Consider the following 55,444-nt stretch of genomic DNA (forward strand, 5'->3'; position numbering starts at 1 on the left):
CAACTACATCGCCCGATGCCTACTCGAGACCGGCGGATTCAGAACCTACCCTGCTTTGGGATGAGCCAGATAACACGATGGATGCACCAGATTCTCGGCGAATCGCTTGGAAGGGACTTCAATCGAGGTTCGCCATCGGCGCCGCCTTCCTGACTTCCTCCATTCTCGCGCTCGGTGTCGTTCCGGCACACGCCTCGGTAGATCTCACATGCGGGCTGAGGGCATCCGGGTGCTACGGGCACAATGGCGGCACCTCCATCTACGTCGGCCCTGTCGGAACCTATAAGGTGCGAGGCGCCATACGAGACCACTGGGGCGCTCGCGGCTGGGAGAACAGTTCGCTTGGATTCCCGTACAGCAACGAGTTCTGCGGGCTTCGTTCGGGGGTTGTGGCACCCGGTTCGAGCGGGGTGAATCAATCATGTACTGGAGTCCACAGACGCCTGCCAGCTTCGTGAGAGGTCTGATCGGACAGAAGTTCGCATCGCTGGGCTGGGAGCGCAGTCACCTTGGCTATCCAACCGGAGACGAGTTCTGTGGCCTCACCCGCGGAGGATGTGGAAATCACTTCCAAGGTGGAAGCATATATTGGTCCTCCTCGACCGGCGCCCATATCTCGCAAGGACTGATCCGCGACAGGTGGGGTCAATTGGGGTGGGAGAACGGAATATTGGGGTACCCCCGGACGGATGAATACACCAAGGACGGCACCATCTTTCAAGAGTTTGAGGGTGGATGGCTGGCCTGGAGCGGCGGCGATGTGTATGGCGAACCGTGGATGGATACCCGCGTCTCGTCGCGTCTCGGCACTGCCACTACCGAACAGGTGGCTAAGGCACGTAACGCCGTCGGCGGCTGACACGACCAGGGGGAGCGATCTCAGTCTTGAGTTCGAGGCCCCCGTCACGACGGCCCAGACGTCGATCAGTCTCGGTCCATCGTAGGCTCGCATCGCACGCACAAGCGAGGCACAGGAAACGCACAGGGGGCGTTCCTAGTTTCGAGTCATCACCTCGAGCCATGGAGCCCCGATGAACGAACAGTCCCGTTTCAACCTCGTCAGCCGCCGCCGCATGCTGGCCCTCGCCGCGTTCGGCGCCGTCGGCGCGGTCGTCGGCTGCAGCAACACCGACAGCACCGCGCTGTCGACCCCGAGCTCGGGGGCGACCACCGGCTCGAACCCGTCCACGCCGTCGGCCACGGCCAGCCAGTCGTCGTCGGCGAAGGCCACCGCAGGGACGGGCGGCACCCAGCTGCCCGCCTCGGCGAAGGCGGCGATCTCGTTCACGTTCGCGGCGTCGTCGTCGGGCGGCGGCGGCCGTGGCGGGGTGAAGAACCCCTACATCGCCGTGTGGGTGGAGGACGCCAACGGTGCGCTCGTGAAGGCCATCGCCGTCTGGTACGAGCAGGGCAAGGGCGAGCGCTGGCTGCCCGACCTCAAGCGTTGGGCGTCGGTGTCGGACAGCTCGACGACCGCGACGGGTGCCACCCGCCAGGCGGGCTCCTACAACCTGCAGTGGGACGGCACGAACGACGCGTTGACGCGGGTCGCCGCCGGTGACTACTACCTCTGCCTCGAGGGCGCCCGCGAGCACGGCCAGTACGAGCTGATCCGCGAGAAGGTCACCTTCGGCACGTCCGCGTTCGACAAGCAGCTGCCCGCCAGCGGTGAGCTCACCGCGGCCTCGCTGCGGTACACCGTCTGATGACCGCCACGGCCGCCCCCGCGCGCGCGACCACGCGTACGCCACGGAAGAAGAACCTGCTGTCGCAGAAGGCGATCCGCCAGATCCACCTGTGGACGTCGATGGTGAGCCTGGTCGTGGTGCTGTTCTTCGGCGTCACCGGCATCACGCTCAACCACCAGGAGTGGACGTTCGGCACGCAGCCGGTGCGTACGCAGGTCACGGGCACGCTGCCCGCGACGTTCAAGAACTCGTCGGGCCAGGTCGACTTCTTGGCCGTGGCGACGGCGATCCGCGGCCAGCAGGACGTGCGCGGCGAAGTGACCGACCACTCCGAGCAGAACGGGCAGGGCACCATCACGTGGCAGGGCGCGGGCTATGTCGCCGACGTGCAGTTCGACGAGGCCACCGGCGAGTACACGTTCACGTCGACCACCGACGGCTGGGTCGCGGTCATCAACGACCTCCACAAGGGCCGCCACACCGGCACCGCGTGGAAGTGGGTCATCGACGCCTCCGCGGTGCTGCTGGTCGCCGTCGCCGCGACGGGCCTGACCATCACGTTCCTGATCCGTACGCGGGAGAAGCCGCGCGGCCTGATCCTCGCCGGCATCGGCGGCGTGCTGACCCTGATCGGGATCGTCATCTCCCTGAGGTGAGCCAGGCCAGGGCCGCCTCGGCCGCGCGTACGCCACACATGCCGTGGACGCCGGCCCCCGGCGGGGTCGACGCCGAGCACAGGTAGACCCCCGGCACGCCCGTCGCGTACGGGTCGAGCGCGGGCCGGGGCCGCAGCAGCAGCTGGGTGCCAGACGCGGCGCCGGCGCCGATGTCGCCGCCGACGTAGTTGGCGTTCTGGCGCTCAAGGTCGGCCGGGCCGGCGACGTGGCGGGCGACGACGCGCTCGGTGAACCCGGGTGCGAAGCGTTCGATGCGCGCCATGACGAGGTCGGCGGCCTCACCGGGCCAGCGGGCCGGCACGTGCGCGTACGCCCACACCGGATGGACGTCGCCCACCGAGCGGCCGGGGTCGGCGAGGTACTGCTGCGCGACGAGCATGAACGGCTCCTTCGGCATGCGACCGGCGACGACGTCCTGCTCGGCCGCGGCGATCTGGTCGAGGGTGCCGCCGACGTGGACCGTGCCGGCGCGGCGGGCGGGCTCGTACGCCCACGGCACGCCACCGCGCACCGCCAGGTCGACCTTGTACGCCGCTGCTCCGTGCCGGAACCGGCGGTACGCCTTCGCCACGCGTGCCGGCTGCTCGTCGCCGAGGATCCGGGCCGCCGCCGACGGGCTGGTGTCGAGCATGACGATGTCGGCGCGTGCGTCGTTGAGGCTGCGGACCTCGATGCCGCTGGCGACGATCCCGCCGAGCTCTCCGAGGCGGCGGACGAGCGCGTCGGTGATGGCCTGCGATCCGCCCACGGCGACGGGCCAGCCGCCCGCGTGGCCGGCGGCGGCGATGAGCAGGCCGGGGGCGCTCGAGAACGGCGCACGCAGTGACCCGACGGCGTGCGCGGCGATCCCGCCCCACAGCGCGCGGGCCTCCGGCGTACGCCAGCGGCGGGCCAGCACGGTCGCGGGCAGCATCGCCGACGCGCCGAACCGGGTCATGGTGAGCGGTCTGCGGGGTACGCCGACCACGGGCCGGTAGACGTCGGCGGCGACCGCGTCGAAATCCTTGGCCAGCGGCCCGAACAGCCGCTGCCACGACGGCCCGTCGAGGCCCAGTCCAGCGGCGGTCCGGGGGACGTCGCGCACCAGGGACGCCCCACCGTCGTCGAGGACGTGGGCGAGGTCGACCTCGGGGTGGGCCCACGCGATGCCGGTGAGTCCGAGCGCGCCGCCCGGCCGGAACGCCGGCGACGTCACGCCGGTCGGGTGGACCGCCGAGCAGGTGTCGTGGACCAGGCCGGGGACGGTCAGCTCCGCCGAGCGCGCGCCGCCACCGGGGGTGTCGGCGGCCTCGAGTACGCACACCCGCAGCCCGGCCTGCGCCAGCGTGATGCCGGCGGCCAGACCGTTGGGTCCGCTGCCGACGACGACTGCCTCGCGCTCTGCCATGCACACCATTGTCCGCATATGCGGGGCACACCTCGCATGACAAAGCACACGTCTCCACATGCGGCGGAGCTCCTCTTCGACGCTCCGGTGTGCGGTTTGTCATGCCGATCGGGGACATCCGTCATGACCGGGGTGGACGTCCGGGCGGCAGGCTTGGCCCATGTCCACCTCATACACCACGGTTGTCCGCCGCCTTCCCGTCGCCCGTCTCGGCTGGGCGGCGCACTACCTGCTGCGCGTCGGCCTGGCGCTGTTCCTGTTCGTCTACGGCTGGTCGAAGGTCTTCCTCATCCAGATGGGTCAGCCCGACTTCGGCGACGCGCTGGTCACCCACGGCGAGATGAGCCCGATGGGCCTGCTGTGGCGATGGATGGGCTATTCCCCGGCGGTCCAATTCCTCGCGGGTGCCGCGGAGGTCCTCGCGGGCACCCTGATGATGTGGCGGCGCACCGCCGGCATCGGCGCGCTCCTCGGCGCCCTCGACATGGGCATCGTCTTCGGGATGAACCTCGCGTACGACGTGCCGGTCAAGCAGCTCTCGCTCGCCCTCACCGTCGGCTGCGTGGTCGTCCTCCTGCCGTACGCGGCCCGCTACCTGCACGCGCTGCTCACCCCGGCGCCGCTGCCGCAGGGTGTGGTGCCGACGGTCTTCGACGGCCGGGTGGGCCGGGTCACCGACGTGCTGGCGGTGCTGGCGGCGGTCGGCCTGACGGCGGCCACGGGCATCGTCTGGTGGACACAGATCGGCAGCCGGGCCCCGGTGTCGACGACGACCGCGCTGACCGGCGTCCACCGCGTCGTCGAGGACACGGCGACCCCGGCCGCGCAGCTCACGAACGACACCCGCTGGCAGCAGGTGTCGTTCGGGCAGTGGCGCGGCGCCCGCGGGTTCCGCATGGCCGTGCGCCAGGCCAACGGCGACCTGCGGCTGGGCACCTATCGGATCACTGGTCCGAGCACGGTGCAGGTCGCCCTCACCCCGCCCCAGAAGGGCGACGTGCCGGTGAACCGGCCCGCGGCCGACACATGGGACCTCACGTTCGAGCCCCAGCCCGACGGATCGGTACGCCTGCGCGGCGCCGGTCAGGACCTGCGGATCCAGCCCGACCGGGAGGGCCGCTACCTGTTCGACCGCGAGTTCTCCTGGGCGCCGCGGATGCCCGTCAACCGCTGAGCCACCGCCAGGCGGGCGAGGCCAGGGTCGAGCCGTCCGGGCGTACGCGCAGCCAGGCGAGGTCGGTGACGGCCGCCGCCTCGACGTCACCCACGACGCCCAACCAGGTCGCGGCGGCGTCCGCCTCCGCGCATGTGTCGGCCAGGACGGCAACAGAGGCGACGTGCTCGACGGGCCGGGCGGTGCGCGGGTCGACGACGTGGCCGAACCACGTCTCCCCCACCCGGAACCCCCGCCGGGCGAGGCCCGAGGACGCGAGCGCGGCCCCACGCAGCCGGACGGCGCCCAGCGGTGCGGCGTTGTCGAACGGGTTGTTGGGGTCCTCGACGGAGACGGCTGTCTCACCTCCACCACCGTGGGCGAGGTCGCCGCCGGCGTTGACCACCGCACCCGCGAGACCGTCGACGCCCAGCGCGGCTTCGAGCGCCCGGTCGACGATCCACCCCTTCGCCAACGCATTCACGTCGATGCCCGAGCAGTCGCCGGTGACGACCACGCGCCCGCCGTCGACCCGGTAGGGCAGGCTGTCGAGCGCCAGTGCGTCGAGCTCGGCGGCGGACGGTTCCACGCCCTCGGCCTCGGCGCGGCGCCAGCGGTCGACGACCACGCCCACGCCCGGGTGGTACGCGCCACCCGACCGCCGGTGCCAGTCGGCGCACAGCGCCAAGACGGCGGTCAGCTCCGGCCCCGGGTCCACCTCTCCGCGGCGCCACCGGCAGATCTCCGAGCCGGGGTCGTACGTCGACAGCAGCGGGGTGAGCCGCTCGATCTCGGCGACGGCCGCCGCGTACGCGTCCTCGGCGACGGCCTCGGAGCCGGCGTACGCCTGGATCTCGACGACCGTGCCCATGAGCGGTTGGAAGACCGCGGTGTGCCAGCTCAGCTGGACCACTGGCCGAGGTAGAACGTCTTCGCCCACCACAGGCCCACGCAGACGGTCGTCACGAGCCAGGCGATGAGCGCCAACCCCTTCACGGCACGTGTCGACTCACGCAGCGGGCGACGGGCAATGGCCTCGGCGGCGATCAGCCACACCGGGAACCACAGCAGCACGGCGCGGTTGACCGAGAACAGCCAGTAGGACGTCGAGAACGCGAGCACCTGGACGGCGATCCACGCGGCCTCGGCCCACATGCGGCGGGCCAGCAGCCAGCCGGTGGCGAGCAGGCCGACGACGAACGAGATGACCTCGAAGCGGAAGATGATCGCCCAGCCGGGGTGGTCGGCGTAGCCGCCGGGCTTCACCACGGGCCAGGTGTTCATGATGGACTGCCACGGCCACGTCCAGCCGCGCGACCAGCCCGCCTGCTGGGCCTCGTTCCAGGCGTTCCACGAGCCGGTCAGCGAGTGGAGATAGACCATGTACGCGGCGATCACGCCCAGCGGCAGCAGCAGCCACACGCCGCGCTTCAGCCATCCCACCGCACGATCGCCGATCGTCTGGTCGTCGTCGACCGGCCAGGTGAGCACCATGATGCCGAGGGCGAAGACGAGGAACAGGCCGGAGACGCGGATCGAGGCGGCGCCGGCGGCCATGACCCCGGCGAGCGCCCAGCGGTCCTCGCGGGCGCGTACCCACGCCCAGAACGCGAACGCGCAGAACAGCGCCTCGGTGTAGGGGACGAACGTGAACACCATCGTGGGGGCGACGAGCCACAGCGCGGCGGCCCAGAACCCGCCCAGGCGATAGAGGGCCCAGGCGGCGAAGCCCGACGCGACGAGCGAGACGAGCATGCCGCCGGCGACGGCCGGGATGCCGACCTTGGTGAACACCCACAGCACCATCGGCAGGCCAGGGAAGAACGCCATGCGCTTGGTGTCGTCCAGGTAGCTCTTCTCGGCGATGGCGACGTAGTGCTCGACGTCCCAGTTGGAGAAGATCTGCAGGAAGGTCTTGTCGGCGGTCGTCGCGATCACCACCACCGCCACCACCAGCAGCGCGAGCCGCGAGACGAGCCAGACGCCGCCGACCCAGCGCAGGCCCGCGGCGTCCGCGCGGCCGATGTCATCGAGGCCGGGGCTCACCACACCGGGCAGCTGGCGCCGGGGCACGACGTGCAGGTCGCCGCCGAGGAACGCGAGCACGCGGCCGCGCAGGGCCGTGGCCCAGGAGGTGTCGGAGGCACCGTCGAGGGGGCCGCCATGGGGGTCGTCGACGTACGCGGCGGCGGGCAGCACCTGCGTACGCACGACGTCGCGGCTCGGGTCGACAATGTCGCGGGCGACCTGGACGAACAGGTAGAGCTCCGTGCCCAGGCGCAGCAGCGTGGCCAGCTGGTAGAGGTTGTCCTGGCCGCTGGGGTTCTGCAGCAGGCTGCCGAGGTGGGCCCAGATCGCCATGAAGTAGACGACCTCGCCGAACGTCCAGATCGCCCAGTCGCGCCAGCGGGGACGGGCCATGGCGAGGAACGGCAGGGCCCACAGCACGTACTGCGGCGAGTAGACCTTGTTGGTCAGGAAGAACGCCAGAAGCAGCAGGAGCATCACCGCGCCGATGCGCGGGCGCTGCGGGGCGAGGACGACCAGCAGCGCCACGACGAGGCAGCCCAGCGCGAACGATCCTGTCGACCACAGGTTCAGGTCGGTCATCGGGGCGCCGTTGAGCACGCCGAGGTACCAGATCGAGCCGAAGTCGCCGGCGCGGTCGGAGTTGAACGTCCAGAACGCCTTCCAGGCGGCGGGGGCGCCGATCATCACCGGCAGGTTCGCCAGCGCCCACGCGAGCAGGAAGCCGCCGAGCGTGGAGAGGAACTGGCGTACCTTCCCCGAGCGCAGGCACAGCAGGAGCAGCGGCCCGAGGAGGAAACCGGCGTACAGCTTGGCGGCCATCGACAGGCCGAGCGCGACGCCTGCGAGTGCGGGTCGGCCGCGTGCCCAGAGCATGAACCCGACCGCGGTGAGGGCGATGGGCAGCATGTCCCAGTTGATGAGGCCGGTGAGGAAGACCGACGGGGACGCCACGAACATCAGCACGTCCCACTGGCGGCCGAGCGAGCCGCGCACGTGGGCCCAGATCGCCACGAGGAACAGCGCGAACAGCAGCACGACGTTGACCGCCATGAACATGTTCTGGGCGTCGACGAGCTGCTGGGAGTCCAGGCCGGGGCCCTGCGGGGCGCCGAGGAGCTTGGCGATGCGGCGGGCCAGGTCCATGAGGTAGCCGGTGCCGACCGGGTACTCGAGGACCTCGTAGCTGCCGCTGTCGAAGTAGGGGACGTTGCCGTCGGCCAGCCCACGCCCCGGGTAGAGCGGGACGATGTCGGTGTAGCACTGCAGGGAGTAGGGATCCTTGCCCTTGTCCCACGACACCTGGCGGCACGGCAGGTAGCGGATCCATGCGACGAGCCACGACAGCGTGCCGATGACGAGCGCGACGATCGTCGGGTTCCACCACCGCGAGAGTGTGGTGCCGGCGTGGCGGCCGGGGAGCCCGCCGACGAGACGGGTCGCCATGCGGGCGAGCGGCTCGGCCGGGGTCGCCAGCGCGGCCCGTGGCCGCGTCGACGGCGCGTCGGCCTGCGTCAGTTCAGTCGACACCTGTGGTGGCCCCCTTTCTGGCGGCCCCAGCCTAAGGGGTCGAGGGCACTGTTGCCGCCTGGCTGGAGGCGGCCCGCTGGGACGCCCCGCGGGAGGCCGGTGCACGGGAGGCCGGCGCCTGACTGGCCGGGGCCTGGGTCGGCGCCTGGGTGGTCGGCTGCGGAGCCGCCTCGGTGGGCGGTGCCTGGGTGGTCGGGGCGGGCGTCGCCGCGGGCGGCGGGGTCGCGGCCGTGGACGGCGCCGCAGTAGTCCTCGGGGCCACGGTCTGGTCGGGTGCCGACGTCTTCTTGGGGCGTACGCCCTTCGACTTGTTGCGGTTCACGAACGCGGGCGACTCGAACCTCAGGACCTTCTGGCCCTTCGTGGCGGTCTCCATGTAGTCGGTCCACGTCATCGTGGGGTACGTGCCGCCGAAGAAGGTGTTGTCGCCGGGGCGGGCGTACGGGTCGAGGTCGTCGGTGCCCTGGTCGCCCGCGACGTACATGACGGCGGTGGTGATCTGCTTGGTGTAGCCGACGAACCAGCTGGAGATGACGTCGTCGTCGCGGCCGGCCGTGCCGGTCTTGCCGGCCACGGGGCGGCCGAGCTCCTGGACGCGCGAGCCCGTGCCGGACTCCTGCGTCACCGACTGCAGCGCATAGGTGACGTCGCGCGCCAGGTCGGGCTCGAACGCCTGGGTGCCGGCGGTATCGGCCTTGTAGATGGACCGGCCCGAGGAGTCGAAGACCTCACGGACGACGTGCGGCGAGATGTGCTTGCCGAGGTTCGCGAACGTCGAGTACGCCCCGGCCATGCCCACGGGCGACACCTCCGCGATGCCGAGCGCGATGCGGGAGGTGTTGGTGTCCCAGCCGGGCCCGCGGGGCGCGCCTGCGTCCTGGGCGGCCTGGGCGACCTTCTCGGGTCCTGTCCGGTCGGTCTCGGTCTTCGAGCTCGACATCTGGACCGTCAGGTCGACGAACGCGGTGTTGATGGACTTGGCGGTCGCGTCGATGAGGTTGACGTTGCCGTACTGCTCGGAGAACTCGTTGCGGATCGGGACCTTGTCGCCCTTGGGCGTGAACGTGTCGCCCTCGAACGTGTCGTACAGGTCGAACCCGTCGCGCAGGCCGGCGGCGAGCGCGAACGTCTTGAACGTCGACGCGGTCTGACGCGGCGTCGTCGCCCAGTTGCGGGCGTTCTTGAGGTAGTCGGCGCCGCCGTAGAGGGCGATGACCTCGCCGTTGGCGTTGTCGACCGACGCGAGGCCGCCGTGCAGCTTCGCCGGGTCCTGCTTGCGTCGCGAGGCGGCCTGCTCGGTGTACTTCTGCACCGAGTCCACCGCCGCCTGCTGCGAGCGCGGGTCGAACGTGGTGACGATCTTCAGGCCGCCGCCGGAGATCTGGGCCTGGCTGAGCCCCTTCGCGGCGAGCTCGTTCTCGATCATCTTCATCAGGTAGCCGTTGGTGCCGGCGTACCTCTGGTTGAGCGGGACCTCGGGGAAGTCGGGCAGCTTCTGCGCGTACTCGGCCTGCTGGGCCGGGGTGATGGATCCCATCTCCGCCATGCCCGCGAGCACGTAGTGGTAGCGCTCCATGATGCGCTGCTGGTTGTCGGGCTGCGACGGGTCGAACGCGCTGGGGTTGTTCAGCACTGTCGCCAGGAACGCCGCCTGGGGCACGGTGAGCTGGGCGGCGTCGACGTTGAAGTACGCCTTGCTGGCCGCCTGGATGCCGTACGCGCCACGACCGAAGTAGATCGTGTTGAGGTAGCCCTCGAGGATGTCCTCCTTCGGCATCTCGCGTCCGATCTTCACCGCCAGGAAGAGCTCCTTCATCTTGCGGGTCATCGTGCGGTCGGAGGTGAGGTAGAGGATCTTGATGTACTGCTGGGTGATCGTCGAGCCGCCTTGCAGCTCGCCGCCGCGGGCGATCGTCCAGGCGGCGCGGACCATGCCGCTGACGGAGATGCCCCGGTCGCTCCAGAAGGTGCGGTTCTCGGCGGCGATGGTGGCGTCCTTGATGGCCTGCGGCATCTTCTCGTAGTCGATCGACTGGCGGTTCTGCGACGAGAAGTTGCCCATCTTCGTCGTCCCGTCGCGCCAGTAGACGAAGGACGTGTTGGCCTGGAATTCGGCGTTCGGGTCGGGCAGCTTCGTCTGGTTGTAGGCGAGGGCGATCGCCCCGGTGCCGAGCAGCAAGCTCAGGCACAGGCCGATGACACCGAACTTGAGGGCGCGTGTCAGCCACGCCCGCGTGCCGGTCTTCTTCGGCTTCGAGGCGGGCTTCTTGCCGGGCGTCTTCTTCTGGGCGCGCTCGGCGAGCTTTCCGTTCGCAGTCTTCTCGGATCCCGTCACGACGATCCAGCGTACGTGTCCGATCCTGTGAATCCGCGGAGAAAAGCGGTTCGGGGATGATCGTGGACCCAGGTCGCAGGCAGAATCTTGACGTCTGGCCCGTGGAACGACTGGCGAAGTGGCACCTTCGTACGGCAGGGTCGACCTCGCGAAGTTCAACGCCAGGAACGGAGACCACAGTGAGCACCAATAACTACGGCGGTTCGTCGCCCTACGGTGGCGGTGACCAGCAGGGTTACGGCCAGCAGGGCGGCTACGGTCAGCAGGGTGGCTACGGTCAGCCGTCCGCCAACGACCCCTACGGCCAGCAGTCCGAGGGCGGTTACGGCCAGCAGGGCGGCTACGGCCAACAGGGCGGCTACGGCCAGCCGTCCGCCAACGACCCCTACGGCCAGCAGTCCCAGGGCGGCTACGGCCAGCCCAGCGCCTCGGGCAATGACGCGTACGGCCAGGGCGCCAGCGCTTACGGCGGCCAGCAGGCCGGTGGCTACGGCCAGCCGTCCGCCAACGACGCGTACGGCCAGCAGACCGGCGGTTACGGCCAGCCCAGCGCCTCCGGCAACGACGCGTACGGCCAGCAGTCCCAGAGCGGCTACGGCCAGCCCAGCGCCTCCGGCAACGACGCGTACGGCCAGCAGACCGGCGGCTACGGCCAGTCGGCGACCAGCGACTACGGTCAGGGCTACGGTCAGGCCTCGTCGTCCGACCCCTACGGCTACGCCGGTCAGGGCGGCCAGGCCGCCTACGGCTACCAGGACCCGAACTCCGGCGGCATGGCGGCGTACGGCCAGGCCGGCTACGGCCAGGCTGCGGGCCCGCGTCCGCCGATGGGCTTCATGCAGGCGGTCAAGACCTACTTCGCCAACTACGTGAACTTCTACGGCCGCGCCGGCAAGGGCGAGTTCTGGTGGCCCCAACTGCTCAACCTGCTCGTCATGCTGGTCACCTACCTGCCCGGCTACGCGATGATGATGTCGGCCGCTGCCAGCGGTGAGGCCCCCGGCGGTCTCGCGACGCTGTTCCTCGGCCTGTACTCGATCTGGGCCCTGGCGACGCTGCTGCCGAACCTCGGCGTCACGGTCCGCCGTCTCCACGACACCGGCAAGTCCGGCTGGTGGTACTTCATCTCGCTGGTGCCGTTCATCGGCGGCATCTGGCTGCTGATCCTCCTGATCGGCGACTCCGACCCGTCGGGCTCGCGCTTCGACAACCCGGACGGCTCGCAGCCCAAGATCGCCCAGTGATCTCCCGCTGCCCCGGCTCAGAACGGCGTCGCCCTCGGGGCGGCGCCGTTCGTTCGTGTGAGATGCTCTTCGGACTCCGGCAGACGGCCCCCTGATGAGGCATCGTCTGGGGTGAGCGCACGGGACGGAGAGACCCATGACGAGCCCGCACACCTTTGGCCAGCAGAGCCCTTATGGCCAGAGCCAGCCCTCTGCCGACCCGTACACGCCCCAGCAGGGCTGGCAGCAGCCGGGCCAGCCCGGCGCGACGGTCCCCGGGATGCAGGGCATGCCACTCATGCGCCCGCCCATGGAGATAGGTCAGGCCTTCAGTGCGTTCTGGAAGAACTTCGCGGTGTTCAACGGCCGCGCCGGCAAGGGCGAGTTCTGGTGGACGGTGCTGATCGGGCTGGTACATGCTCGTGCCCATCATGAACATCGTCTGGGCGATCGAGGACTCGAACCCCGCCGGTGCGCGCTTCGACGCCCCCGACGGCTCGCAGCCAGCGGTCTGACGGTTTGCGGCGTACGCGCCGGTGACCTAGGCTGGATCACCGGCCGTACGCGGCCAAGGGGCTATGGCGCAATTGGTAGCGCACCTGCTTTGCAAGCAGGGGGTTAGGGGTTCGAGTCCCCTTAGCTCCACGTAATCGGAAATGTTCGAACCCTGCCCCGCGTGATCGCGGGGCAGGGTTTGTTCGTTGTGTGGGCTGGGATCGCTGGCGAGGATCGTGGCGATGGCCTGCTTGGGTGTGATGGTCGCGGTGTCGTCGTCTTCGAGGGTGATGCGGTCGAACAGTGCCTGGTTGAGCATCCGTCGTTCGGCTGGTTCGGCCTTGGCGTAGAGGTCTCCGAGGTCGGTGAGGATGGACAGGATCGTGTCGAGTCCCACCTTGGCTTTGTCGTAGGTCGTCGCCAGTTCGTCGAGCCGGGTGGTGATGGCGTGCAGGCTGGCGCGGATGCGGTCTTGCTCGGTCTTGAGCAGGTCGATGGTGATCGCGTCGGCGTAGTGGGCTTGCAGGAGCTTGACCTGTTCGGCTTCGAGCTTGGCCTTCTGCGTGATCAGGCTGGCGCGTTCGTCGCTGGATGATGCGGCGAGGGCGTCGAACACCTGCCACAGGACGTTCTTGATCCGGGCCGCGTCGTCGTCGGTGATGCTGATGCGCTGGTAGGCGGCTTCGATCCGGTCTTCGACGTGGCAGGCCAGGAGCGAGGTGCGGCGGCAGTCGTTCTTCTTGAGCCGGCGTCCGGTGCAGGTGAAGTAGTCGTAGGTGACGCCTTGGTGGTTGCGGGGGCGTTCGAACATGAGCCGTTTCCCGCAGGCGCAGTAGATCGTGCCTTTGAGGTAGTGGTCGTATTTCTGCGGCTTGTCGCCGACGAGGTAGTTCTGCCGCAGGATCGCCTGCACTTGCTCGAACGTCTCCGGGGTCACGAGCGGCTCATGTGTGCCGGGGTAGGTGACCTCTCGGAAGGTGACGATGCCCTGGTAGTACGGGTTGGTGAGGATCTTGTGCAGCAGCTTCGTCGTGACCGGCCGGGCGGGGAACGACGGCGTGGGCCGGGTTGCGAGGCCTCGGGTTTCCAGCTCCGTCGCCAGCGTCGCGAGGGAGTAGTTTCCGGTCGCATACCCAGTGAACGCATAGCGGATCAGGTCGGCCCGGTCGGGGTCGGTCTCGATGGTGCGGACCTCGTGCCCGAGCCCGTCGGTCGTGCGCACGTTGAGGTATCCGATAGGTGCCTTGTGCGGGGTGCCGCCGATCGTCGCTTTCTGCACGAGGCCCTTGGTGACCTCCTGCGCGAGGTTCAGCGAGTAGAACTCCGCGATCGAGGCCATGATGCCGTGCATGAGCATCCCGGACGGGGACTCGTCGATGTTCTCGGTGACGGACACGAGCGTGACACCGGCTTGGCGGAGCGTGGCATGGATGATCGCATCATCGAGCCGGTTACGGGCGATCCGGTCGACCTTGTTGATGATGCAGTACCGGACCGGGTTGTGCGCGAGGTAGTCCAGCATCTTCTGCAGCGCCTTGCGCTGCGCGGTCTTCGCGGACTCACCGGGTTCGATGAACTCCTTGACGATGACCGCACCAAGCTGATCGGCCTTCCGCGCCGCGGCCTCGCGCTGCGCGGGGATGGACAGGCCCTCTTCGAGCCCGTTACGGGTGGCCTGGTCCTTGGTGGAGACCCGCAGATAGGAGATCGCGGGGACCTTGCCGTCGGTCAGCGGCACGTCGGTCGTCTGGGCCAGCTGCCCAGCGAGAGAACGCAGGGCCTGCATGTCCAGGCTGGCCGGGAGGTTGAGGAGCGTCATGATCGTGACTGCCTTTCGGGCTCTCACTCACCCCGATGCATCGGGATGAGTGCGGGCGCCGTAGGGCTGTCACAAGAACGGGTGGGAAGGCCTGCCGAACCGCGACGGGTTCGGGCGACGGATGGGGTCGAACCGGTAGCGCCCGTGATGGGCGTACAAGTTGATTCTACCGTTCGGCGTTTAGCAGGTGCCGCAGGGAAGCACCGGCGCGGCCAGCGTCAGTGTTCGTGTCGGCGTGGCGCAGGGCGACGCGGATGAGGACTTCGGCGACCTTCTCAGCGTCGATGCGGTCCCGGTCGGTGAACACGACCCGCAGGTTCCGGTCCGCTGCCGGGCGTTGGGTCTTGCGTTGATAGTTGCGCACCATGATCATCACCGCCGGTCACTGCTCGTGGTCGGGGTAGTGCTCGTCGAGCCGGGAGTAGAAGGCGTCCTCGGCCGCTTGCTGGCGGGCGACTTGCTCGATCACGAACGCGACGAAGTCGGCGCGCCGGTCGATGATCGGCGTCTCCTCGACCGATGGTGCCGGAGGTTCGCCGGGCCATGCGGTCTGCCTGCTGGGCCGGTCGCGGTCGAGGCGGGTGCCGGCGGTGGCGACCCAATCGCGCAGACGGTCTCGGGTCGCGGCGAAGTCGCGGTGCCAGCCGTGCGGGGCGGAGGCATCCTGGTCAGGGTCGTAGGCGGCGAGCCAGTGCAGGTGCAGCGCGGACAGCTCCCATTGCAGCTCGGGGTGGCGGTGCCAGTACGGCGGGATCACCGACGCCGGGAGAGCGTAGGTGTGACGGAGCCATTCGACCCACCGGTTCAGGGCGAGCCATTCCTGTTCCAGGTCGTGCGCGAGCAGCAGATTCCAGTTCACCGGCCGCAACTGCTCAGGCACATCATCGCCCGGCCCAGCCGGGTCGAACCCGTCCGCATCCGGGGTCGGCCAGTCATCGTCGTGGGATGCCATATCGTTCACCAGCCCTCACAGCGTCCGGGCGGCACGGTCGCGGCTCGGCTGCTCAACGGCGGGACCATTGAATCCGGCTGAGCGGTTCTGCTCGGCCTGGCTGGCGAGCTGCGAGATACGGCGGGGCGTGTCGATCTCGTAGTTCATCCGGGCAATGTCGTGACCGAACCGGTTCGCGATGAACTCGACCTCTTCGACTCCCGTGGCCGGGTTGGTGTTCGGCTTGTCGTGTCCCAGCCCCATGAACCAGTCCAGCTTCGCGAGCTTCTGACTGCCGTGGATCGCGGCGCCCTTGAACGCGACGACATCATGGAACGTCGTCGGCAGCTTGGTCCGTGACCCATCGGGCCCATACCGGTAGTGCTCCTGCCCGGCCTTGAAGTACAGACGCGGCTTCCCGTCGTAGTACGTCAGCTTCGGCTCGGAGGCGACGAACCCATAGAACGCCTTCTCCATCTCCGGTGCCGGCGCCCCCTGGTCCGCTGGCTGATGCTGTGGCTGCGTGCTCATGGTTCCTGCTCCCTTGGTGCCGGGGCCGCATCAGACGTGCGGCCGCTGTGGCAGGCAGGTGCACGACGACACCCAGCAGCTGCGCACTACTCAGCACCCGGTGCCGGGCGTTCCAGGAGGCGTTCGATCTCGGCCCGGGCGCTGGTGAGCTGGGCGGCGTCCGTGCGGGAGGGCCAGGGTTGGAGGTCGGCGACGATCGGTGGTGCGGCGCGTAGCAGGACGATGGCGGTGCCGAATGGGAGGCGGCGGATGCGGTCGGGTGGGAAGATCGCGATCCGACGCACGGAGCGCTGGTTGGAGCGGGAGCCGTGGTCGCCGAGAGTCACAGTGTCGGTGAGGTCGTCGCGTTCCCCGATCAGCGTGGACAAGTCCTGCAAGTCCTTCGAGTTCGAAGCACCGCCGAGGATGATCTTCACGATCGAGGCGTCCCAGATCGCGCCGGCCTGGTTCTCCGACCACTTGTCGCGGGCTTGGGCGAGGGACTGCAGCACGGGCATGGTCGTGATCCCGGTGCCGCCGCCTTCGGCCATCAAGGTCGGAAGCGACGGCAAGGGCGCGAGGTTCCCGATCTCATCCAGCGCGAGCAGCAGCGGCGGGTCCAGCCGCGCACCAGGCGACCGGGCTGCGAGTCGCCGGGCCGTCTCGACGAGATCTTCGACGAGCGCGGCAACGAGCGCGGCGGACGCGCCAGCCCCGGCGCCAGTCGCCAGGAGGTAGAGCGTGCCGCGGTTCCGGATGAACGACTCCGGATCGAACCCCTCACCATCGGACGGCGACACGGCGTCGAGCACCCGCGGATCAGCGAGCGCGTTCAACGCGAGGGAGACGCCTTGCCAGATGGAGTCGCGGGTACGGGGGTCGGCGTCGAGCATGGATTCCAGCGAGTCCGCCCACCCGGTCGCGGCGTTGGGGTTGCTGGTGAGGATGGCGACGGCTTCGTGGGCGGCGGTCGGGTCGAGCGTCCACCGAAACAGCTCGGCCGGCGACCGGTGATCGAGCGCGGCCGCATGGAGCAATGATTGGAGCGCGACTCTCGTTTTGCCTTCCCAGAATCCGCCGGATTCGACTCCGCCGGCGGACAGGCCGGTCGCGGAAGCGAGCCCGGTGGCGCGGATCATCGCCGTCAACGGGTCCTCACACCCGCGCACGGGCGACCAGCGCATCCCCGCCGGGACTCCCTCAGCAAGATGCTGGGGATCGAACACGGCGACCGGCCCGATCTTCTCCCTCGCGCGGAGAGTGGCGGTGAGGTTGTCCGGTCGGGTGCTGGTGGTGACGACGGCGCCGGGGGCGTCGAGGATCGCCGGGATCACGACATGCAGCCCTTTCCCGGAGCGGGGCGGGCCGATCAGCAGCAGCGAGTCCTCAACCGACGCCCACACCGACCGGCCCTTCGACGTTCCGAGCCGATACCCGACATCCCCAGCCGCCGGATGTTCCAGGGACGGCCGCAGGCTCCCGGCCCGTCGGAGCAACGCGGTCTCGGAGGCGGTGGCGTGCACGTCGTGACGGGTCGCGACGCCGGCCGCGTTCCTCGGGTCGAGCTCCACGGCGCGGGTGTGCCGACGCAGCCGCATCCACACCCACCCGACCCCGCCACCCAGCCCGCCAAGGAGCAGGGCGGTGATGATCCAGTAGACGACCGGGTTCAGTTCCGGCGCGTCGAGTGCTCCGCCGGGGTCGCCCGGCCGAAACAGCACCCCGACCCCAGCGCCCGGCCCCGATGTGGGTTGGGCGGTGTCGGTGAGGAACGCGGTCACGGAGCCGGCACCGCGCAGGATGAGGGCGAGGCCGAACAGGGCGACCAGGCCGATCATGAGCGTGTTCGTCAGCTCGTCGCCGAAACTGCCAGCCTGCCGACCCTGCGGACTGCTCACGCCAGGCTCCTCGTGACGACCCGGCCCGAGACATGCCCGACCAACAGCAGCGTGCCGTCCGCGCCGGCGGTGAGCTGGTTCGTATCCAGTAGGGCGCGGGCGGTGCCGTCCGGGCCGGCGTCGGTGCGGGTGAGGATCAGCGCGCAGGAGATGTCCTCTCCGGGAACGAACCCGTCCCCGGTGATCTCCACCAGCACCGGCTCGGCCTGCCGCCTGCGCCGGCCCGCGCGCGACTCCGCCATCGGCTCGGGCACTTCCGGCTGAGGTGCGGTGCGGCGGGGCCTGGCGGCGAGAACCTCGGTGAAGGTGCTCCCGTCGACCTCGTGCACCTCGACGCGGATCGCCCGGGTCCGATCCGCGCTGGCGTGGTCGATGATCTGCGGGAACGACGCCCGCGTCCACGCCGCCTCACCCGGCTCGGGCTCGTACTCGGTGCCGTCGATGGTCGCGGTCATCGTCCCGTCCAAGGCGACGGTGAGCACGACCAGAGGCAGATCGACCGGAACGGGTGCGGGTTCAGCATGATGGGTGTTCATGCCCGTCAGGTGCACCCCACCCCACCGAGCGGAACTCAGCCCATGCGGGCGGTGGTGTCGAACAGTTCCAGCTCTCCGGGGTGCAGCTGGTGCTGGACGACGAAGGCGCGTTCCTTGATCCGCCACAGCGCCTGCCCCGTCCCGAGCGTGGGCAGGAGGGATCGTTCGGTGCTGGTCAGGCCGAGGGATTTCGCGGTGGTGCCGAGCTGGTCGGATTCCTGCCGCAGGATGATCCGGGTTTCGGCGTTCGCGAGCAGCGAGTTCGCCAAGGCGCGCATGGCGGAGCCCTCATCGCCGACGTTTTCCATGTCGGAAAGTTTGTGGAAGATGAGGGCGTTGCTGATGCCGTAGGCGCGGGCGAGCCGCCAGTGCGCATCCATCCGCTTCAGCAGTGCCGGCTGGGACATGAGCCGCCAGGCCTCGTCGTAGATGCACCACCGCTGCCCGCCCGCCGGGTCCAGCAGCGCCGCCTCCATCCACGCGCTGGAGCAGGTCATCAGCACCGAGATTAGCGTGGAGTTCTCCGTCACCCGCGACAGGTCGAGCGACACCATCGGCAGGGTCGGGTCGAACTGCTCAGTCGACGGGCCGTCGAACAATCCGCTGAGGTCGCCGCCGACGAGGCGGCGCAACGCGTGCCCGACCATCCGCCCGTCCTCCGCCAGCCGGCCATCGGGATCATCCGTCGGGCTCAGGAGGTGGTCGACGATCATCGGCAGGATCGGCACGGTGTTCTCCCGCACTGTCGCCGACAGGGCCGTGTCGATCGCGGTGTGCTCCAACGGACTCATCGGCCGAGTCAGTACCGTCTCAGTGAGCGCACCGATGAGGTCGCGCCGTCGGGAGGCGACCATCGACGCCCACTCCGCATCCGACAACCCGCTGGGCCGGTAGCCCTCATCGAGTGGGTTGAGGCGGGTGCGCAGCCCGTGGCCGAGCACGATCGCCCGCCCGCCGACCGCCTCGGCGACCGCGGTGTGCTCGCCTTTCGGATCACCGGGCACATACACGCGGCGTCCGAACGGCAACGACCGGGTGTAGAGGCTCTTGATGAGGGAGGATTTGCCGGAGCCGACGATGCCGGCGATGACGAGGTTCGGGGCGGTGATCATGCCGCGCTGGTACAGCACCCACGGGTCGTACACGAACGAGCCGCCGGAGTAGAGGTCCTGGCCGACGAACACGCCGTGGGCGCCGAGGCCGCCTTCGGCGAGGAACGGGTACTGCGCGCCGAGGGTGGCGGAGGTGTCTTGATGCCGCGGCACCCGGAACCGGCCCGGCGACCGCAGCGCCGCCAGCCCTGCTTCGCCTGCCCGGGGCAGGTACTGCTGCGCACGTCGTGCCGCCTTGTCCGACTCGGCTTTCGCTTTCGCGGCGGCCATCTCGCGTTGGCGGCGTTCGGCCTGCAGCTTCGCGGCGGCTTGCCGGCGCTGCTTGCGCAGTCGGCGGCGTTCCGCGGCGGGGGCGACGAGGACGGAGGTGTGCAGGGTCTCCCGCTCGGTCCGGGTCACCGTCCCAGCCCCCGTTCCCGCTTGACCGCTTCGACACCGGGATGAGCGAACCACGACGTCCCACCTGTTCGGCCGGATTCCTTCCGGTCCCGGGACGGCGCAGCGGTGCCGGGTGACGAGCAGGACACCAGCAGCTCCGGACCGTTACGCCCCACATCCCGCGACGGCCGGGCGGCGGTGCCGTGGCGGTACAGGGCGAACTCGCGGCGGGCCGTGTCGATGGTGAGCGCGTACTTCCCGGATTCGAGCATCTGGACACCGGGGGCGGTCGGGAGCGCGTCGAGTACCGGCCCGTCGTCGCCGTGGTCCCACTGGACGAGGTGATCGATCGCATCGACATGCCCGAGCGTGGTGAGGATACCGAACACCCGATCCGCCGCCGGACCAGTCACCCGCGTCACCTCCACCCACCGCGCCTGAGCTGCCGCACTGGTGGCCGCGTCGCCGTCGAGCGGACCGATGCCGTTGACCGCTGCCGACGCTGGCACCGGGGTGGTGTCGAGGCGGTCCTCGGCGGGGATGGTGTGCTGCCGGTACAGGGCGACGTGCCCCATCGACGGGTTGTAGACCATCCGATACCCCGCAACGGTGGCGTCCAAGTCCAGCGGGCCGGTCGGGAGCTGGTCGAGGTCGTAGACGTGCCCGTTCTCCAACGCCGCGCCGGTGGTCTCCTCTCCGTAGTCCCACCCCTTCAGGTGTTCGAGTCCGGCGTCGATGCCGTGACGGTCGATGAGGTCGAGCACCTCGTCGGCGTCCTCGCCCTGGAGGAACACGACCGAGATCCACCGCCGCCCCGTATCCACCTGCGCTCCATCAACGCTCGGGGCGGGCCAGGCGATACGGCCCGCGTGTTGGGAGGCGGTGTCGAGTCGGTTCTGCACGCCGGCGAGGACGGTGGCGGCCTGGTGCAGCTCGTCGGCCGCATCCAGTGCGGTCGATGCGCCGATCAGCGCGTTGCCGTCGTCATCGGATGCGCGGGTGTGGTGGGTGATGTGGGCGTTCGTGAGTTGGTCGAGCACCTGGCGCAGCGACCGGACCCCGGAGATCAGGTCGCCGATCACCGGGTACAGGTCTTCGGGATGCTCGAAGGTGTGGGTGGCGTGCGCGAGCCCCCGCAACGCTTCGGACGCCTCTGCGAAGTCAGCGGCGGGATCGTAGAACGTGGGCATGATGCTCCTCCTGGTTGCGGTGTGCCCAGGAGGTGCGCGATCCACGTCGTTTGTCAGCTGTCCCATCTAGCGTTGACCATGTGAGCGAAGACCCTGTTGCCGAGAAGCATCATCAGACTCTGCGCCTATTCAAGCGGCGTGCCGAGGACATCTTCGGCTGCGAGCTGGCCCAACGGGAGGACGCGCTCAAGCTTGGTCAGCAGTTCCACATGAACTTCGTGGTGGACAAGCGAACAGGCTCATCGGGATTTCGCGACTTCCGTCAGGTGATCGCGCCCAAGGAACAAGTGGCCTATGCGCTCACGTTGATCCGGCCTCTGACGCTGACCAAGAAGGGCGACCGGCTCGCGTGGGTCACGGTGCTCACGGCGCTGGAGTTCTTCTGCCCGAGTGAGCGGGCGGATATTCGCCAGAAGCTCGAGGAGCTCCGAGGATTCTGGACGAGCTATCCGGCGCGCCGGATGCGCATCATGCAGGGTCCAAGCGACCCCGCAGTCGATGGTCCTCGGGTCGATGCGTGGGACAACGAGATCGCCCGGAAGTTCCTCTATGGCGACCTCGTCCACGGCGACGACAATGCCGAGCTGCTCGATGCTCTTGGTGACGATCAGGTCGTGTTCTCCGCGAGCGCGATGGCAGCCGACGGCTTCATGCTCGTCAACAACACATACCAAGTTCTGCACTGGATTCGTCCCGACATTGCACCGAACGATGCCCACTTCTCTCGGCGCCTCCAAGAAGCCGGAACAGAATCAGACACGTCGGCATAGCGGCAGTGCGGCGGCCGTGAAGGCGGCGGCTTGCTGGCCGACGAGGCGGCGGGTCTCGCAGGAGGCTTGGATCGCGGCCTGCTCGATCTGCGACACTGCCGCATCCAGCTCCTCGATGGTGGGTGCGCTGATGGAGATGAGGCCGGTGACGCGCAGGAGGCCGTGGCCGGACGTGAGGTCGGCTTCCTGTTGGAGGACGTCGGTGTATTCGGCGGTCTGGGAGGCATCTTCGATCTGCCCGATCTTGCGTCGCTGCGCCGCATCCGAGATGTGCTCGACCTTCTTCTTGCGGATGTCGCGCACCGCCTGATCGGTCCGCAACGGCGTGTAGAGCAGCGAGAACGCACGCTGGATGCCGGTGGAGAGCAGGACCGGGGCGAGGAACCCGGGATACACCATCGAGCGGGGCCATTCACTGATCCACAGCACCGCGTGATGGCCGGTGTCGGTGCGCAACCCGGACCAGGTCTCGGTGACCGCGACCGGTCCTGCGGTGGCGAGTGACTGGCCGAGTTCGCCGTGGCGTTCCAGGGTGGGCGCGATCGCCGGGTCATACGCGGAGCGGAGGATGACGGCGATCTTTCCTGGGGTGAGCCACCCGGACGGGGCGAGGTCGGCGGCGCGGAGGGCGGCGGTGAGGGTGCCCATCTCTTGCCGGAGCACGGCGGATGCGCCGCGCAGGTGTCCGCCGGCGGTGCGGATCTGCCGGGCCGCGGCCTTCATGTCCAGCGACAGGGAGATGGTGGTGGCGTGGCGTTCCCCGGCCGGCCCGGCCCGGTCGATGAGTTCGGCGTAGGTGGTCGCCGCCCACGAGTCGTCGGCGGTGCCGTGTTCGGCCCACCATTCCGCGAGTCCTGTGCCGGAGTCTGGGAGGGTGCGTTCGAGGACTTGGAGGGTCGCGATCCGGCCCGACCGGCACACTGTCGCCAGCACTCGTCCCCAGGAGGTGACGCGGCGTTCCTGCTCTCCGGGGTCGAGGAGCACGAACGCCGGATGACTGACTTCGCAGATCACGGTGAGAGTGGCGTGGTGGGGGTCGTGGATCATGCCTGCCCCGGTCTCGGGGTCGGTGTATTCGCGCAGTCGGGCCATGTCGCCGGGTAGGGCGAGGGTGCCGGCGGGGCGTGGGGCGACGATCCGCCGCCGGTACAGCAGCTGCCCGCCGGTGGCCCGCCACCCCCACCACGCCACGACCGGGACCCATTCCACGATCGGACGGCCCGCTACGGGAATCCAGGTGAGCGCGGCGGAGAGCACCCAGACGGGGGCGGTGTAGGCGATGAGCATCCCGCCGCCGGCGTAGAACGCGCCGACCAGGGTGAGGATGCCGATGCCGAGGGTGATCAGTTGGGTGGTGGACAGGCCGAGGATGATGCCGCGGCGGGAGAGCCGGGAGAATTTCACCGGCGCCACTTCGCCTGCGCTCCTGCTGGTTTCGGTGCTCACGTCGGTTCACTTCTTCCCGTAGTCGGGGTCTCGTTGACCGGTCTGCCGGGTGGGGGCGGGTTCGGCGCGGAGGGTGCGTTCGGGGTGGGTGTCGCCGGCGGCGGGGTCTGCCCTGTTCCGTCGCTGGTGGGTGTGTTCTGGTTTGCGCCGTCGGCGGCGGCTTCGGCCTGCCCGCCGATCTCGGCCCCGGCTTCGGGGCCTGCGGTCGCGGCTTCCTTCACGACCTCCGCACCCAGCACCACCGCCGCTGCCGGGCCCACCGCGGCAGCGCTACCAGCACCCGCGCCTGCACCTGCGCCGGTACCTGCGGCAGGGGTAGCGCCTCCGCCGGGTGGTGGTGGCGGCGGTCCGCCACCGGCGCCACCGCTCCCGCCGCCGTGAGGGCCGTCCTCGCCGTTGCCGTCGAGGACCTTCTTCGGCTGCCCGCCTTGTGGTTTCGAGGGCATCGGGACGGGCCGGTTCATGGCCTGTTTGGCGTCTTGTTCGGTGCCCATCTGGTTGTAGATGTCGAACCCGAGGAACGAGATCAGCCGGTACACCATGTAGGGGGCGAACGCGGCGATCGCGAGCATCACGATCCCGGTGATCGGCTCGGTCACCGCCTGCAGGTCGGCCTCGATCGGGGTCGCCATCTGCGTGATCGCGATGAGGAACACCAGCACCAGCACCAGCTTGGACACGATCAGCGCGAGCAGGAACGCCGCCCACTTCCCGACCCATGACCGGGAGATGTCCCACGCGGACCCGGAGAACGCCAGCGGGGCGAGGATCACCACGATCAGGATCAACGCCTTCCGGATCAGCAGCGAGAACCAGACGATCGCGACCGCGGCGATCATCAGCCCGGCCAGGAAGATGCTGATGATCGCGCCGACGCCGGGGGCACTGATGTTGATCCCGGCCAGGCCAGCGGCGAGCAGGGCGATCTTGTCGCCCATCGTCTCGGTGGTCTCGCCCGCGGCTTGCACGATCCCGATGCACAGCTGGTCGACGATCTCGAGCGCGAGCGTCGTCAACGTGATCACCACGAACGAGCCGAGGATCGCTTTGCCGGTGCCGAGGGCGGCCCGGGTGAGGGCTCCGGGGTCGCGGCGGATGAGGCCGAGGATGAGCTGGAAGCAGAAGAACAACAGCGTGACGAACACCGCGATGCCGAACACGAGGTTGTAGACCGACACATAGCCGTCGCCGGTGAGATCGACCAGGGTGGTCGAGTCGAACACGGTCCACATGGTCTCGATCAGCCAGCCGGCCGCCCCGCCGAGGGCCTGGGCGAGCCAGTCGAACGGCGCCGAGATCAGGCTGGCGGCGGCTTCACCGGCGGTGTCGCAGACCGTTGAGATGACGGGGATGTCGCACACGCCCATCACGACCACCTCCCTTCCGAAGGCACGAGAAGAGAGACGGGTCAGACGGCCTGGCCGACGTTCCAGAAGAAGTTCACCAGCGTCACCGCGGCACCGCAGATCACCGCGGCACCGCAGGAGATCAGCACGCCGAGCTTCCCGCGGCCCGACAGGTGCGGGTTGGAGGAGTTCGAGCCGTACGCCCACACGATCGCCGAGACGATCAGGGCGAGCACGGCCAGGATCAGGCCGACGGTCATCACCGCGCCCACGATCGTGCGCAGCTGTTCGATACCGGGAAGACCGGTGCCATTAGGGTCGATGTCGATCACAGCAAAACTCCTCAAAACGCGGGCGGAAGGATGGTTCTGCTGGCCAGGTGCACACCGATGCCCGTGGGATGTCCGTGGCCGCCGATACGCTGACGGCGTCGGGATCTAGGCGGTAAGGAGACGGGTTGAGCAACGAGTACAGCGAGGACTACCTCTCACGGCTCCGGGACGCGGTGGAGCGGTTCGAGGCCGCGTTCGAGGCGTGGATGGCGACTCAGGTCGAGTCGAGCCACATGGAGTCCCGCGGGCTCTTTCCGACGGTGTGGGCCAAGGAAGGACAGGACGCCGATGCTGTTCGTCGTCTTGAACTCGATGTCGCTGAGGCGGCTGGCCTGGCTGCGCGGGCCGTTGCCGTCACCGGGGCCTACATCGCTGTCGCCGGGCTCGGGATGATTGACCCGATCTCGAACTGGTCGTTCATGTCGGCACCAAAAGCACCGCTCGCACCGCGCGATGTCCGCATGACCACGGCGAACGTCAAGGGCCGCCTCGACGCGATGATCATCGACGCGGCCTCCGCCAGTGACTCCGACCTGCCGAAGTTCGCTCCCGCACAGTTCCATCAGGTCGTCTGGGCCGGCGCCGCGGCGCATTGGACGACGCATCAGTACCGCGTCGCGGTGCGTGAAGCCGCAGAAGGGTTGACGATCCACTGGAAGCAGAAACTGGGCCGCAACAACGTCGACGACAGTGTCTTCTGGCAGCAGACGCTCTCGCCAGGGCAGGCGGAACCAGGGAAGCCGAAGCTTCGCTGGCCCGGTGAGGACGGCGACAAGACGGTTCGAAGCATGCGGGGCGGACTGGAGCCTCTGGCGAAAGCACTCAATGGGCTTGCGACCGGCTTGAACCTCACGGTCCGCAACGTGACCACCCACACGCGGGCCGAACTGAGCGAGCAAGAGGCGATGGAACGCCTCGCCGCCTACAGCTACCTGGCACGCATCCTCGATCAGTGCACCATCGACCGTGGCGACGACTTCGAGCCGGAGTCAGAACCCGTCTAGAGCTGGCCGCCGAGGCTGATGAGCCAGTTCACCCAGGCGACGCCGGCGCCGGCGAGGATTGCGGCGCCGAGGGCGATGAGGACGCCGGCGCGGCCTTTTCCGGCGGCGGAGTAGTTGCCGGTGGAGGTGGCAATGGCCCAGATGATCGCGGAGACGATCATCATCAGCACGGCGATGATGAGCACGATCATGAGTGCCGCGCCGATGACCTGTTTCAGGTCGCCGATGCCGCCGAGGCCGCCGAAGTCGGGGAACACGTCCATCAGGCGGTCCCTGTTTTCACGGTGACGTGGAGGTGGTCGTAGTGTCCTCCGGTCACATCGCCGGGGTCGTGCATGCCTCCGCCGTTGTAGGGCCGCCAGCCTTCGTCGTTGCGGGTGAGGGACCAGATTTCGCCTTGCCAGATCAGGTACTCGACGCCGAGGAGCTGGGCGTGTTCCTGCATCCAGTCCACGGTCTGCTGCCCCGCGGCCAGCTGTGCGGGGTTCGGGCGTTGCCCGATCTGGTTGCCGAAGGTGATGTCGCAAGCCCGCCCCAACGGGTGCTCGGACTTCGATCCGGGGCGGGGTGAGTAGCAGGCCCAGCCGGTATCGGGGAACGCGGCAGTGGCCTGCCGGTAGAGGTGGAGGGTGCGGGCGGTGATCTGCCCGTCGCTGGTGGGGTCGTCGACGAGCCGGTCAGGGTTGCTGTCGTCGAAGGGGTCCGGCGCGCCACCGGGCGCGGCGGTGGTGCAGTTCTCGGGTGGGCCGGTGTCGGCTTCGGGGAGGTCAGCGGCGTCGTGGTCGTTGAGCCACTTCGCCGGGTCGATGGCTTCGTTGTTGGTGCCGCCGGGGCGGACCTCGAAGTGCAGATGCGCGCCGGTGGACATGCCCGAGGAGCCGACGTCGCCGATGTGCTGCCCGGCGGTCACGGTGTCGCCGGGCTGCACGTGGATGCCGTGCTCCCACATGTGCCCGTACGCGGTCGCGACGGTCTGCCCGTCGAGGTGGTGTTTGATGACGATGAGTCCGCCGTAGCCGCCGGAGAACTCGGCGACGGTGACGGTGCCGTCGCCCGCGGCGAGGATCGGGGTGCCGTCCGGGGCGGCGAGGTCGAGGCCTGTGTGGAACCCTTCGGGGTCGCCGGTGATCGGGTGCACCCGCGGCCCGAAGTCGCTGGTCTTCACCCAGGTGCCCTCCGGCAGCGGGAACACCACCCGCGACGACCCTGTCGGCGCCGCTGCGTTGAGCACCGGAACGGCACCACTCCCACTGCTGGTGGTGAGGGCGTCGAGGATGGTGGTCGCGACGGGTGCGTAGTTGTCGTACCGGTCGGGAAAGTCGGACACTTCGACGGCCTGCGCGGCCTCGCCGTGGCCGAGCTGTTCCCAGCCGGGGATGTCGAGCAGTCCCCGCGGGGACGGGTAGTTCGGGCCGTCCGGGCCACCGAAGAACGCCCGCACCTGGAACTCCGGGTCCATGAGCTCTTCGACGGTGCCCCACCCGGACTGCGGCCGCATCTGGAACAACCCCAGACTGTCGTGATCTGAGCCGTCGCCGTCGTTCGGGTAGTCGCCGGATTCGGGGTAGGTGCTGGTGTTCGCGAGCTGCTGCAGCGTGGACTCGGTCAGTGCAGCCATGAGTGCGATGTGCAGGCCGTCCCGGTTCACCCCGTCGATCCCGGAGCCGATCTCGATGATCGTCGCGGCATGGGTGAGCTGCTGCTTGTTCAGCGTGAACGCCTCCCCGTCACGGGTGGTCACCGTCAACGAGTCGGGAACATCCCCGACCGTGAAACCGCCGTCGACCGTGCAGGAGGTCGTGGCGGCAGGATTCATCAGCAGCCCCACCGCGACGAGGCCGATCGTGGGGCCGAGCAGCAGGAGCAGGATCGCCGCAACCGCGAGTTTCTTCATCATCGGAACACCGGCCGGCTACCGCAGCGGGTTATCCAGCTGCGACAGCCGCAGCACATGACACCCCGCCGGTCGCTCATCACCCGCAGTCGTGCCCGGCTTTCCGCTGGGGCTGGGTGTGGGGTCGGGTGGGCAGCGGAGGAAGATCGTGAACGCGACCTCATGGTCGCTGGTGACGGGTTCGTCGTTCCAGATGCCGTCGCGGTGCCGGGTGCCGTCGATCGTGTACGCGGTCGTCCCGGGGGCGAGCTGGCCCGGCCGTGCCTGCGCGACGGCGTCATCCCAGGCGTCGGGCACGGTCGCGGTGTCGATCGTGAGGTGCTGGGTCGTGCCGTACTCTCGCAGCCCGGTCCAGGCCTCTCGGGTCGGCAAATACAGGGCGATGTCCGCAGCGAGGCCGGCCTGCTCTATCCCGGTCGGGTCGCCGGCATCCAGGAGCACGGTCGTGTAGTCCAGCGGCATAAACCCCGAGCTGGTGTCCCAGGCGAACAGCGCTTCGGAGAACCCGCGAGCGAACTCCTCCGGATCGCTACTGTGCGGCACCGGCGGAATCCGGACCGGTGACGTGCCGCCATCCGGCGGTGCGGTCGCGGTGGCTCCGGCCTCGCCGGGGCTCGGTGTCGGGTCGGTGTGGGGGCCGGTGACCAGGCCGTAGATGCCGACCCCGGCCAGCAGCAGGAACACGACGCCGACGGCGATGACGACGATCAGGCGGCGGCGCGGCGAGGGAGCACGTGAAGTCTTCATACCCGCCAGGTGCACCCAACCGCCCCCAGCAGTAGAGCGGCCGGTGGTCAGAGGGCGCGCAGGTGCCGCACCCCGGCCCCGTCATCGGCCACCCCGCCACCACCGGCGCCGGTGTCGGTGTCGGGGGTTTCGAGGGCGGCACGGAGCTGGTCGGCAAACGCGACGCTGCCGTCGACGACGGTGAGGAATGCGGTGACCTGTTCCGGGGTGAGCTCTGCGGCGAGGATGTCGGCGTCGTAGTGGGTCCACCAGGAGTCGAGTTCATCCCAGATGAGCACGAACCGTCGCGTCGGCCACACCCCCTCAAGCGGTGTGCTCGGCAGGGTTGGGGTCTTCTTCTTGTTCTTTGACTTGGCCTGCTGTGCTCGGGCCAGAGCGGCCCGGGCGAGGTCATCCAGGTGCGCGTCGCGGTCGGCGTGGTGCTGGTCGATCAGCGCGCGGGCGCGTTCGTAGGCGGGCTGCACGGGCCCGCCCTCCTCAATCGCCTGAAGCTCGGTGTCGAGCCGTTCGCGCACGCCGGCGGGCAAGGACTCGTCGGCGGCGTGATGTTGGAGGTAGCCGATCTTGTCCAGCGTCTTGTACGACGCCGCTCCCGGGATCATCCCGGCGGCCTGCTCCCGCGTCTTCCCGACTGGCCCCGGATCTGAACCGTCTGACGGGGGTGGAAATTTTCCACCCCCGTCAGTTCCGGGCTGATTCTCGGCGCTGAATCGGGTCGCGGTCTCACGCTGCTTCGCGTCCTCGGCGAGAAGCTGCTTGAGTTCGCGGTAGAGGGTGGCGGCTTCGAGCTGGGTGAGGGGCTTGGCGAGGGTGTGGTCGTCGTGCTCGGCCAGCACATGCTCCAGCTGGGTGGAGATCCCGGGCCGCACCCACACGTTCACGGTCCGCCAGCCGAGCTGTTTGATCGCGGCGAGGCGGCGTGCACCGCACACGAGCACCCCGGTCGGGGTGACGGTGATCGGCTGCAGCAGGCCGCGGTCGCGAATCGAGGCCACCAGGTCGTCGAGGTCGCCGATCTCGGTGCGGTGCCGGGGCCCGACCTGGATAGAGTCGACGGTGCGTTCCATCTCCACGCTCATGACCACTCACCGCCCTGCTCATTCCCGCACCCGAGATGGGGCTGCGAGGGCGATGGTGAGCACGAGGTCGTCGTCGCGCAGGAGCAGTTCCAGGGTTTCTCCGATCATCAGCCGCAGTAGGACGCCCCGGCCCGCGCTCGTGCCCGTAGCGGCGGGGTGCGGGTTGCCGAGCAGGACCTTCAACAGCCCAGACCACGAGGTCTTGGGCAGGTCGAGGAGGTGGCGGGCGTACGTGTCGCGGCGCAGGTTCTCGAACGTCGTATGCCGCGCCCCCGTCCGGGCGAGCACGCCGCAGACGTGCTCGATGCTCTGCCGCGCCACCGGCTCCGCCCAGCCGAGCAGCACGAACAGCCGAACCGTCTCATCGACCGCGACGGTCGCCGACGTCGAAGCGGCTGGCACCTCCGCCACACCCGCGTGGTCAAGTTCAGGGTCGGTGGCGGGGATCTGGAAGGCCGGGTGGTAGTCGGTGAGCGGGTTCTCCCGGTCGGAGAATCGTTCGGCGTCGTGGAAGACCGACACGTGCGGGCGCCGGGCTTGGTGCACCGAGCAGAGCAGGCCCTGGGCGCGGTCTTCGGCGATGCAGGTGATCTGCACCGCCCGCGTCACTACCGCCCACGGATCGTTCGCCCGCCGCGCGGACGGGGTGCGCATCACATCGAACGCCGCCGATGCCGCCTCCCACGGGTCCAGATGATGCTTGCGGGCCAGGGCGGCGTACTTGTCGGCGGCGTACCGCATCAACTCCTGCGCGACCGGATCACGTTCCCAGGCGCCGGCACCGGCGGCGTGCAGTCGGTTCAGCAGGGCGCGCAGCCCGGCACTGGTCGTGAAATCCTCCGCCGCCCAGGCCCCGGACGTCGACTCAGTCGGCTGTGCCGGTGCCGTCGAGTGCGGGTGTGGATCGTTGGTGTTCTGGGTGGATGTCATGGTGAGGGCACCTCCTGCGGGGCAGGTGCGCTCGGTCTCCCACGACAGCGGGGCCGTGATGGTGGACATGCTCATGCACCGCCATCAGCTCATCCCGACCGCATCGCGCTCGGCCCCCGACCTCCCGGCCGGGCCGCGCCCGAACGCTGTCACCGGCGGCAGCCGCCGCGCCCGCTCGCCAAGCCGCGACGCCCCGGCACGGAGGCCGGTACGGGTCTGCTCGGCCAGGTGTGCCTGGAAGTCGATCGCGGACCGGGCCACCCGTCCTGTCCCGCGTGCCAGCAGATCGGACGGGCGCACCCAATCCACACCCCGCGCTCGCGCCGCCATGCCGCCCTCGGCCAGCGCTTCGGCGTCATCGGTGCGGTGGATGTCGGCAGCCTGGACTGCCTGCGGCACCACCGGCTCGCCCGCACTCGTGCGTGCGTCCGGTACCTCTGCGGCCGCCGCGTCGGCGTGACCGTCGGGCACGGGGTCCTGGTGGTGGCTGTGGTCGGTGTTCATGATGGTGTTCCTTCCGTGATCGCTCCGGCCGGGTTGGCCGCAGACGTAGAGGAGACCGCCGCCGGGAGGAGGTCGCCCTCCGGTGGCGGTGTCGTCGTGGTGTCGGGCAGGCGTGCGAACCAGCGCCCGACCGTGGAGGCGTGCACACCGATGTCGGCGGCGATCTTCTTGTTCGACCACCCGGCCTCTCGCAACGCCAGAGCACGTTCTCGCCGCCCCGCCCCGGGAAGTGACGGCCCAGAGCCGTCCGGCTGGTCGGGCGGGTCCGGCGCGGTGGGAATATCGGCGTGAACGGCCCATACAGCCGCGGCTTCGGTCGACGGGACGGCCGTTTCCGGGACTTCCGGACTCGGGGTCTCGTCAGTGGCCAGCTCGGTAGCGCTCGACAGGTCTGACGGTGATGTCACCGCGGCGAGGGCCATTACCTCCGGAGGCTCTGCCGCGATCTCCCGGCGCATCGAGGTCGCGGGTGCAGGGGCTGTGGAGCGGATCAGGACGACGGTGAGGTGGGTGGAGGCGAGCAGCACCAGCGGCGGGACCGCGGCGACGATCGCGGCGAGCACAGCAGGGATCGTGGAGTCGGCGGTGACGAGGGCGTGGGCGGCGTTCGCGGTCACCGACACCAGGGCGCCGGCGATCAGCAGCGCCCACGGATACCACGCCGCCGGCTTGCGGTCGAGGGCGACGACTGCGACGGTCGCGACGACGATCAGCCCGTCGACCAGCAACGGCCACACCCACGCCTGCCCGACCGTGATCCCGGAGCGGGCGGCGAGGTCGGCCAGGGCGATGAAGGACAACCAAAACGCGCCGGCCGCGATCCCGATCGTGCCGGTCGCCGCCGAGACGACCGCCCACCCCCACCGCGCCTGGCCGACCATCACAGCCCCCGCACCCGAACCCACGACGCCGCCGCCTCCGGCGCTGCGAACCGCGACGGCGAGGATGCGGCCGACGTTGGGCTGCCTCGGGAACCACCGTGCACGGTCCGATAGGCGGAGCGGATCGTGGTCACTGCTTCGCGTTCGCTCAACCCGGCATGCCCGGCAGCGGCGGTGAGCACGTCGAGCGCATCGGACGGGACGACCTGGTGCTCGGCGAGCTTGCACGCCGCCCAGAACAGCCCGTGGTTGCGTTCGCCCTCCTGCCGCCGGGACACCCACGCCGCCAACCGCGACATCTCCGCCCCCGACCCCGCAACGCTCCGCGCAGGGCGACTGGCCGGCTCTGGTCGGGGATCGAGGAAGTCCCGCAACCGGGCCGCATCCACCGGACTGCCCGGACTCGTCGCGAAGGTCTCCACCACGTACGGCACCGGGTGGCCGTCGATGATGCGGCGGGAAGGTGGGGCGATGATGTAGCCGCCGTCGCCGCGGAAGTCGATCCCCGCCCGGGCCGCCTGCCACGACCGCTGCTCCACACCGTCAGACGCTGGGTAGTAGGCGTGCATGCCGGCCGACGGCGACCTCGCCAGAACCTCCCACCCGTCCACGAGGCCGGCGCGGTCGGCGCGAGCGAACCGCTCGTACCCGTTGACGGGGCCGTGCACATCGACATCGATGACCACCACCCCGGAGACAGCACCGGTCGGGATGCCGATGTTCGCCTCCGGCGCCCGCGACCACCACGCCTCGACCTGAGCGAGGTCGGTGGTGGCGTCACGGAACCCCTGCCCGTCACGGATCAGTGGATGCTTCCCACCCGGAGCGCATGGGAACACCGGCACCCCCGCAGCCGCGAACGCTCGCGCCGCCTCCGGAAGCGGCCACCGCTGATTCATCCCGCCGAGGACGGCCGTGAACGCCGTCTGCCCGGCCATCACAGCCCCCGCCCCACCGCGACCGCGGCCCGCTCCGGTTCCCGCGCAGGTGCCGACGTGCTCCGCGACGGTGCATCCTGCACGGGTGCTGGTCGCTTGGTCTCACGTACTGGCGCGTCCTTGTCGAGTCCGGGTGGGGTGCCGTCGCCCACCTGGACCGTGTCGAGCTGATCGAGAATCCCGGCCGCGGTCTTGCGGACGCGTTCTCCGGTGGCCTGCACGATCTCGACCGGCTCCTTCCCGTCGACGCGGGCCGCCCAGCTCGACACGTACGGGATCGTGTACTCGCTGGTGTCCATTCCATGCGCAGCACCGACCATCAGCGCGACCGATTCAGCCTCGACCTCACCGATCCCACGATGGGCCCGCGCATCCTTGGCATCCGGGTCGTGCATCAGCACATGCGCGAGCTCGTGCGCGAGGGTCTTCACCCGCGCGGCCGGGTCCATGTTCTCCCGCACGGCGACCTGCTTCGCGTCGAAGTCGGTCATGCCGTTCGCGCCATGGATCATGCCCTCATGCGGCACCACCAGCAGCTCGAACCCCGCCACCCGCACCTGCGACGCCAGACCCTCCCACAGGCCGGCCGGTGCCTCACCCTCCAAGAGGGTCGGCGAGGGTGGTTCCGGGATCGGATCACCGCTGGTCTGGGAGGCGTCCCAGACGTAAGCGGGACGGACACCGACCATGCGGGTGCGGACGACCTCGCCCGGTTTCGGTTTCTCGCCCCGGTTCAGGCGCCGCCACGACTCCGGGTCCTCCGAGTGCGATGAGGCGAACCGGCCCGTCACTGGGGCGAGGATCTGATACCCGCCCTGGCCCTTCTCGACCTGGCGGCCGAGCTGCTGCCACTGCTTGTACCCGGCAACATAGGTCGGGAACGGCTCGGGCACCCGACCCTCGGCGAACGCAGCGGCGTGCTGCACCCAGATCAGCAGCGTGTTGTTGAACGACCGCGACCGAAACCGGGCCGCGAACCTGAGCGCTGCCGCCCAATCGTCACCCGTGACGAGTTGCTCGACCGCACCGGTCAGCCGCTCGTGCAGCTCGTCGAGCTTCGCCTCCCGAGCCTGTCGGGCTTCCTCCCTCGTCGCCATGATCCGGCCTCCTCCCGGCGGGACCGGCCACCACGATGGCGGTCGGTCCTGCACCTGCGAGGTGCGCCAGGAGAACCCGGAGTGTCGAGACGGTCAGCGAACAAAACGGTCAGTAGGTTGACCATCAGGAACATCGTGTGCGCCTGACGTAGAACAACCGGATAGCAGCCCCGCCGAGCCCGCGGGCGAAGCCCCCGATGATGATGTCTTTTACGCGGGCCCAGATGTCCCGTTCACGGGCATCCGCTGCATCTGTCGATACCGGGCCGGAGTGATCCCCGCATGCTCGCGAAACGCCTCCGTCGCCCGGTTCCGGGAGCGCCACCCGACCCGGCGACCGGCCTCCGCGATCGAGACCTCCGGCTCGCGTAGTTGGCGGCTCATCTCCTGGACGCGCAGCATCGTCAGATACGCCAACGGTGTCTTTCCGAACGCCTCCACAAACACCCGGCCGAGTTGCTTGGACGACAGATGAACGGTGCCGGCCAGCTCCGCCAGGTTCCAGTCATGCGCGACATCACCGCGCAGCAGCGCCTCGACCTGACGAGCCTCGGCCCGTAACGGTGCGAACCGGCGATCCCGCGGCAAGGTGGGCCGGACCTGGGCACGCTGGTTCGGGGCGATCCGATGGGGCGATACCTCGATGAACGGCGACACCTGGTCGATGATCGAGAACCACAACGCCTGAGCCCGGTGGAACCGATCCCGAGCGATCCCATCCGTGGTGAGGGCGACCAGCTCGTCCACCCATGGCATGAGCATCCCGGCGCGGTCGTCACCGAGCCGAAGTATCTGAGCTGGTTCGGTGTAGATCGTGTCGGCCAGGGCCTGGGTGTCGAGCCGGTCACACAGCAGATCAGCGTGCTGCCAGAACAGCTGATCGAGCACGTAGTCGGAGTCGGCGTAGATCGTGGAAACCGTGATGTGTCCTTCGGGCTCTGACCCGCACAGCACGTTCGCGGCCAGCAGCACGACATCGCCGACATTGATCGGGCGTTCGCCGAACTCACTGAACAGGATCGCCGACCCGTCGCGCACGAGGATGAGCTTGACGCAGTCGTACGCGACGGGACCGACGGGCCCGTGGATCGTGCGGGTGCTGGCGATGATCGGCGAGTAGCGACGGGGTGAACGGTATGCCGTCGCTTTCCGGGGTGCGCCGCGAGCAGCGGTTGCCGGGTCCATGGCGCACCCCGGTTGGATGTCACTGCCCGGCGTTCGCGCGCGGCAGTTTCAGGAACAGCGTGACCAGCAGTGCCGCAGCGACTGCCATGGCGGCGTTGACTCCGATCGCGAGCTGGAGGCCGGGCAGCAGGGTCGCGGCGGTGACGCTGACGGCGATCGCGGACATCAGCGGGGTGCCCAGGGCGATGCCGACCTGCTGGCTCATCGTGACCAGGCCGGTGGCCAGTCCCTGCTGGTCGGCGGGGACGCCGGCGGTGGAGGTGACGGTGTAGCCGACGATCGCGACGAGGTTGGCGACGCCGCCGATGAAGGTGACGATCAGCAGCGGGATCAGCCAGCCGCGGCTGTCCGACACGAATGCGAGCGGCAGGGTCGCGGCGGCCTGGATGATGAACCCGATGATGATCGCGGCCTTGGAGTTTGTCTTGCCGATGATCTTCGGGGCGATGAGGCCGCCGATGACGGTGCCGATGCCGAGGACGCCGAGGATGAGGCCGGCGGTGACGGCGGTGTAGCCGAGGATCTCCTGCAGGTACAGGGTCAGCAGGAACACCAGCGACGTCTCGGTCGCGAACGCGAGGAGTCCGGCGAGGTTGCCCCAGGCGATGTTGCGGCGCTTCAAGAGGGCGGGGGCGATGAGGGGTTCGGTGACGCGGGACTCGACGGCGAGGAACACGACGAACAGGATGATCGCGGCCACGAGCGGTCCCCAGGTGCCGGGGTGGGTCCAGCCGTTGTGCCCGGCGGTGTCGATGCCGAATACGAGGGCGACCAGGGCGAGGGTGATGAGGATCGCGCCGGGCACGTCCAGACGCGGGCGGCGGCCGTCGGTGGCGGGTTCGCGGAGCACGAACGGGGCGATGAGGATGACCGCTACGGCGACGACGACGTTGATGAAGAACGCCCACCGCCAGGAGACGGTGCCGGTGAGGACGCCGCCGAGCACGGCTCCGGCGGTGAACCCGGCGGCCATGAGCGCACCGTTGAGGCCGAGGGCGCGGGAGCGGGCGGGGCCTTCGGGGAACATCGCGGTCATCAGCGACAGCGCGGCGGGGGTGACCATCGCGGTGGCGATGCCCTGCCCGACGCGGGCGGTCAGCAGCAGGGCGGGGTCGGCGGCGAGCCCGCCGGCGAGGGAGGAGATGCCCAGCAGCACGATGCCGATGAGGAACAGGCGCTTGCGGCCGAACAGGTCGGCGACGCGGCCGAAGAAGAGGGTGAACCCGGCCGCGCAGAGTGCGAAGGCGGTGACGATCCATTGCAGCGCGCCGGTGGCGAACCCGAGTTCGTGTCCGATGTGTGGGAGGGCGACGTTGAGGATGGAGAAGTCCACGGCGAGGGTGAAGTTCGCCGTCAGCAGGACCGCCATCGCGATCTTCTGTGCCGGGGTGAACCGTTCAGCTGGAGCGCTTGTTGAGGTGGGACTGGGGGGTGAGGGTGTTGTCTCTGTTGTGCTCATGCAACCCAGATTCCGATGGCGTGAATGGAGTAGCCAGATCCCCGGTTTGCGTGGCCTGCGCGTGCCTAGCACTGACAGGGTCAGGCTCCGCTCGCACGAGTGCGCGACAATGAATGGCATGGCAGCACAGTCTGTGGACACCGAGGGCCCGGTCACCGAGCTGGGCGAGTTCTTGCGCTCGCGCCGCGACCGGATCACCCCTGACGAGGTGGGCGTGAACTCCTATGGTCGTCGCCGGGTGCCGGGGCTGCGCCGTGAGGAGCTGGCGCAGCTGGCCGGGGTGTCGGTGACGTATCTGACGCGGCTGGAGCAGGGGCAGTCGCAGAACGCTTCTGATGCGATCATCGATGCTCTCGCCCGTGCCCTGCAGCTCGATGCCGACGAGCGGGCGCACCTGTACGCGTTGGCGCATCCTGCACCGGCGAAGCGGCCCCGCGCCTCCCAGCCGGAGGTCGCCAAGCCCGGAGCCGAACAGCTGCTGCACTCCATGGGCGACGTCCCCGCGGTGCTGCTGGGCCGTTTCAACGACATCCTCGCCTGGAACCGCGCCGGTCACCTGCTGCTGGCCGGGCACCTGGACTGCGATGCGCCGAGCCGGGTCGAGGATCGTCCGAACCAGCTCAAGCTGCTGTTCCTGGACGAGCACACGCGTGACCTGTACGTGGACTGGACGGACGAAGCCGCGCTGGCCGTGGCGTCGCTGCGGTATGTGGCGGCGCAGTTCGCCGACGACCGCCGTCTTGCCGAGCTGGTCGGTGAGCTGTCGATGCGCAGTCCGGAGTTCGCTTGCCTGTGGGCGGGCCACGATGTGCGGTTGTGCACCAGTGGCGCGAAGCGGTTCCGTCATCCCGAGGTCGGTGACCTGACCCTGGGCTATGAGGTGCTGCATCTGCCCGAGGGCAACGGGCAGCGCATCCTCACCCACACGGCCGAGCCCGGCAGCACTTCCTTCGCCGCGCTGCGGCTGCTCACTTCGGCCACCTGACCCGGACCTGCCGTCATCGCGGTGAGCAGACGGCAAGGAGCGCTCCGCAGTGATGTTCTGCTGCTCTTCCCTGATCGCGTGGCCCGGCGGTGTGTCAGTCGGTGAGGTGTTCGGCGAGCAGCCGGTAGGAGGTGTGCCGATCGTCGGGGTCACTGGTGAGCGTGTTGATGATGACCTCATCGGCGTGATGCGTGTGTGCGAGATGAGCGATGGTCTCACTCACCTGGTCGGGGGTGCCGGTGATGATCGCCTTTGAGCGTGCCGTGGCGCGGGTGCGCTCGGCAACGCTCCACTGATACGACCGCGTGGTCTCGGCCGACGGGATCGGCCCGTCGTGGCCGAGGTCTTTGCGTGCACGCCACAGCAGCATCGCGTCCGCCAGCTGTTGAGCGCGGTCGGCGGTCTCGGCGGTGATCGCGCGGACGGCGAGCACCGTGTGCGGCCGGTGCCCTGCCGCTGTCGCAGCGTCACGGTAGGCGGCGGTGGCGGCCTCACCACCGCGAGGGACGAAGAAGTGCCCGTGCGCATACCCTGCACCGAGACCGCCTGCCAATGGCGCGGCCGAGCCGCCCGCGCCGAGCACCCACACCCGACCCTCCGGCTCACCCGGCACCGGCGGGTGCAGGTCACCGAGTTCGCGGACGAGCGCGGCGATCTTCTCCCCATAGTCCGGATCGTCCAGCGCGGCCCGGCCGACGCCGGTATCGACGCGGTCGCCGTGCGCGTGGGCGAGCAGGCTCATCACCTCGATGACCTTCTGTGGCGGATACAGCGGGAGCAGGATGCCGCCGGTACCGACCCGGATGGTGCGCGTGCGTTCGAGTGCGAGGGCGGCCATCATCTCCGGGGCGGGGCTCGCGAACGAACGAGAGTGGTGGTGTTCGGCGAACCAGATGCGGTGATAGCCGAGCGCTTCGGCTTCTTGGGCCAGGCGCAGTCCGCAGGCGACGGCCTCGGTGCGGGTCGGGGTGTGGTCGGTGAGCGGGACTTGGTCGAGGATCGACAGCCTCATGCCGGCTGCCTCTCCGTCTCGGCGGGGTACATGGCCGGGATGAGGCGCACGTTCCCACCGACCTGGAACACGAGGTTGTGGATGTCGCCGGCCGCGATGGTCCGCAGCACCGGCACCAGCTCCTCGGCATGGGCGGGTTCGGCGACGTTCAGCGGCCACTCGCCGAGGGTGGCGCCGCGCAGGTGCGGGTGGTGGAACCCCGCCCCGTAGGTCGCGATCAGGCTGATCGGGGCGAGGTTCGCGGCCCGCTGCTCGGCCCACGTCAGCAGCCAGGACGCGAGGAGACCGCCGTGCTGATCGCGGTGCAGGCCGGTCGCGTCGATCTTCCCGGTGCCGTCGAGCAGGTGCTCGTTGAACTCGGCCAGCACCTGCCGTGCCGGGACATCGAGGAACTGGACGGCTTCAGCGAAGGCGGATTCTTTGCCCGCGCGGGTGACGTGGCCGAAGTGGTCACCGTCGCGCAGATCGACGAAGTGTCGGGTGAGCGCCTCCAGCGGCGCGGGGGCGGGGTTCGTGGTCATGACAGGGGTCCTTCCGGGTTTCTGGGGTGGTCCGCAGCGGGCGCCACGGATCGGAGCCGCTTTGGTGGGTTGTTCAGCGCGGCGACAACCGCCGGGAGTACGGAGCCGGCCGGGTTCAGGAGGTCGGCGTGCCCCACGTGCGGCAGCAGGTGCAGCGCGGTCGGCACGGTGTCGGCTCGGAGCTGTTCGGCGTAGGCGGTCACGTCGTCGCGCGCCGGATCGTCCTCACCGACCACCAGCGTGACCGGGGCGAGCCCCGCCAGAGTCGATGCTGCGAGCGGCGTCGGCAGGAACACCGGATCGGGAGCTTCGGCACCCAGCCAGGCCCGCCATGCGGCCCTCAGCTCCGACGGGTTCGGGAAGGCACCGGGCTCAGCACGGTAGGAGGGTCGGGTGCAGCTCGGGTCGAGCGGCGGGTACGCCAGGACCTGCGGCGGCACCCGCTCGCCGGCATCGCGCCGGGCGAGAGCAGCGAGTGCGGCGATGGTGCCGCCGGCGCTGTCGCCGCCCACCACGACCGGCAAGTCCTGGGTTCTGGTCTCAGCCCAGTCGAGTGCGGCGAGCGCGTCGAGGATGGCGGCCGGGAACCGGTGCGCGGGCGCGAGCCGGTAATCCACAGAGACCACACCCCACCCTGATTGCGCCGTGAGCCGTGCGGTGATCGGCGCCCACTGGCGAGCGGAGCCGTGCTGCCAGGAGCCACCGTGCGCCCATACAAGCCAGCCGCGCGGAAGCGCGGGTCGGTGCACGAGCAGCGGCACCTCGGTCCCATCTGTCGCCGTAGTGCGGCCGAGGGTTGTCTCAGGAGCTGTGATCGTCGTCATGAGCGTCCCTGTCAGATCTGGCGGAGTGCGCCGCCGTCGACCGACCACTCCGCCCCGGTGACCTGTCCGGCCCGTGGTGAGAGGAGGTATGCGATCACGCCGGCGACGTCCTCCGGGCGGCCGATCCTGCCGATGGGCAGGCGGCGCTCCTCCCGGATGAACTGGTCGACCGCGCTATCGGGGTCGGTGCCGAAACGGGCGGCGAGCTGGTCAGCGAACCCGCCCGGCGCGTCGAATAGGGCCGTGCGGGTCGGGCCGGGCGAGACGACATTCGAGCGGATACCGGCCGGACCGAGCTCGGCAGCGAGCGACTTCGACAGCGACAGGATCGCCGCTTTCGATGCCGCATACGGGGCCATTGTGGGGTCGGGCATCCGGGCGGCCTCGCTGCCCAGATGCACGATGCTCCCACCGGCCGCTTCGCGCATCGCGGGGATCACGGCGCGGGTGAGGCGGGCGACGGCGAACAGGTTGAGTTCGAACGTCGACCGCCACAACTCGTCCTCTATCTCGCTGAACGAGTCGCGGGTGTCGAACAGGGCGGCGTTGTTCACCAGCCCGTCTACCTGGCCATAACGTTCCACTGTCTCGGCGACGAGTCGTGCCGCGGCTTCCGGGGAGGTGATGTCGGCGGCGACAAAATCGGCGGAGGCGGGCAGAACGCCGTTGCCGGGGTCGCGGCGGGCGACGGCGATCACCGTGGCGCTCTCCTTCGCGAGCTCGTGAGTGGTGGCGAGGCCGATGCCGCTGGTCGCGCCGGTGACGATGACGACGCGGCTGTCGAGATCAAGATGCATGGGTGGTCTCCTTCTCAGAGAGTCGAGGTCTGGTGGGCGGGCGCGTTCGGTCGCTTGGCGGCGATGCGGGCAGTGACGATCAGTGCGAGGCCAATCAGGGTGAGTGCGGCGCCGGTGATGGTCGGGCTGCGCAACCCCCAGCCGGCGGCGATCGCTGCTCCGGCGATGCTGACGCCGATGGTGTTGCCGAGGTTGAACGCGGCGATGTTCGTCGCTGAGGCGAGCGTGGCCGCGCCCTGGGCGTGCCGCATCACCCGCGCCTGGAGTCCGGGGACGGTCGCGAAGCCGACCAATCCGAGCAGGAACAGCCCGATCGCGACCGGGACGGTCATCCCGGCGATCGCGCCGAGGCCGAGGATCACGACCGGCAGGAGGATCGCCAAAATCAGCACCGCCTTGTCTGGGTCCTTGTCAGCGGCTCTGCCGCCGAGGATGTTTCCTGTGAACAGGCCAGCGCCGAAGATCACGAGCAGCCACGGGATCGCGCCGGCGGAGTAGCCGGTGACCTCGCGCAGCAGTGGCTCGATGTAGGTGAACACGCCGAACATGCCGCCGAACACCAGCGCCGTGGTGAGCAGTGAGGCGAGTACTTGTGGACGTGCCAGTGCGCGGAACTGCTGCGCGACGGGCAGCTGGTCCTGTTCTGGCTCGGTCCGCGGCACCAACGCGATGAGCCCGGCCAAAGCGATCAGACCGAGGGCGCTGATGATCCAGAACACGGCCCGCCAGCCGAGCTGCTGGCCCACGAGCGCGCCGGCGGGCACGCCGAGCACGTTCGCGATCGTCAGCCCAGCGAACAGCGCCGCCACGGCCGACGCCTTCTTCGAGGCGGGCACGAGGGAGGCGGCCAGCACGGCGCCGATGCCGAAGTAGCCGCCGTGCGCGAGCGCGCTGACGATCCGGCCCGCGAGCATCACCTCATAGGTCGGCGCCCACGCCGAGAGCACGTTCCCGACCACAAAGAACCCCAGCAGCACCGTCAGCGCGTACTTCGGCGGGCGTCGCATCAGCAGTGGCGTGATGACCAGCGCGCCGGGCACGACCGCGAGCGCGTAGACGCCGACGAGGTGCCCGGCCTGGCTGATGGTCACGCCGAGGTCTCCCGCGACTTCGGTGAGCAGGCCCGCGATGATGAATTCGGTCAGCCCGATCCCGAACCCGCCCACGCTGAGCGCGAACAACGCGAGCCTCGCCCCTCGCTGCGGCACGGTCGCCGCGGTACTCGCGGTGTCGGTTGCAGGGTGAACGGTCGTTCCCATCCGGCGGAGCCTCCTCAGGTGACTTCGGACCGCTCGCATCCTGCGAGCCGGTCGTACATCCACCCTGCTCAGCCCCGATACGACTAGCCAGAACCCCCAGTTGCCTAGCACTCACAGGGATAGGCAGCCGAGGGCGGCGCTCGCGGGGTCGGAGGTTGCGTCGTCGGGGTTGCGGTCGTCATGACGTTGGCCTTTCGTTGCGGGACGGGTGGCGGTTGCAGACAACAGCCCGCGCACGTTCTCGATCACCACGACCCGGGGTTGCAACGCCTCGATCGCGGTCGCCATGTACGACCGGAGCCCCGAGCGGGTACCCGGTGCGAGGCCGCGCCCTTGCCGACGGTCGAGATGTCCTGGCATGGGAAGCCGCCGCAGAGGATGTCCACCGGCGGCACCGTGGCCCGGTCGATGGTGGAGATGTCGCCGAGGTTCGGGGCATCCGGCCAGTGGTGGGTGAACACGCCCGCGACGGCGGTGTTGAACTCGGAGAACCAGACCGTCTGCCCGCCGGTGGCGTGCTCGACGGCCAGATCGAGACCGCCGTATCCGGAGAACAGCGAACCGATCCGAGGGCCAGCCCATCGCGGGCGAGAAGGAGGCGTGCATGAAGGCTGCGGCAGGTCGGTGGAACCCGGCACCAGACCGATCAGAGCCCGACACCAGAGAGAACACCTGCCAGGCGCGCAACCCAGTGACCAGCCGACCCAGCCCATACCGAACGACTGTCAGAAGTCCCGCGAGCACGCCATCCGACACCGGAGGTCGCGCCTCACAACTGCCGTCGCCCGGGGCCGATATCAGCCCCCTCCTGAGCCGCCACACGTCTTTCAAGCGAGGCTCGCCGCGTCAACTTAAGTTGACAGCCGGGGTTCAAGTGTCGTCATCAGCGCACCTGATCGCGTGAGCCCATACCGTAGGGACGGGGCAGGGGCTGGCCCATGACGGTGCTGTCACTGGATCGCGCTGAGCGCTCCGCGATCGCGGACGGGTTTCGCCGGCACCAGGGCCATCGAGTGCCTATCGATGGCGATCTGCGCTCCTGTGCGCTGCCGGAACCTGACGAGACCGATCTTCCTGGGATCACGCCGCAGGGCGAGGAGATGATCGACGGGCACTACGGCATCGCCGAGCCGTGCCGAACGCTCGCGGAGCAGCTCAACGCTGACGGAGCGCCGCGGAGACGATTGGTTCTTCCGAGTCAGCGAGGTGACGCAACCCTAGGGATTGCGAAGGGATGCACCCATCACCGAGTTCCAGGCATTGCGGGTGGACGGTTGCGGGAGCGGGTTGCGCATCTGAGCGAGCGGGTCTACGCCCTCGCGGCGCAATTGGAGGATCAGCAGCATCTCCCCGATGGACTGCGCAAGGCAACCGATCGCTGATCGATGCTGGCGCGGCAGGTCGATCCGTACGCGATGAGCGACCCGACGAGTACCGAGACGCCGCGTGCATCCTTCGACGGCCTCGACCCGTCGCGACGTCGCCGCACGAGCGTCTGTCACATCCGGTGATCGGTGCCGATGGGACGCATGGCGCGATAGCGGCTCGGACTGATCCCGACATGCTCGATGAACGCCTCCGTCGCACGCGACCGGCTCAACCACCCGACCCGCCGGCCAACAGCAGCGACGGGCAGGTCAGTCTCGCGCAGTAGCCGGGCCATCTCCTGCACGCGCAGCATCGTGAGATAGGCGATCGGGGTCTTGCCGTACGCGTCGGCGAACACCCGCGTGAGCTGCTGCGGGGAAAGCCGCACCGATTCGGCCAGCTCACGCAGCGTCCACGAATGCGCGATGTGCTCGTGGAGTGCTTCGCGCGCGAGCAGCGCTTCACGGCGCAGCGGCGCGAACCGTCGAGTACGGGGCAGCACGGGACGTGAGCGTGCTCGCTGCAACGGCGTCAACCGTACGGGGGAAATGCGGACATAGGGGGTGACCACGTCCATGATCGCGAACCAGAGCGCTTGCAGCCGATGGAATCGGCGCTGGAACTGCCCGTCGAGGCTGAGTACGACCATCTCATCCAGCCACGCCATCATCATGCCCGTCCGATGCTCCCCGAGGCGCAGGATCTGCGCTGGATCGGAGTAGACCTTCTCCGCGAAGCCCCTTGCATCGAGCCGGTCGTGCAGGATACCGGCGTGCTGCCAGAACGCCTGATCGATCACGTAGTCGGTATCGGCGTAGATCGTGGTGACGGTGATGTGTTCTTCTGGTTCCGACCCGCACAGCACGTTCGGGCCGAGCAGGATCACGTCTCCTGGCCGGACCGGCTGCTGCCCGAACTCGCTGAACAAGATCGCGCTGCCATCCCGGACGACGATGATCTTCACGCAGTCATATGCCGATGGTCCGACCGGGCGATGCACAGTCTGGGTGCGGGCGAGCAGCACTTGGTAGTCAGCTAGTGCCCATCGAGTCAATGCCGAAGGGTCTGGCAAGCGATTCGGGCACATAACTACGGGCTCCTGCGCGACCTGTTGACCCTGTTCCCGGGGTGGACAGCTCACGGCCGTTCGAAGTAGGTCGCTGACCGGCTACGCCGCTCTCGCAGGGGCTTTGCGCATGGCTTGCCTGCTCATGAACCAGCCGAGGACAGCGAGTGCGGTCGCGATCGACGCTGCGATGAGGAAGCGTTGCGGGGTGTCGGCGGACAGCGGCCAGGCCGTGGGGCCGAGGATCCAGAGCCAGGTGTCAGCGAGGACGTCGCCGCCGAGGGTGACTCCGACGATGGTCAGGATGACCGCGGCGCCGAGTGCCCATCCGGCACCGAATCGGACGGTGAGCCAGAGCGCCCCGAGGGTGCCGGCGATGCCGAGGATGAGCCAGAGCACCCCGGATTGGGTGATGGCGAGCAGGGATGCGGCGTCGCCGTGGCCTCGTCGTACGGCGTTGGCGAGAGCAGTGGCGGTCACCGCTACGGACACGATGCTGACCCAGAGCAGCAGCCAGGTCTGCACGGCGGTAGGAACCGTGACCTTGCGCAGGATGAGCACCCGCCATCCCGGGGTGAGAGCTTGCCAGGTGAGAACGGCGATGACGCAGGCCCCGAGGGGCAACATCGCGTAGGTGTGCAACCCGAGCAGGTATGAGTTCGGGTAGATCGTGGCGGTGGCGACGGCGAGCAGGATCGCGGCAGCGCACAGCGGCATGACGGCGCGAGAACGCATCACGGCACGGATCGCTCCGACGGCGCTTTCCCGGGTGCTGCGGCGCCCGACCGGGCGACTGTCCGTGCCTCGTTCCATGCGAAGGGAGCCGGGCAGCAACACCCGTAGAACCAGTACGAGCGCGGTCAGAAGGACGCTGAGCGTGAGCGCCAGGGCGGGTGATTCGGTGGCGAGCGGATCGCCGACGGCGAGGGGTTCGGCGTTCTGGTGTGCTCCGAGGATCGGGAGCATCGCTCGGACGGCCCAGGTCGGAGGGATCGCGAACCAGCTGGTCGTTTCGGCGGCGAGAGCGCCGATGACCTGCCAGACCCAAGCGGCGAGGAACACGGGGATCGTGCCCCACCGTTCAGTGAGCACAAACGCGAGCGCGAGGAGGCCGAGTGTCGCGACCCAGCAAGCGAGACCGGCCCACAGGAGGCGTGGGATGTCGGTCGGGGCTCCGGCGGCGAGGGAGATCGGGATGACGAGCCAGAACGCGAGCGCGTGGAAGAGGGCGGAGAGCCCGGCCAGGACGATGAATCGCGCGACGATGATGGTGCGCGGGTTGGTGGCTCTCCAGAGGGTGCCGCCGTCTCGGGCGGTGGTCTCGCGGGCGGTGGTAAGGCCGGCGAGGAGCGTCATAAGTGGTGCTGCCATGCCGGTGACGTAGAGGGTTTGCCACAGCAGCGCCGCGCGTTCCTGGCTCTCGGGCGTGATGAGGATGCCGGCAGCACTGATGCCGGCGAGGATGATCCCGACCCAGGGAAGCGCGGCCGCCGCTGACCCCTTCGTGCGGACTGCTTCCGCCCGAATCGCAGAGGTGAGCGCGCCCCTCATGCCGCCTCCTGCCGTGTGACCCTGAGCATGGTCAGCTTGAGGAACTCCTCCTCCAACCGTCCTGGGGCAGCGAAGTCGGCGAGTGGTCCTTCGTAGCGGCAGACGCCGTCGGCGAGGACGGAGATGTCGTCAGCGAGCTGCACGATCTCGCCGAGCTGATGGGAGCTCACCAGGACCGTCCGGCCATCGGCGGCGTAGTCGCGGAGCAGCTGACGCAGCTCAACGATGCCCTGCGGGTCCAGACCATTCTGAGGCTCATCGAGGATGAGCACGTCCGGTTCGGTGAGGATGGCGATGCCAAGCGCGAGCCGGGCTTTCATGCCCATCGAGAAGTGGCGGGCACGTTTGCGGCCCGTGCTCGCGAGCCCGACGGTCTCGAGCACTTCCTCGATCCGTGCACGCCCGACCCCGGTGAGCCGGGCATGCACGAGGAGGTTGTCGAACGCACTCAGGTGCGGATAGATCGCGGGACCGTCGATGCTCGCGCCGATGCGTTCCAGCGCGGCCCTGTTCTTCGTGCCGGACGCCGGGGGCTGGCCGAGCACATCAATCGTTCCCGAGTCGGGCTGCATCAGTCCGAGTAGGAGGCGGAACGTGGTGGACTTGCCGGCTCCGTTGCGGCCGAGCAGCGCATGGACGCGCCCGGCCTGGACACGGAGGTCGAGGCCGTCGAGCACGACCGTGTCGCCGCGCTGCAGACGGACATCGGTGCAGCTGATCGCCATCTGCGGCGCCGGGGCAGGTGCGGGCTGGACTGTCATACAGCGGCTCCTCTCTGGTATCAGGTCAGGCGTCGCAGACGGTGAACGCGAAGGTGCGCAGCGTGCCGATCGAGCCGTCGGCGATGTCGCCGATCGGTGCCAGCTCGGCGTTCTCGTCCACCGAGTTGAGGGCGTACTCGGTGCCGTCGGGGGCGGTGAAGCGCAGCACCGGGTCGCCCTTGCCGTTCTCCTCGCAACTGACGCTGCCGTGGTCGACGTCCAGGTTCCACGAGTGGCCGAAGTCATCGGCCGTGACGTCCTGCGGGTTGCTGGTCGCAGTGCGCGTCGGCCCGTCGACGGGGAAATCCTCGGGGTTCATCATCCCGTTGCATCCCGCGAGGCCAAGGCCGAGCAGCGCTGCGGCACCTGCGGCGGCGGAGAGGCGGATGGTCTTGTGATGGACGTTCATGCGTGCTCCTTCGGGATCGTGAGGGCCATGTAGCCGTCTTCCAGGTTGGGTTCGACAGGGGCGGCGTCCGCAGGCGGAGTGTCGGTGACGATCCGGTACTGCGTGCCGGCCCCGGTCGTGGTGGCGTTGACGACGGTGACGTGCTCCGGCGGAGGTGCGGTCCGGGCAGCCGTGAGCCAGGTGCGGCCGCGGGCCGCGTCGATCAGTCCGTCGGTGGGGCCGTCGTAGCGGAGGCGTCCTTCTCGGAGGACGAAGACGTAGGGGCAGGTCTGCGCGACGTCATCGAGGATGTGGGTGGAGAGGATCACCGTGCGGTTCTGCCCGAGGCTCGCCAGCAGGGTGCGAAACCGCATCCGCTCCTCGGGATCGAGCCCCGCGGTCGGCTCGTCGACGACGAGTAACTCCGGGTCGCCCATGAGTGCCTGCGCGATGCCGACCCGGCGGCGCATGCCGCCGGAGAACCCGCCGACCTTGCGGTCTTTGGCATCGTTCAGGCCGACCTGGGCGATCAGCTCGCGGGCCTGCCGTCTGCGTTCGGTCGCGCTGTCGATGCCTTTGAGCACGCCGACGTAGTCGAGGAACTCGAGCGGGGTGAGGTTCGGGTACGGCTCGACGTCCTGCGGCAGGTAGCCCAGCGTCTTCTTCACCGCTCGGCGCGCACCGGCGCCTGCGAGGTCGTGGCCGTCGATGAGCACCCGGCCCCTCGTGGGCTGGATGATCCCGCACAGGATCCGCATGAGCGTGGTCTTCCCGGCACCGTTGGAGCCGAGCAGCCCGATCATGCCCTGCGGCAGGTCCAGGGTGACGTCATCGAGCGCGGCGGGCTTCTTGCGGAAGTCCTTGCCCAGATGGTCGAGGGAGATGAACATGCGGTTTCCTTTCAACGCTTGGCCGCGCGCCCGGCCAGCGCGGACCCGGCAGCGAGCAGGACGACGATGATGGCGAACTGGACGAGCAGTGAGACGGTCGCCGTCCACGCGGTGCCGTCGAACGCGAGCGAACCGGCGGGCGGGTAGACCGGGTCGGTGTCGAAGTAGCCGCTGGCGACTGCATCGCCGATCACGGTGAAGACGGTGCCGTTCGGCGTGGGCAGCGGGAGGAGCGAGGACGAAAAGATCAGGAAGAACCAGACCAGCACCCCTGCGATACGGCCGAGCGCACGGGGCAGGATCGCGCCGAGCAGCGCCGACAATGACATGGCGATCAGCACGCCTGGGGTGATGATCGTCGCAGTCACCGCCACCGCCACCGGGATCGACCAAGGATGACCGCTGAGCGTCTGCACGACGCCCATGACCAGAAGCACCGCCAGCGCCGGCACGACGACGACGCCGAAGGTGCCGAGGATCCTCGCCGCGCGCAGGGCGAGGGGGCGTACCGGGGTCGAGGCTTCCAGTTCGTTGATCCCTAGCCGCGAGGCGGCGGTGAAGAAATCGGCGAACGCGGCGGCGTAGGCGACGCCGGTGAACATCACGATCAGCTGCGCGGAGAACGCAAGATCCTCGACTCCTCCGGTGCCGGGCCGGGCCGGGGAAATGACCGCGAGCAGGGTGGCGAACGCAGTCAGCGGGATCGCGGTGAACCACAGCGCCTTCTGCCGCCGGGCAACTTTCGAGTGCGTGCGAGCGAGTGCGAGAACCGTCATGCCGCGACCACCTTTGCGATGTTGCGTTCCGCATTTCCGAGCCGGTGCCAGACGGTGACGAGGAGTCCGGCTGAGATGAGGAGCGGGACACCCCGCTGCAGGTGCAGCGGGAGCACGTAGGGGTCCCAGAGCATCGCGAGGAACATCCAGGCCGCCACGATCGCGATGGTGGTGGTCGCTGCCGTGCCCGCGAACGCCGCGGCCACGAGTGCGACGATGATCATGATCACGACCGCGCCGGCGGGCGACGCTACCGACGTCCAGCCTTCGTCGCGGGGCCAGACCCGCAGCGCGTGCAGGGGGAAGAACATCAACACCGCACCGGCCAGCCCGGACAGCGTCACCAGCCCGGCGCGAAGAAGCTGAACCTGACGGAACCCGGTCGGAGTGGACTCGTGCAGCTCGATCAGCGGGTCGCCCGTGAGCGCGACCGCGGCGCAGACGCCGGTGGCGATCACGAACACCTGCGCGAGCCAGTTCACCAGTGTCATCGCCTGCGAGGGCGGCCAGGCGTCGGCGGCGAACCAGCCGGCGAGGGCGACCGCCGCCCCGGCGAGGATCGGCCCGCACAGCACCATCAGGCCGGCGCGTCGGCCCTGTGCTCGGATCGCTGCTCTCGTCACTTCCTGCTCCTGAACTCTTGGGAATCTGCGTCACCAAGGTCAGTAGCGGGGTGAGGCGGATCGGTTCACGCGGATTGCAGTCCGCTGATCGCGGCCCGCCGCGCCGTCGTGACGGCCGCGATCAGCAGGCCCGCGCCCGCTCCCAGCAGGCCGAGCGGGGTCAGCGCGTTCCACAGCAGCCCGGACAGTCCGAAGAAGAACATCGCTTCGGACACCGGAGCGGCCATCGGGATGAGCAGCAGCCCGGCGGCGATGCCGGCCCAGGGTGCGACCCAGATCGAGGCGAACGTCGCGGCTCCCGCGACCAGCGCCACCGGGATCAGCCAGCTCGCGACCACCTCCGACAGGCCGCTCGTATACCCCCAGGCCGATACCAGGCCGGACGCCGCAAGCCCGGTTGCGGCGTCGATGACCAGCACGAGAGCGACCCGCGCGAGCACCACCACCTGCGGGCCGAGCGGCGTCGCCAGAGCGATCGAGTCGGGCCTCGCGGACGACAGCGCCATCGTCACCGTGACCGCGATCCCGGCCAGCATCACCGAAGCGAACCCGGTATCGCCGGCCGATCCTCCCTGCGTCACCCCGAAGAACCGCGCCGCGAAGATCGCCATCATCACCGTCACCAAGGCGACCGGCAGGATCAGCCACGGCACGACCCGCACCTGCGCCCACGTCAGAATCGCTGCCAGCTTTGCGCTCCGCCGCGCAGACCACAGGGGAGCATCCATCGGAGACGGCGCGCTCGCGATCCGGCGCCGGATCAGATCGAACGCGGGCGCCTGGCCCTGTTCGCTCTCCCAGCGGCGCAGGACCTCACGGAAGGCGTCATCGCCGCCGGTGTCAGCACTGTGCTCAGTCATCGTTCCTCCTCAACTCCTCGCGCAGCAGGCGCCGGGCGCGAGACACCCGGCTCTTCACCGTTCCCCGTGGGATGCCCACCAGCTCTGCGATGTCCTCGTACGGCAGCTCGTGCACCCAGGCCAGCCGCACGACCTCGCTCAGATCGGCGGGAAGCGCTCGTAACGCCGCGAGGAGCGCTTGGGTCTCCTCGGCGGACACCGCCAGATCGGCAGGATCGCTGTCGTCCGCGGGGAGCGCGTATTCGGATTCGAGCGGCACCTGAGGGAGACGCTTACGCCGGGTGTGCGAGTAGATCTGCCGCTTCGCGATCCCCAGCAGCCAGGTCAGTACCCGACTGTCGTGCCGGAACGCGCGCGCCGATCGCCAGCACCCCAGCCACACGTCGGCGCTGACCTCCTCCGCCACCCCGCGGTCCGGGGTGCGGGCCACGACGAAGCCGAACACCACGGACGCGTAGCGGGCATGGAGTTCAGCGAGGGCGCGCTCATCGGCAGCACCGATCCGGACGAGCAACGCCTCATCCGTCTCGATCTCCGAGCCTGACCACGCCACGCTGTACTCTCCGCCTCCTACGAGCTCGCGCTGCCCATCGCAGCTCTCACCCAGTCAGTAGCGCCCACAGGCCTACCGGTTCACTAGCACCGATCGGCCAAGGACGAACGACTCGCCTCCAACGTAAGCCGCCCGTTCGCGGCGTCACGTCGCACTCAAGTACCGTCCGCATCATCCGCGAGCATGAGCGCGACCCCGACCCCAAGGGGCTCACGAGGTGCCGCCGATCGTGCTGGGCATCCGGGCGGTCTCGGTGAACTGGGCCTGAATGTTCGCGACCTGCTTGCGGCCCGCGACGGTGCACTGACGATGTCACCGCGCTGGTGAGCGCCTATTCGGCGGCCAGGCGAGAGACAACTCTGAGCGATCAACCACGCCCTGACACACAGAACAGGGCACGCCGTGGGGTAGTGAAAGTAGTCACGTCCAGGTTGGCTCGATTCTGCATTTCTCAGGCTACTGCGACCTCTGGTCCTGCCGGCTTTGTGCGAGTCCGGCGAGTACGACGATGGCTCCGGCGATCCACGAGAGTCCGGCGGCGAGCCCGGTCCCGGGTTGATGGGGCAGCGGGCTGCCCGTGGCGTGTATTGCGCTGAGGCCTCCGATAGCGACGCCTGCGCTGGTACCGAGTTGCCGGAGCACATTGTCCAGGGCGCCGGCGAGTCCGGAGCGGCTCGGCCAGGCGGCCACAGTCTCGCCGGGGATGGCTGCGGGCATCAGGACTAGGCCGAGGCCGATGCCCAGCGGTCAGTGGGTCGGACCGGGCACGCCGGGTATGCGGCCGAGCGTGAGGGGGCCTCGAAAAGAATAGATGACGCTTCTATGAGCGGCAGTGGCAATCGTCCGCATCCGAGCTTGAGATCCAGGAAGGCGTGACACCAAGCTGCAGACTGCAGGCGAAGTCAATCTAGGAATCATGCCCCGTAACTCACGACATGCTCTCCCTAAGAGACTGGGCAATCCTCAACGCTTCCAATTGCCGCTCCACTCTGTAAGCCAGCACCAGTCGGAGCGGCGGAACACTGCTCGTCTCTATCTCCGCATTGCGCAGAAGGGCCCGCGGGAGAAGTGTCACGCCTAGGCCCGCGGAAACACATCCAACAATCGCCTCGACTGAGCCAAGCCGTGCGAAGTCCAGTCCCCACTTGCGGGCCGCGTCGATGGCCCTGAGTCTGCTCGTGCACACGCATCCGTCTCCGAACCCGAATGCGTGGCGCAGGCTTCCAGGCTCGGTTCCGATGGGCCACGCGAGCGCCAGTGGCAGCTCTCCGAGCATCGCCTGTGCCCGATCACCCAACTGGCCGTTCGCCGAGACGATTGCGGCGTCGAGCGCTCCATCGTCTATCGCATCGAGCAGTTCAGACGTCGTCCCGGTTCTCAAGCGGATCTCCGGAGGCGACTCCGCAGAAATGGCTTTGGCTATCGCGCCGGGTACAACGGTGGCCGCGGCGATGTCTGTCGCTCCCAGCTCGAGCGGCTCTCGCGTGAGCTCGAGCGTCCCAGTGGTCGCAGCTCGAGCTTCGACCACGAGCTCCGCAATACGCCGAGTGTAAGGGAGTAGGCGCGCCCCTGCCGCGGTCGGAGTGACCCCGCGCGGAAGACGCTCGAACAGTGACGTTCCCACCGACGCTTCGACCGATGCCAGCCTCGCCGAGACCGCCGACTGTGCCACGCCCAGACGTTCCGCAGCCCCGGATATAGACCCGGCCTCGGCGATAGCGCGAACAGCGTCCAGTGACTTCAAGTCCATCTAGCCATCTTAGAGGTCAAGTCCCTTTGAGTGGTGGCTTTTGGGTCAGGCGGTCATGAGGAGCCGGCTGGCGGTCTCGGGGGTGTCGGTGGTGAGCATGTCGGCAAGGCGGCGGAGGGAGATGTCACTGATGTAGCGACGCTCGCCGTACTGCCATTCCTCGTGCTGGTCTTGGAGGACGGCCCCGACGAGGCGGGTTGCGGAGTCTCGGCCCGGGAAGATCTGGACCACGTCTGCGCGGCGCTTGATCTCACGGTTCACACGCTCGATGGGATTGTTCGACCAGATCTTGCGCCAGTGCTCGACCGGGAACGCAGCGAACGCGGTCAGGTCCGCCTCGGCGTCCTTCAGCATCGCCGCGATCTTCGGGAACGAGCTCTCGAGCGAGGTAGTGACCTGCTGGAACGAGTCCCGGACGGTCTCCGGGCTGGTCTGGGCGAAGATCGTGGAGACCAGGGCGTTGACGGGCTTGGAGCGCGCAGAGCCCAGCGTCTGGGTGATGTTGCGGGCGAAATGGACCCGGCAGCGCTGCCATGACGCGCCGGGCAGCACGGCTTTGATCGCGTGCTTCAACCCGGAGTGCGCGTCGCTGGTCACCATAAGCACGCCCTCGGGCGCGGCGGGCGTGGAGATCGTCAGACCGCGTTCGCGCAGGCTGCGGAGGAACTCGGTCCAGAAGTCGGTGGTCTCCGCGTCACCGATCGCCATGCCGAGCACTTCCCGGTGACCGGTCGCGGCAACGCCCGTGGCGACCACGACGGCTTGGGAGACGACGCGCCCGCCCTGGCGGATGTCGAGATAGGTCGCGTCCAGGAACAGGTAGGGGAACCAGGTGTGGTCCAGGCGGCGGTGGAGGAACTCCGCGACGACCTCGTCGATCTCGCCGCAGATCCTCGAGACCTGGGACTTGCTGATCCCGGACTCGTTGCCCAGCGCCCGCACGAGATCCTCGACTTTGCGGGTGGAGACGCCGTCGATCCAGGCCGTGCAGATCACCGCCCAGAGCGCTTTGTCGACCCGGCGACGAGGATGCAGCAGCGCGGGATAGAACGACCCGGCTCGCAGCTTCGGAATCGCCAGATCCAGCTCCCCGGCAGGGGTGGCCAGACGTTTTGCCCTGGTGCCGTTACGGCGCGTCGAGCGGGACGGAGAGCGTTCGTAACGGTCAGCACCGATCTTCACAGACGCTTCGGCATCGATGAGGTCCTGGAGCCCGGCCTGGAGAAGCCGGCGGAACAGTTCCTCGTGAGCGAGGTCGGGGTCCTGGAGCAGTTCACTGACGAGAGCAGACAGGGCAGACTGGTGACGGGTCATCGCGGGTCCCTATTTCTTGGTCGATGTGGGAGGTCCCGCGATGACCCTTCATCGCCTACCAGCAGCTCCACGCCACCCCGGGATTGCCACCACGCTAGGGGACACACCCATCTTAGAAACAGATGCCTGCCCCCTCAAGACACATATAGTTCCGATGGCTGTCCGTCACTAGCGTGGGCTCATGTCCACCTTGAAGAGCGCATTCGCGCGTACCAGCATTCTCGATATCGCCTACGAAGAAAGCGGTTCTCCGGACGATACGCCAGTGATCCTCCTGCATGGTTGGCCGGATGACGCACGGACCTGGGATGGAGTCGTGGGATCTCTCACCGCCGCGGGATACCGTGTTCTGGTCCCGTTCCTGCGCGGGTGTGGACCGACGAGATTTCTCGACGATGCGCGCCCTCGTTCAGGAAGCCGTTACGCGTTGGCCTCGGACCTGTTCGAGTTCATGGACACACTCGAAATCCGGCGAGCGGTCATCGTCGGCCATGATTGGGGCGCTCGAGTCGCGTATCTCGCTGCCGGCCTCGCACCCGAGCGCATTCTCGCGTGCGTTGCCATCTCGGTCGGATGGGGAACAGACTCAGCTACTCAGCCCATGAGCATCGAGCAGTGTCACAACTACTGGTATCACTGGCTCATGGCACTTCCCCGCGGGGAGGCGCTAGTACGGCATCACCGTGATGAGTTCACCCGGTACATCTGGAAGCTCTGGTCTCCGGAATCCTCGTTGTCTGAGGTCGGGTTCGAGCAGACCTTCCCCTCGTTCGAGAACCCGGATTGGGCTGACGTCACGATGCACTCCTACCGAGCCCGGTGGGGATTCGCGCCTGAGGATCCGCACTACAGCGAAATACAGGAACGTGCGATGAAAATCGAGCGTATCGCGGTTCCCACGCTTGTCCTACACGGCGCAGATGACCCATGTAACTCGCCCGTCACCTCGCTCCATCGAGAGGAGCACTTCGCCGGCGCGTACGAACGAGTGGTCATCGACGGTGCGGGGCACTTCCCCCAGAGAACCGCAGCAGCCGAAGTCAGTCGACTTCTCGAGGGCTTCCTGATCGAACACGCCCCACTGACATCGTGACGTAACCGAGACTTCACCCCTCTACAGATCGCCGCGACGTCCTCCGGCCCTGCCGTGCATCCGCTTCGTGAGTACCCGCGGATACACCAGCTGGCCGTTGCTTGTGCTGCCGTGCGCGAAGAATCCCATCGCTGACATCAAAGGAGATAGAAAATGGGAACACCTCTGCTGGTCCTTCTCGGATTGTCCGCCGTCGGGCTGCTCCTCCTGCTCATCACCAAAATCCGCATGCATCCGTTCCTCGCGCTGCTGATTGTCAGCGCCGGCCTTGCCCTCGCCGGAGGAATACCTCTTAGTGAAGTATTTCCGCTGCTTCGCGACGGCGTTGGAGGAACGCTCGGAAGTGTGGCACTACTGGTCGCGCTGGGATCCATGCTCGGAAGCGTGATCAAGGCCAGCGGCGGTGCTGAGAGCATCGCGGCCGTCGCGTTCGAGAAGCTCGGACCACGACGTGCGAGATGGGCCGTGGGTATTGCCTCGTTCCTGTTCGGGATTCCGGTGTTCGTGGATGTCGGAACGATCGTCCTCGCGCCAATCGTTTTGGCGATCGC

At 68.8% G+C, this 55,444-nt stretch carries 56 protein-coding genes, 1 tRNA gene and 1 pseudogene (1 of these 58 cut by a window edge); 14 read left to right on the forward strand and 44 right to left on the reverse strand.

Features of this window, described 5'->3' with window-relative positions; all coding sequences use genetic code 11:
• Positions 1-77 precede the first annotated feature (77 nt).
• The 4 genes from ACYVGD_RS08925 (at position 78) to ACYVGD_RS08940 (ending at position 2,344) form a co-directional block, all read left to right on the forward strand.
• Positions 78-458, forward strand: coding sequence for an LGFP repeat-containing protein (locus ACYVGD_RS08925; protein WP_460743064.1), 381 nt, complete (start codon positions 78-80; stop codon positions 456-458).
• Entirely contained in the window at positions 368-859 is a 492-nt protein-coding gene (locus tag ACYVGD_RS08930; RefSeq protein ID WP_460743066.1) for an LGFP repeat-containing protein, read from the forward strand. Before ACYVGD_RS08925 ends, ACYVGD_RS08930 begins: the two co-directional genes overlap by 91 nt.
• 172 nt (positions 860-1,031) lie before the next feature.
• Positions 1,032-1,706, forward strand: coding sequence for a DUF2271 domain-containing protein (locus tag ACYVGD_RS08935; RefSeq protein ID WP_460742980.1), 675 nt, complete (start codon positions 1,032-1,034; stop codon positions 1,704-1,706).
• Positions 1,706-2,344: a PepSY-associated TM helix domain-containing protein gene (locus ACYVGD_RS08940; RefSeq protein WP_460742982.1), complete on the forward strand. Its 639-nt coding sequence runs from the start codon at positions 1,706-1,708 to the stop codon at positions 2,342-2,344. Before ACYVGD_RS08935 ends, ACYVGD_RS08940 begins: the two co-directional genes overlap by 1 nt.
• Here the strand turns inward: ACYVGD_RS08940 and ACYVGD_RS08945 are convergent.
• Positions 2,328-3,812, reverse strand: coding sequence for a phytoene desaturase family protein (locus ACYVGD_RS08945; protein ID WP_460742984.1), 1,485 nt, complete (start codon positions 3,810-3,812; stop codon positions 2,328-2,330). The genes ACYVGD_RS08940 and ACYVGD_RS08945 overlap by 17 nt on opposite strands.
• Positions 3,813-3,912: 100 nt before the next feature.
• Here ACYVGD_RS08945 and ACYVGD_RS08950 point away from each other — a divergent pair, with 100 nt between their 5' ends.
• Entirely contained in the window at positions 3,913-4,926 is a 1,014-nt protein-coding gene (locus ACYVGD_RS08950) for a hypothetical protein (RefSeq protein ID WP_460742986.1), read from the forward strand.
• Here the strand turns inward: ACYVGD_RS08950 and ACYVGD_RS08955 are convergent.
• Genes ACYVGD_RS08955 through ACYVGD_RS08965 form a run of 3 tightly spaced genes read right to left on the reverse strand, consistent with a single transcriptional unit; the run spans position 4,916 to position 10,798 of the window.
• Positions 4,916-5,818, reverse strand: coding sequence for an FAD:protein FMN transferase (locus ACYVGD_RS08955; protein WP_460742988.1), 903 nt, complete (start codon positions 5,816-5,818; stop codon positions 4,916-4,918). The two genes, ACYVGD_RS08950 and ACYVGD_RS08955, sit on opposite strands and share 11 nt — an antisense overlap.
• On the reverse strand, positions 5,806-8,463 hold the full coding sequence (locus ACYVGD_RS08960; protein WP_460742990.1) for a glycosyltransferase family 87 protein: 2,658 nt from the start codon (positions 8,461-8,463) through the stop codon (positions 5,806-5,808). Before ACYVGD_RS08960 ends, ACYVGD_RS08955 begins: the two co-directional genes overlap by 13 nt.
• A 31-nt stretch (positions 8,464-8,494) precedes the next feature.
• Complete coding sequence (locus ACYVGD_RS08965; RefSeq protein ID WP_460742992.1) at positions 8,495-10,798, reverse strand: transglycosylase domain-containing protein; 2,304 nt, start codon at positions 10,796-10,798, stop codon at positions 8,495-8,497.
• 179 nt (positions 10,799-10,977) lie between these two features.
• Between ACYVGD_RS08965 and ACYVGD_RS08970 the strand changes: the two genes are divergently transcribed.
• The 3 genes from ACYVGD_RS08970 (at position 10,978) to ACYVGD_RS08980 (ending at position 13,111) form a co-directional block, all read left to right on the forward strand.
• Entirely contained in the window at positions 10,978-12,042 is a 1,065-nt protein-coding gene (locus ACYVGD_RS08970; protein ID WP_460742994.1) for a DUF805 domain-containing protein, read from the forward strand.
• A gap of 551 nt (positions 12,043-12,593) precedes the next feature.
• Positions 12,594-12,666, forward strand: a tRNA-Ala gene (locus ACYVGD_RS08975).
• Between the two features lie 31 nt (positions 12,667-12,697).
• Complete coding sequence (locus ACYVGD_RS08980) at positions 12,698-13,111, forward strand: hypothetical protein (RefSeq protein ID WP_460742996.1); 414 nt, start codon at positions 12,698-12,700, stop codon at positions 13,109-13,111.
• Between the two features lie 306 nt (positions 13,112-13,417).
• Here ACYVGD_RS08980 and ACYVGD_RS08985 read toward each other — a convergent pair.
• The 8 genes and pseudogenes from ACYVGD_RS08985 to ACYVGD_RS09020 form a co-directional block, all read right to left on the reverse strand.
• Positions 13,418-14,335: pseudogene (locus tag ACYVGD_RS08985) on the reverse strand (recombinase family protein); the annotation flags it as partial.
• Positions 14,336-14,501: 166 nt separating this feature from the next.
• Complete coding sequence (locus ACYVGD_RS08990) at positions 14,502-14,711, reverse strand: hypothetical protein (RefSeq protein WP_460742998.1); 210 nt, start codon at positions 14,709-14,711, stop codon at positions 14,502-14,504.
• 6 nt (positions 14,712-14,717) lie between these two features.
• Positions 14,718-15,287, reverse strand: coding sequence for a hypothetical protein (locus tag ACYVGD_RS08995; protein ID WP_460743000.1), 570 nt, complete (start codon positions 15,285-15,287; stop codon positions 14,718-14,720).
• Positions 15,288-15,302: 15 nt separating this feature from the next.
• Entirely contained in the window at positions 15,303-15,797 is a 495-nt protein-coding gene (locus ACYVGD_RS09000) for a single-stranded DNA-binding protein (protein ID WP_460743002.1), read from the reverse strand.
• Between the two features lie 86 nt (positions 15,798-15,883).
• Positions 15,884-17,614 carry a type IV secretory system conjugative DNA transfer family protein gene (locus ACYVGD_RS09005; RefSeq protein WP_460743004.1) on the reverse strand — a complete coding sequence of 577 codons (1,731 nt, stop codon included), beginning with the start codon at positions 17,612-17,614 and terminating at the stop codon, positions 15,884-15,886.
• Between the two features lie 56 nt (positions 17,615-17,670).
• Entirely contained in the window at positions 17,671-18,225 is a 555-nt protein-coding gene (locus ACYVGD_RS09010; protein WP_460743005.1) for a hypothetical protein, read from the reverse strand.
• Positions 18,226-18,245: 20 nt separating this feature from the next.
• Positions 18,246-19,721 (reverse strand): ATP-binding protein, encoded by a 1,476-nt coding sequence (locus ACYVGD_RS09015; protein WP_460743006.1) that lies wholly within the window; start codon positions 19,719-19,721, stop codon positions 18,246-18,248.
• Entirely contained in the window at positions 19,718-20,890 is a 1,173-nt protein-coding gene (locus tag ACYVGD_RS09020; RefSeq protein ID WP_460743007.1) for a hypothetical protein, read from the reverse strand. Before ACYVGD_RS09020 ends, ACYVGD_RS09015 begins: the two co-directional genes overlap by 4 nt.
• 80 nt (positions 20,891-20,970) lie before the next feature.
• Between ACYVGD_RS09020 and ACYVGD_RS09025 the strand changes: the two genes are divergently transcribed.
• A complete protein-coding gene (locus ACYVGD_RS09025) occupies positions 20,971-21,660 on the forward strand; it encodes a hypothetical protein (RefSeq protein WP_460743008.1) in 690 nt (229 codons plus the stop codon).
• On the opposite strand, the gene ACYVGD_RS09030 is transcribed toward ACYVGD_RS09025, so the two are convergent.
• The 3 genes from ACYVGD_RS09030 to ACYVGD_RS09040 are packed head-to-tail and all read right to left on the reverse strand — an operon-like array spanning position 21,643 to position 24,784.
• Positions 21,643-23,106, reverse strand: a complete 1,464-nt coding sequence (locus ACYVGD_RS09030) for a PrgI family protein (protein WP_460743009.1) — start codon at positions 23,104-23,106, stop codon at positions 21,643-21,645. The genes ACYVGD_RS09025 and ACYVGD_RS09030 overlap by 18 nt on opposite strands.
• A complete protein-coding gene (locus ACYVGD_RS09035; protein WP_460743068.1) occupies positions 23,103-24,473 on the reverse strand; it encodes a conjugal transfer protein TrbL in 1,371 nt (456 codons plus the stop codon). Before ACYVGD_RS09035 ends, ACYVGD_RS09030 begins: the two co-directional genes overlap by 4 nt.
• Positions 24,474-24,514: 41 nt before the next feature.
• Positions 24,515-24,784, reverse strand: coding sequence for a DUF6112 family protein (locus tag ACYVGD_RS09040; protein ID WP_070638186.1), 270 nt, complete (start codon positions 24,782-24,784; stop codon positions 24,515-24,517).
• Positions 24,785-24,909: 125 nt separating this feature from the next.
• Between ACYVGD_RS09040 and ACYVGD_RS09045 the strand changes: the two genes are divergently transcribed.
• A complete protein-coding gene (locus ACYVGD_RS09045) occupies positions 24,910-25,788 on the forward strand; it encodes a TIGR02391 family protein (protein WP_460743010.1) in 879 nt (292 codons plus the stop codon).
• Here ACYVGD_RS09045 and ACYVGD_RS09050 read toward each other — a convergent pair.
• The 11 genes from ACYVGD_RS09050 to ACYVGD_RS09100 all read right to left on the reverse strand — a co-directional run bounded on the left by ACYVGD_RS09050 (position 25,785) and on the right by ACYVGD_RS09100 (position 36,412).
• Positions 25,785-26,051 carry a DUF6112 family protein gene (locus ACYVGD_RS09050; protein ID WP_460743011.1) on the reverse strand — a complete coding sequence of 89 codons (267 nt, stop codon included), beginning with the start codon at positions 26,049-26,051 and terminating at the stop codon, positions 25,785-25,787. The genes ACYVGD_RS09045 and ACYVGD_RS09050 overlap by 4 nt on opposite strands.
• On the reverse strand, positions 26,051-27,685 hold the full coding sequence (locus ACYVGD_RS09055; protein ID WP_460743012.1) for a M23 family metallopeptidase: 1,635 nt from the start codon (positions 27,683-27,685) through the stop codon (positions 26,051-26,053). The genes ACYVGD_RS09050 and ACYVGD_RS09055 overlap by 1 nt, the downstream gene beginning before the upstream one ends.
• A gap of 15 nt (positions 27,686-27,700) precedes the next feature.
• Entirely contained in the window at positions 27,701-28,429 is a 729-nt protein-coding gene (locus tag ACYVGD_RS09060) for a hypothetical protein (protein WP_460743013.1), read from the reverse strand.
• A gap of 47 nt (positions 28,430-28,476) precedes the next feature.
• Positions 28,477-29,496, reverse strand: a complete 1,020-nt coding sequence (locus ACYVGD_RS09065) for a ParB N-terminal domain-containing protein (RefSeq protein WP_460743014.1) — start codon at positions 29,494-29,496, stop codon at positions 28,477-28,479.
• A gap of 30 nt (positions 29,497-29,526) precedes the next feature.
• Positions 29,527-30,513 (reverse strand): hypothetical protein, encoded by a 987-nt coding sequence (locus tag ACYVGD_RS09070; protein ID WP_460743016.1) that lies wholly within the window; start codon positions 30,511-30,513, stop codon positions 29,527-29,529.
• A gap of 9 nt (positions 30,514-30,522) precedes the next feature.
• Positions 30,523-30,942: a hypothetical protein gene (locus tag ACYVGD_RS09075; RefSeq protein WP_460743017.1), complete on the reverse strand. Its 420-nt coding sequence runs from the start codon at positions 30,940-30,942 to the stop codon at positions 30,523-30,525.
• Positions 30,939-31,823: a DUF2637 domain-containing protein gene (locus ACYVGD_RS09080; RefSeq protein WP_460743019.1), complete on the reverse strand. Its 885-nt coding sequence runs from the start codon at positions 31,821-31,823 to the stop codon at positions 30,939-30,941. Before ACYVGD_RS09080 ends, ACYVGD_RS09075 begins: the two co-directional genes overlap by 4 nt.
• Positions 31,823-32,761, reverse strand: coding sequence for a bifunctional DNA primase/polymerase (locus ACYVGD_RS09085; RefSeq protein WP_460743020.1), 939 nt, complete (start codon positions 32,759-32,761; stop codon positions 31,823-31,825). Before ACYVGD_RS09085 ends, ACYVGD_RS09080 begins: the two co-directional genes overlap by 1 nt.
• Entirely contained in the window at positions 32,761-33,858 is a 1,098-nt protein-coding gene (locus ACYVGD_RS09090; protein WP_460743021.1) for an ArdC-like ssDNA-binding domain-containing protein, read from the reverse strand. The genes ACYVGD_RS09085 and ACYVGD_RS09090 overlap by 1 nt, the downstream gene beginning before the upstream one ends.
• 210 nt (positions 33,859-34,068) lie before the next feature.
• Positions 34,069-35,043, reverse strand: coding sequence for a helix-turn-helix transcriptional regulator (locus ACYVGD_RS09095; protein ID WP_460743023.1), 975 nt, complete (start codon positions 35,041-35,043; stop codon positions 34,069-34,071).
• 19 nt (positions 35,044-35,062) lie between these two features.
• Positions 35,063-36,412: an MFS transporter gene (locus ACYVGD_RS09100; protein WP_460743024.1), complete on the reverse strand. Its 1,350-nt coding sequence runs from the start codon at positions 36,410-36,412 to the stop codon at positions 35,063-35,065.
• Positions 36,413-36,635: 223 nt separating this feature from the next.
• Between ACYVGD_RS09100 and ACYVGD_RS09105 the strand changes: the two genes are divergently transcribed.
• Complete coding sequence (locus ACYVGD_RS09105) at positions 36,636-37,487, forward strand: helix-turn-helix transcriptional regulator (protein WP_460743025.1); 852 nt, start codon at positions 36,636-36,638, stop codon at positions 37,485-37,487.
• Positions 37,488-37,581: 94 nt separating this feature from the next.
• Here ACYVGD_RS09105 and ACYVGD_RS09110 read toward each other — a convergent pair whose 3' ends face one another.
• The 7 genes from ACYVGD_RS09110 to ACYVGD_RS09140 all read right to left on the reverse strand — a co-directional run bounded on the left by ACYVGD_RS09110 (position 37,582) and on the right by ACYVGD_RS09140 (position 42,613).
• Complete coding sequence (locus ACYVGD_RS09110) at positions 37,582-38,499, reverse strand: LLM class flavin-dependent oxidoreductase (protein WP_460743027.1); 918 nt, start codon at positions 38,497-38,499, stop codon at positions 37,582-37,584.
• Positions 38,496-39,020 carry a hypothetical protein gene (locus ACYVGD_RS09115; protein WP_460743028.1) on the reverse strand — a complete coding sequence of 175 codons (525 nt, stop codon included), beginning with the start codon at positions 39,018-39,020 and terminating at the stop codon, positions 38,496-38,498. Before ACYVGD_RS09115 ends, ACYVGD_RS09110 begins: the two co-directional genes overlap by 4 nt.
• A complete protein-coding gene (locus ACYVGD_RS09120; protein ID WP_460743029.1) occupies positions 39,017-39,844 on the reverse strand; it encodes an alpha/beta hydrolase fold domain-containing protein in 828 nt (275 codons plus the stop codon). The genes ACYVGD_RS09115 and ACYVGD_RS09120 overlap by 4 nt, the downstream gene beginning before the upstream one ends.
• 11 nt (positions 39,845-39,855) lie before the next feature.
• Complete coding sequence (locus ACYVGD_RS09125; RefSeq protein WP_460743030.1) at positions 39,856-40,641, reverse strand: SDR family NAD(P)-dependent oxidoreductase; 786 nt, start codon at positions 40,639-40,641, stop codon at positions 39,856-39,858.
• A 14-nt stretch (positions 40,642-40,655) separates the two neighbouring features.
• Positions 40,656-41,900: an MFS transporter gene (locus tag ACYVGD_RS09130; RefSeq protein WP_460743031.1), complete on the reverse strand. Its 1,245-nt coding sequence runs from the start codon at positions 41,898-41,900 to the stop codon at positions 40,656-40,658.
• A 111-nt stretch (positions 41,901-42,011) separates the two neighbouring features.
• Positions 42,012-42,188 carry a hypothetical protein gene (locus ACYVGD_RS09135; RefSeq protein WP_460743070.1) on the reverse strand — a complete coding sequence of 59 codons (177 nt, stop codon included), beginning with the start codon at positions 42,186-42,188 and terminating at the stop codon, positions 42,012-42,014.
• The gene (locus tag ACYVGD_RS09140; RefSeq protein ID WP_460743032.1) at positions 42,146-42,613 is read right to left on the reverse strand and encodes a DNA cytosine methyltransferase; all 468 of its coding nucleotides are present in this window, start codon (positions 42,611-42,613) and stop codon (positions 42,146-42,148) included. Before ACYVGD_RS09140 ends, ACYVGD_RS09135 begins: the two co-directional genes overlap by 43 nt.
• 225 nt (positions 42,614-42,838) lie before the next feature.
• Here ACYVGD_RS09140 and ACYVGD_RS09145 point away from each other — a divergent pair, with 225 nt between their 5' ends.
• Positions 42,839-43,282 (forward strand): hypothetical protein, encoded by a 444-nt coding sequence (locus tag ACYVGD_RS09145; RefSeq protein ID WP_460743033.1) that lies wholly within the window; start codon positions 42,839-42,841, stop codon positions 43,280-43,282.
• A 116-nt stretch (positions 43,283-43,398) separates the two neighbouring features.
• Here ACYVGD_RS09145 and ACYVGD_RS09150 read toward each other — a convergent pair whose 3' ends face one another.
• The 11 genes from ACYVGD_RS09150 to ACYVGD_RS09200 form a co-directional block, all read right to left on the reverse strand.
• Positions 43,399-44,232, reverse strand: coding sequence for a helix-turn-helix domain-containing protein (locus tag ACYVGD_RS09150; protein ID WP_460743035.1), 834 nt, complete (start codon positions 44,230-44,232; stop codon positions 43,399-43,401).
• Between the two features lie 204 nt (positions 44,233-44,436).
• A complete protein-coding gene (locus tag ACYVGD_RS09155) occupies positions 44,437-45,885 on the reverse strand; it encodes an ABC-2 family transporter permease (RefSeq protein WP_460743036.1) in 1,449 nt (482 codons plus the stop codon).
• The gene (locus ACYVGD_RS09160; RefSeq protein WP_460743037.1) at positions 45,882-46,646 is read right to left on the reverse strand and encodes an ATP-binding cassette domain-containing protein; all 765 of its coding nucleotides are present in this window, start codon (positions 46,644-46,646) and stop codon (positions 45,882-45,884) included. The genes ACYVGD_RS09155 and ACYVGD_RS09160 overlap by 4 nt, the downstream gene beginning before the upstream one ends.
• 25 nt (positions 46,647-46,671) lie before the next feature.
• Entirely contained in the window at positions 46,672-47,055 is a 384-nt protein-coding gene (locus ACYVGD_RS09165; protein ID WP_460743038.1) for a hypothetical protein, read from the reverse strand.
• On the reverse strand, positions 47,052-47,924 hold the full coding sequence (locus ACYVGD_RS09170; RefSeq protein WP_460743039.1) for an ABC transporter ATP-binding protein: 873 nt from the start codon (positions 47,922-47,924) through the stop codon (positions 47,052-47,054). The genes ACYVGD_RS09165 and ACYVGD_RS09170 overlap by 4 nt, the downstream gene beginning before the upstream one ends.
• An 11-nt stretch (positions 47,925-47,935) precedes the next feature.
• A complete protein-coding gene (locus ACYVGD_RS09175) occupies positions 47,936-48,700 on the reverse strand; it encodes a hypothetical protein (protein WP_460743040.1) in 765 nt (254 codons plus the stop codon).
• Positions 48,697-49,323: a hypothetical protein gene (locus ACYVGD_RS09180; protein ID WP_460743041.1), complete on the reverse strand. Its 627-nt coding sequence runs from the start codon at positions 49,321-49,323 to the stop codon at positions 48,697-48,699. Before ACYVGD_RS09180 ends, ACYVGD_RS09175 begins: the two co-directional genes overlap by 4 nt.
• 65 nt (positions 49,324-49,388) lie before the next feature.
• Positions 49,389-50,183 (reverse strand): hypothetical protein, encoded by a 795-nt coding sequence (locus ACYVGD_RS09185; protein WP_460743042.1) that lies wholly within the window; start codon positions 50,181-50,183, stop codon positions 49,389-49,391.
• Positions 50,176-50,736 carry an RNA polymerase sigma factor gene (locus tag ACYVGD_RS09190; RefSeq protein WP_460743043.1) on the reverse strand — a complete coding sequence of 187 codons (561 nt, stop codon included), beginning with the start codon at positions 50,734-50,736 and terminating at the stop codon, positions 50,176-50,178. The genes ACYVGD_RS09185 and ACYVGD_RS09190 overlap by 8 nt, the downstream gene beginning before the upstream one ends.
• A gap of 928 nt (positions 50,737-51,664) precedes the next feature.
• The gene (locus ACYVGD_RS09195; protein ID WP_460743044.1) at positions 51,665-52,486 is read right to left on the reverse strand and encodes a LysR family transcriptional regulator; all 822 of its coding nucleotides are present in this window, start codon (positions 52,484-52,486) and stop codon (positions 51,665-51,667) included.
• A gap of 45 nt (positions 52,487-52,531) precedes the next feature.
• Positions 52,532-53,800 (reverse strand): IS256 family transposase, encoded by a 1,269-nt coding sequence (locus ACYVGD_RS09200; RefSeq protein ID WP_460743045.1) that lies wholly within the window; start codon positions 53,798-53,800, stop codon positions 52,532-52,534.
• A gap of 181 nt (positions 53,801-53,981) precedes the next feature.
• Here ACYVGD_RS09200 and ACYVGD_RS09205 point away from each other — a divergent pair, with 181 nt between their 5' ends.
• Positions 53,982-54,893, forward strand: a complete 912-nt coding sequence (locus tag ACYVGD_RS09205; protein WP_460743046.1) for an alpha/beta fold hydrolase — start codon at positions 53,982-53,984, stop codon at positions 54,891-54,893.
• 153 nt (positions 54,894-55,046) lie between these two features.
• Positions 55,047-55,444, forward strand: the 5' portion of a protein-coding gene (locus ACYVGD_RS09210) for a GntT/GntP/DsdX family permease (protein WP_460743047.1). It continues 1,009 nt past the right edge of the window; the window shows 398 of its 1,407 coding nt (coding positions 1-398); its start codon is at positions 55,047-55,049; its stop codon lies beyond the right edge, outside the window.

This window comes from Mariniluteicoccus endophyticus, assembly GCF_054780035.1.

Bases quoted from the DNA above. Each gene is read 5' to 3' on its own strand.
- ACYVGD_RS08925 (WP_460743064.1), top strand. From the start codon at position 78: ATGGATGCACCAGATTCTCGGCGAATCGCTTGGAAGGGACTTCAATCG.
- ACYVGD_RS08935 (WP_460742980.1), top strand. From the start codon at position 1,032: ATGAACGAACAGTCCCGTTTCAACCTCGTCAGCCGCCGCCGCATGCTG.
- ACYVGD_RS08940 (WP_460742982.1), top strand. From the start codon at position 1,706: ATGACCGCCACGGCCGCCCCCGCGCGCGCGACCACGCGTACGCCACGG.
- ACYVGD_RS08945 (WP_460742984.1), bottom strand. From the start codon at position 3,812: ATGTGGAGACGTGTGCTTTGTCATGCGAGGTGTGCCCCGCATATGCGG.
- ACYVGD_RS08950 (WP_460742986.1), top strand. From the start codon at position 3,913: ATGTCCACCTCATACACCACGGTTGTCCGCCGCCTTCCCGTCGCCCGT.
- ACYVGD_RS08995 (WP_460743000.1), bottom strand. From the start codon at position 15,287: ATGGCATCCCACGACGATGACTGGCCGACCCCGGATGCGGACGGGTTC.
- ACYVGD_RS09000 (WP_460743002.1), bottom strand. From the start codon at position 15,797: ATGAGCACGCAGCCACAGCATCAGCCAGCGGACCAGGGGGCGCCGGCA.
- ACYVGD_RS09005 (WP_460743004.1), bottom strand. From the start codon at position 17,614: ATGATCGGCCTGGTCGCCCTGTTCGGCCTCGCCCTCATCCTGCGCGGT.
- ACYVGD_RS09020 (WP_460743007.1), bottom strand. From the start codon at position 20,890: ATGCCCACGTTCTACGATCCCGCCGCTGACTTCGCAGAGGCGTCCGAA.
- ACYVGD_RS09035 (WP_460743068.1), bottom strand. From the start codon at position 24,473: ATGGGCGTGTGCGACATCCCCGTCATCTCAACGGTCTGCGACACCGCC.
- ACYVGD_RS09050 (WP_460743011.1), bottom strand. From the start codon at position 26,051: ATGGACGTGTTCCCCGACTTCGGCGGCCTCGGCGGCATCGGCGACCTG.
- ACYVGD_RS09055 (WP_460743012.1), bottom strand. From the start codon at position 27,685: ATGATGAAGAAACTCGCGGTTGCGGCGATCCTGCTCCTGCTGCTCGGC.
- ACYVGD_RS09060 (WP_460743013.1), bottom strand. From the start codon at position 28,429: ATGAAGACTTCACGTGCTCCCTCGCCGCGCCGCCGCCTGATCGTCGTC.
- ACYVGD_RS09065 (WP_460743014.1), bottom strand. From the start codon at position 29,496: ATGGAACGCACCGTCGACTCTATCCAGGTCGGGCCCCGGCACCGCACC.
- ACYVGD_RS09070 (WP_460743016.1), bottom strand. From the start codon at position 30,513: ATGAGCATGTCCACCATCACGGCCCCGCTGTCGTGGGAGACCGAGCGC.
- ACYVGD_RS09075 (WP_460743017.1), bottom strand. From the start codon at position 30,942: ATGAACACCGACCACAGCCACCACCAGGACCCCGTGCCCGACGGTCAC.
- ACYVGD_RS09080 (WP_460743019.1), bottom strand. From the start codon at position 31,823: ATGGTCGGCCAGGCGCGGTGGGGGTGGGCGGTCGTCTCGGCGGCGACC.
- ACYVGD_RS09085 (WP_460743020.1), bottom strand. From the start codon at position 32,761: ATGGCCGGGCAGACGGCGTTCACGGCCGTCCTCGGCGGGATGAATCAG.
- ACYVGD_RS09090 (WP_460743021.1), bottom strand. From the start codon at position 33,858: ATGGCGACGAGGGAGGAAGCCCGACAGGCTCGGGAGGCGAAGCTCGAC.
- ACYVGD_RS09095 (WP_460743023.1), bottom strand. From the start codon at position 35,043: ATGGACCCGGCAACCGCTGCTCGCGGCGCACCCCGGAAAGCGACGGCA.
- ACYVGD_RS09100 (WP_460743024.1), bottom strand. From the start codon at position 36,412: ATGGCGGTCCTGCTGACGGCGAACTTCACCCTCGCCGTGGACTTCTCC.
- ACYVGD_RS09110 (WP_460743027.1), bottom strand. From the start codon at position 38,499: ATGAGGCTGTCGATCCTCGACCAAGTCCCGCTCACCGACCACACCCCG.
- ACYVGD_RS09115 (WP_460743028.1), bottom strand. From the start codon at position 39,020: ATGACCACGAACCCCGCCCCCGCGCCGCTGGAGGCGCTCACCCGACAC.
- ACYVGD_RS09120 (WP_460743029.1), bottom strand. From the start codon at position 39,844: ATGACGACGATCACAGCTCCTGAGACAACCCTCGGCCGCACTACGGCG.
- ACYVGD_RS09125 (WP_460743030.1), bottom strand. From the start codon at position 40,641: ATGCATCTTGATCTCGACAGCCGCGTCGTCATCGTCACCGGCGCGACC.
- ACYVGD_RS09130 (WP_460743031.1), bottom strand. From the start codon at position 41,900: ATGGGAACGACCGTTCACCCTGCAACCGACACCGCGAGTACCGCGGCG.
- ACYVGD_RS09135 (WP_460743070.1), bottom strand. From the start codon at position 42,188: ATGGCGACCGCGATCGAGGCGTTGCAACCCCGGGTCGTGGTGATCGAG.
- ACYVGD_RS09140 (WP_460743032.1), bottom strand. From the start codon at position 42,613: ATGGGCTGGGTCGGCTGGTCACTGGGTTGCGCGCCTGGCAGGTGTTCT.
- ACYVGD_RS09145 (WP_460743033.1), top strand. From the start codon at position 42,839: ATGACGGTGCTGTCACTGGATCGCGCTGAGCGCTCCGCGATCGCGGAC.
- ACYVGD_RS09155 (WP_460743036.1), bottom strand. From the start codon at position 45,885: ATGAGGGGCGCGCTCACCTCTGCGATTCGGGCGGAAGCAGTCCGCACG.
- ACYVGD_RS09160 (WP_460743037.1), bottom strand. From the start codon at position 46,646: ATGACAGTCCAGCCCGCACCTGCCCCGGCGCCGCAGATGGCGATCAGC.
- ACYVGD_RS09165 (WP_460743038.1), bottom strand. From the start codon at position 47,055: ATGAACGTCCATCACAAGACCATCCGCCTCTCCGCCGCCGCAGGTGCC.
- ACYVGD_RS09170 (WP_460743039.1), bottom strand. From the start codon at position 47,924: ATGTTCATCTCCCTCGACCATCTGGGCAAGGACTTCCGCAAGAAGCCC.
- ACYVGD_RS09175 (WP_460743040.1), bottom strand. From the start codon at position 48,700: ATGACGGTTCTCGCACTCGCTCGCACGCACTCGAAAGTTGCCCGGCGG.
- ACYVGD_RS09185 (WP_460743042.1), bottom strand. From the start codon at position 50,183: ATGACTGAGCACAGTGCTGACACCGGCGGCGATGACGCCTTCCGTGAG.
- ACYVGD_RS09195 (WP_460743044.1), bottom strand. From the start codon at position 52,486: ATGGACTTGAAGTCACTGGACGCTGTTCGCGCTATCGCCGAGGCCGGG.
- ACYVGD_RS09200 (WP_460743045.1), bottom strand. From the start codon at position 53,800: ATGACCCGTCACCAGTCTGCCCTGTCTGCTCTCGTCAGTGAACTGCTC.
- ACYVGD_RS09205 (WP_460743046.1), top strand. From the start codon at position 53,982: ATGTCCACCTTGAAGAGCGCATTCGCGCGTACCAGCATTCTCGATATC.